53 protein-coding genes are annotated in these 54,594 nt (G+C 56.8%); 35 read left to right on the top strand and 18 right to left on the bottom strand.

The features are described 5' to 3' along the window. From ACR0DS_RS18755 to ACR0DS_RS18725, 7 genes are all read right to left on the bottom strand, one after another. The coding region (locus ACR0DS_RS18755; protein ID WP_480616887.1) for a recombinase family protein at nt 1-1,652 on the bottom strand (1,652 nt) is incomplete at its 3' end. After that, entirely contained in the window at nt 1,649-2,425 is a 777-nt protein-coding gene (locus tag ACR0DS_RS18750) for a tyrosine-type recombinase/integrase (RefSeq protein ID WP_480547425.1), read from the bottom strand. The genes ACR0DS_RS18750 and ACR0DS_RS18755, both read right to left, overlap by 4 nt. A gap of 111 nt (nt 2,426-2,536) precedes the next feature. Then, on the bottom strand, nt 2,537-2,692 hold the full coding sequence (locus ACR0DS_RS18745) for a hypothetical protein (RefSeq protein WP_480547423.1): 156 nt from the start codon (nt 2,690-2,692) through the stop codon (nt 2,537-2,539). Beyond that, nucleotides 2,692-4,389, bottom strand: coding sequence for a tyrosine-type recombinase/integrase (locus tag ACR0DS_RS18740; RefSeq protein ID WP_480560620.1), 1,698 nt, complete (start codon nt 4,387-4,389; stop codon nt 2,692-2,694). The genes ACR0DS_RS18745 and ACR0DS_RS18740 overlap by 1 nt, the downstream gene beginning before the upstream one ends. Nucleotides 4,390-4,554: 165 nt before the next feature. Beyond that, nucleotides 4,555-4,713 carry a helix-turn-helix domain-containing protein gene (locus ACR0DS_RS18735; RefSeq protein ID WP_480560618.1) on the bottom strand — a complete coding sequence of 53 codons (159 nt, stop codon included), beginning with the start codon at nt 4,711-4,713 and terminating at the stop codon, nt 4,555-4,557. A 228-nt stretch (nt 4,714-4,941) separates the two neighbouring features. Further along, on the bottom strand, nt 4,942-5,775 hold the full coding sequence (locus ACR0DS_RS18730) for a hypothetical protein (RefSeq protein ID WP_480560616.1): 834 nt from the start codon (nt 5,773-5,775) through the stop codon (nt 4,942-4,944). Between the two features lie 548 nt (nt 5,776-6,323). Beyond that, nucleotides 6,324-7,331 (bottom strand): helix-turn-helix transcriptional regulator, encoded by a 1,008-nt coding sequence (locus ACR0DS_RS18725; RefSeq protein WP_480488905.1) that lies wholly within the window; start codon nt 7,329-7,331, stop codon nt 6,324-6,326. A gap of 87 nt (nt 7,332-7,418) precedes the next feature. Here ACR0DS_RS18725 and ACR0DS_RS18720 point away from each other — a divergent pair, with 87 nt between their 5' ends. The 3 genes from ACR0DS_RS18720 to ACR0DS_RS18710 are packed head-to-tail and all read left to right on the top strand — an operon-like array spanning nt 7,419 to nt 11,277. Continuing rightward, nucleotides 7,419-8,486: a DUF1214 domain-containing protein gene (locus tag ACR0DS_RS18720; protein ID WP_480484744.1), complete on the top strand. Its 1,068-nt coding sequence runs from the start codon at nt 7,419-7,421 to the stop codon at nt 8,484-8,486. A gap of 15 nt (nt 8,487-8,501) precedes the next feature. After that, nucleotides 8,502-9,503: a DUF1214 domain-containing protein gene (locus ACR0DS_RS18715; RefSeq protein ID WP_480560614.1), complete on the top strand. Its 1,002-nt coding sequence runs from the start codon at nt 8,502-8,504 to the stop codon at nt 9,501-9,503. Nucleotides 9,504-9,558: 55 nt separating this feature from the next. Continuing rightward, on the top strand, nt 9,559-11,277 hold the full coding sequence (locus ACR0DS_RS18710) for an alkaline phosphatase family protein (RefSeq protein ID WP_480484742.1): 1,719 nt from the start codon (nt 9,559-9,561) through the stop codon (nt 11,275-11,277). 349 nt (nt 11,278-11,626) lie between these two features. Here ACR0DS_RS18710 and ACR0DS_RS18705 read toward each other — a convergent pair whose 3' ends face one another. Both ACR0DS_RS18705 and ACR0DS_RS18700 read right to left on the bottom strand, forming a co-directional pair. Then, complete coding sequence (locus tag ACR0DS_RS18705; RefSeq protein ID WP_480560612.1) at nt 11,627-11,872, bottom strand: hypothetical protein; 246 nt, start codon at nt 11,870-11,872, stop codon at nt 11,627-11,629. 381 nt (nt 11,873-12,253) lie between these two features. Next, the gene (locus tag ACR0DS_RS18700; RefSeq protein WP_480484740.1) at nt 12,254-12,712 is read right to left on the bottom strand and encodes a hypothetical protein; all 459 of its coding nucleotides are present in this window, start codon (nt 12,710-12,712) and stop codon (nt 12,254-12,256) included. A 980-nt stretch (nt 12,713-13,692) separates the two neighbouring features. Between ACR0DS_RS18700 and ACR0DS_RS18695 the strand changes: the two genes are divergently transcribed. From ACR0DS_RS18695 to ACR0DS_RS18685, 3 genes are all read left to right on the top strand, one after another. Further along, nucleotides 13,693-14,088 (top strand): GFA family protein, encoded by a 396-nt coding sequence (locus ACR0DS_RS18695; protein ID WP_480484739.1) that lies wholly within the window; start codon nt 13,693-13,695, stop codon nt 14,086-14,088. Between the two features lie 358 nt (nt 14,089-14,446). After that, nucleotides 14,447-14,650: a hypothetical protein gene (locus ACR0DS_RS18690; protein ID WP_480560610.1), complete on the top strand. Its 204-nt coding sequence runs from the start codon at nt 14,447-14,449 to the stop codon at nt 14,648-14,650. 32 nt (nt 14,651-14,682) lie between these two features. Beyond that, entirely contained in the window at nt 14,683-15,642 is a 960-nt protein-coding gene (locus tag ACR0DS_RS18685; RefSeq protein ID WP_480484737.1) for an IS5 family transposase, read from the top strand. A gap of 53 nt (nt 15,643-15,695) precedes the next feature. Here ACR0DS_RS18685 and ACR0DS_RS18680 read toward each other — a convergent pair whose 3' ends face one another. After that, entirely contained in the window at nt 15,696-16,682 is a 987-nt protein-coding gene (locus tag ACR0DS_RS18680) for a YeiH family protein (protein WP_480484736.1), read from the bottom strand. Between the two features lie 79 nt (nt 16,683-16,761). Then, nucleotides 16,762-17,778 carry a D-cysteate sulfo-lyase gene (gene cuyA, locus ACR0DS_RS18675; protein WP_480484735.1) on the bottom strand — a complete coding sequence of 339 codons (1,017 nt, stop codon included), beginning with the start codon at nt 17,776-17,778 and terminating at the stop codon, nt 16,762-16,764. 121 nt (nt 17,779-17,899) lie between these two features. On the opposite strand from cuyA (ACR0DS_RS18675), the gene ACR0DS_RS18670 reads away from it, so the two are divergent. After that, nucleotides 17,900-18,796: a LysR family transcriptional regulator gene (locus ACR0DS_RS18670; protein ID WP_480484734.1), complete on the top strand. Its 897-nt coding sequence runs from the start codon at nt 17,900-17,902 to the stop codon at nt 18,794-18,796. 231 nt (nt 18,797-19,027) lie between these two features. Here ACR0DS_RS18670 and ACR0DS_RS18665 read toward each other — a convergent pair whose 3' ends face one another. The 3 genes from ACR0DS_RS18665 to ACR0DS_RS18655 all read right to left on the bottom strand — a co-directional run bounded on the left by ACR0DS_RS18665 (nt 19,028) and on the right by ACR0DS_RS18655 (nt 23,308). Further along, nucleotides 19,028-20,278: a dicarboxylate/amino acid:cation symporter gene (locus ACR0DS_RS18665; protein WP_480529164.1), complete on the bottom strand. Its 1,251-nt coding sequence runs from the start codon at nt 20,276-20,278 to the stop codon at nt 19,028-19,030. Nucleotides 20,279-20,480: 202 nt separating this feature from the next. After that, nucleotides 20,481-21,914: a cysteate racemase gene (gene cuyB, locus ACR0DS_RS18660; protein ID WP_480560608.1), complete on the bottom strand. Its 1,434-nt coding sequence runs from the start codon at nt 21,912-21,914 to the stop codon at nt 20,481-20,483. Continuing rightward, nucleotides 21,911-23,308, bottom strand: a complete 1,398-nt coding sequence (locus tag ACR0DS_RS18655) for an aspartate ammonia-lyase (protein ID WP_480484731.1) — start codon at nt 23,306-23,308, stop codon at nt 21,911-21,913. Before ACR0DS_RS18655 ends, cuyB begins: the two co-directional genes overlap by 4 nt. 181 nt (nt 23,309-23,489) lie before the next feature. Here ACR0DS_RS18655 and ACR0DS_RS18650 point away from each other — a divergent pair, with 181 nt between their 5' ends. Next, entirely contained in the window at nt 23,490-24,383 is an 894-nt protein-coding gene (locus ACR0DS_RS18650; protein WP_480484730.1) for a LysR family transcriptional regulator, read from the top strand. A gap of 57 nt (nt 24,384-24,440) precedes the next feature. On the opposite strand, the gene ACR0DS_RS18645 is transcribed toward ACR0DS_RS18650, so the two are convergent. Then, nucleotides 24,441-25,328 (bottom strand): LysR family transcriptional regulator, encoded by an 888-nt coding sequence (locus tag ACR0DS_RS18645; RefSeq protein ID WP_480484729.1) that lies wholly within the window; start codon nt 25,326-25,328, stop codon nt 24,441-24,443. A 129-nt stretch (nt 25,329-25,457) separates the two neighbouring features. Between ACR0DS_RS18645 and cuyA (ACR0DS_RS18640) the strand changes: the two genes are divergently transcribed. The 7 genes from cuyA (ACR0DS_RS18640) to ACR0DS_RS18610 all read left to right on the top strand — a co-directional run bounded on the left by cuyA (ACR0DS_RS18640) (nt 25,458) and on the right by ACR0DS_RS18610 (nt 31,071). After that, nucleotides 25,458-26,504 carry a D-cysteate sulfo-lyase gene (cuyA, locus tag ACR0DS_RS18640; protein WP_480484749.1) on the top strand — a complete coding sequence of 349 codons (1,047 nt, stop codon included), beginning with the start codon at nt 25,458-25,460 and terminating at the stop codon, nt 26,502-26,504. Nucleotides 26,505-26,534: 30 nt separating this feature from the next. Then, nucleotides 26,535-27,398 (top strand): amino acid ABC transporter substrate-binding protein, encoded by an 864-nt coding sequence (locus tag ACR0DS_RS18635; protein ID WP_480484728.1) that lies wholly within the window; start codon nt 26,535-26,537, stop codon nt 27,396-27,398. Between the two features lie 76 nt (nt 27,399-27,474). Then, entirely contained in the window at nt 27,475-28,191 is a 717-nt protein-coding gene (locus ACR0DS_RS18630) for an amino acid ABC transporter permease (protein ID WP_480484727.1), read from the top strand. A 3-nt stretch (nt 28,192-28,194) separates the two neighbouring features. Beyond that, nucleotides 28,195-28,851 (top strand): amino acid ABC transporter permease, encoded by a 657-nt coding sequence (locus tag ACR0DS_RS18625; protein ID WP_480484726.1) that lies wholly within the window; start codon nt 28,195-28,197, stop codon nt 28,849-28,851. Further along, nucleotides 28,848-29,576 (top strand): amino acid ABC transporter ATP-binding protein, encoded by a 729-nt coding sequence (locus tag ACR0DS_RS18620; RefSeq protein ID WP_480484725.1) that lies wholly within the window; start codon nt 28,848-28,850, stop codon nt 29,574-29,576. Before ACR0DS_RS18625 ends, ACR0DS_RS18620 begins: the two co-directional genes overlap by 4 nt. A gap of 495 nt (nt 29,577-30,071) precedes the next feature. Then, complete coding sequence (locus ACR0DS_RS18615) at nt 30,072-30,755, top strand: IS6 family transposase (RefSeq protein ID WP_480560606.1); 684 nt, start codon at nt 30,072-30,074, stop codon at nt 30,753-30,755. Nucleotides 30,756-30,882: 127 nt separating this feature from the next. Next, a complete protein-coding gene (locus ACR0DS_RS18610) occupies nt 30,883-31,071 on the top strand; it encodes an integrase core domain-containing protein (protein WP_480484748.1) in 189 nt (62 codons plus the stop codon). Nucleotides 31,072-31,146: 75 nt separating this feature from the next. Here the strand turns inward: ACR0DS_RS18610 and ACR0DS_RS18605 are convergent, their stop codons facing one another. Further along, nucleotides 31,147-32,031, bottom strand: a complete 885-nt coding sequence (locus ACR0DS_RS18605; RefSeq protein ID WP_480560604.1) for an amidohydrolase family protein — start codon at nt 32,029-32,031, stop codon at nt 31,147-31,149. Then, entirely contained in the window at nt 32,028-33,029 is a 1,002-nt protein-coding gene (locus ACR0DS_RS18600) for a nuclear transport factor 2 family protein (protein WP_480484722.1), read from the bottom strand. The genes ACR0DS_RS18605 and ACR0DS_RS18600 overlap by 4 nt, the downstream gene beginning before the upstream one ends. Nucleotides 33,030-33,189: 160 nt before the next feature. Here ACR0DS_RS18600 and ACR0DS_RS18595 point away from each other — a divergent pair, with 160 nt between their 5' ends. The 15 genes from ACR0DS_RS18595 to ACR0DS_RS18525 all read left to right on the top strand — a co-directional run bounded on the left by ACR0DS_RS18595 (nt 33,190) and on the right by ACR0DS_RS18525 (nt 48,366). Next, on the top strand, nt 33,190-34,239 hold the full coding sequence (locus tag ACR0DS_RS18595) for an ABC transporter ATP-binding protein (protein WP_480484721.1): 1,050 nt from the start codon (nt 33,190-33,192) through the stop codon (nt 34,237-34,239). 83 nt (nt 34,240-34,322) lie between these two features. Continuing rightward, the gene (locus ACR0DS_RS18590) at nt 34,323-35,549 is read left to right on the top strand and encodes an ABC transporter substrate-binding protein (RefSeq protein ID WP_480560602.1); all 1,227 of its coding nucleotides are present in this window, start codon (nt 34,323-34,325) and stop codon (nt 35,547-35,549) included. A 65-nt stretch (nt 35,550-35,614) separates the two neighbouring features. Then, a complete protein-coding gene (locus ACR0DS_RS18585) occupies nt 35,615-36,643 on the top strand; it encodes a carbohydrate ABC transporter permease (RefSeq protein ID WP_209599328.1) in 1,029 nt (342 codons plus the stop codon). A gap of 1 nt (nt 36,644) precedes the next feature. After that, nucleotides 36,645-37,526, top strand: a complete 882-nt coding sequence (locus tag ACR0DS_RS18580) for a carbohydrate ABC transporter permease (RefSeq protein ID WP_209507350.1) — start codon at nt 36,645-36,647, stop codon at nt 37,524-37,526. Between the two features lie 179 nt (nt 37,527-37,705). Next, a complete protein-coding gene (locus ACR0DS_RS18575) occupies nt 37,706-38,731 on the top strand; it encodes an ester cyclase (protein WP_480560600.1) in 1,026 nt (341 codons plus the stop codon). Nucleotides 38,732-38,866: 135 nt separating this feature from the next. Next, a complete protein-coding gene (locus tag ACR0DS_RS18570) occupies nt 38,867-39,397 on the top strand; it encodes an ester cyclase (RefSeq protein ID WP_209507348.1) in 531 nt (176 codons plus the stop codon). An 11-nt stretch (nt 39,398-39,408) separates the two neighbouring features. Further along, on the top strand, nt 39,409-40,749 hold the full coding sequence (gene hisD, locus ACR0DS_RS18565; protein WP_480560598.1) for a histidinol dehydrogenase: 1,341 nt from the start codon (nt 39,409-39,411) through the stop codon (nt 40,747-40,749). Nucleotides 40,750-40,832: 83 nt separating this feature from the next. Beyond that, nucleotides 40,833-41,882, top strand: a complete 1,050-nt coding sequence (locus ACR0DS_RS18560) for an ester cyclase (protein WP_480560596.1) — start codon at nt 40,833-40,835, stop codon at nt 41,880-41,882. A gap of 1 nt (nt 41,883) precedes the next feature. Beyond that, entirely contained in the window at nt 41,884-42,651 is a 768-nt protein-coding gene (locus ACR0DS_RS18555; protein WP_480560594.1) for an SDR family NAD(P)-dependent oxidoreductase, read from the top strand. Further along, nucleotides 42,651-43,670: a LacI family DNA-binding transcriptional regulator gene (locus ACR0DS_RS18550; protein ID WP_209599322.1), complete on the top strand. Its 1,020-nt coding sequence runs from the start codon at nt 42,651-42,653 to the stop codon at nt 43,668-43,670. Before ACR0DS_RS18555 ends, ACR0DS_RS18550 begins: the two co-directional genes overlap by 1 nt. Then, nucleotides 43,667-44,641 (top strand): nuclear transport factor 2 family protein, encoded by a 975-nt coding sequence (locus tag ACR0DS_RS18545; RefSeq protein ID WP_480560592.1) that lies wholly within the window; start codon nt 43,667-43,669, stop codon nt 44,639-44,641. Before ACR0DS_RS18550 ends, ACR0DS_RS18545 begins: the two co-directional genes overlap by 4 nt. 151 nt (nt 44,642-44,792) lie before the next feature. Beyond that, on the top strand, nt 44,793-45,755 hold the full coding sequence (locus ACR0DS_RS18540) for a cupin domain-containing protein (RefSeq protein ID WP_480484714.1): 963 nt from the start codon (nt 44,793-44,795) through the stop codon (nt 45,753-45,755). A gap of 102 nt (nt 45,756-45,857) precedes the next feature. Further along, nucleotides 45,858-46,982, top strand: coding sequence for a cobalamin-independent methionine synthase II family protein (locus ACR0DS_RS18535; RefSeq protein WP_480560590.1), 1,125 nt, complete (start codon nt 45,858-45,860; stop codon nt 46,980-46,982). Then, nucleotides 46,979-47,674 carry an alpha/beta fold hydrolase gene (locus ACR0DS_RS18530; protein ID WP_480560588.1) on the top strand — a complete coding sequence of 232 codons (696 nt, stop codon included), beginning with the start codon at nt 46,979-46,981 and terminating at the stop codon, nt 47,672-47,674. The genes ACR0DS_RS18535 and ACR0DS_RS18530 overlap by 4 nt, the downstream gene beginning before the upstream one ends. Next, the gene (locus tag ACR0DS_RS18525) at nt 47,671-48,366 is read left to right on the top strand and encodes an RraA family protein (RefSeq protein WP_480484711.1); all 696 of its coding nucleotides are present in this window, start codon (nt 47,671-47,673) and stop codon (nt 48,364-48,366) included. The genes ACR0DS_RS18530 and ACR0DS_RS18525 overlap by 4 nt, the downstream gene beginning before the upstream one ends. A gap of 175 nt (nt 48,367-48,541) precedes the next feature. On the opposite strand, the gene ACR0DS_RS18520 is transcribed toward ACR0DS_RS18525, so the two are convergent. Beyond that, entirely contained in the window at nt 48,542-49,075 is a 534-nt protein-coding gene (locus ACR0DS_RS18520; protein WP_480560586.1) for a TetR/AcrR family transcriptional regulator, read from the bottom strand. 120 nt (nt 49,076-49,195) lie between these two features. Here ACR0DS_RS18520 and ACR0DS_RS18515 point away from each other — a divergent pair, with 120 nt between their 5' ends. Genes ACR0DS_RS18515 through ACR0DS_RS18495 form a run of 5 tightly spaced genes read left to right on the top strand, consistent with a single transcriptional unit; the run spans nt 49,196 to nt 53,392 of the window. Further along, on the top strand, nt 49,196-49,897 hold the full coding sequence (locus tag ACR0DS_RS18515) for a type 1 glutamine amidotransferase domain-containing protein (RefSeq protein WP_480488932.1): 702 nt from the start codon (nt 49,196-49,198) through the stop codon (nt 49,895-49,897). 57 nt (nt 49,898-49,954) lie between these two features. Then, nucleotides 49,955-50,935 (top strand): MBL fold metallo-hydrolase, encoded by a 981-nt coding sequence (locus ACR0DS_RS18510; protein WP_480474286.1) that lies wholly within the window; start codon nt 49,955-49,957, stop codon nt 50,933-50,935. Between the two features lie 15 nt (nt 50,936-50,950). Further along, on the top strand, nt 50,951-51,628 hold the full coding sequence (locus ACR0DS_RS18505) for a cupin domain-containing protein (protein WP_480484708.1): 678 nt from the start codon (nt 50,951-50,953) through the stop codon (nt 51,626-51,628). A 4-nt stretch (nt 51,629-51,632) separates the two neighbouring features. Further along, a complete protein-coding gene (locus ACR0DS_RS18500) occupies nt 51,633-52,307 on the top strand; it encodes an SDR family NAD(P)-dependent oxidoreductase (protein WP_480560584.1) in 675 nt (224 codons plus the stop codon). Beyond that, nucleotides 52,307-53,392, top strand: a complete 1,086-nt coding sequence (locus tag ACR0DS_RS18495; protein ID WP_480560582.1) for a flavin monoamine oxidase family protein — start codon at nt 52,307-52,309, stop codon at nt 53,390-53,392. Before ACR0DS_RS18500 ends, ACR0DS_RS18495 begins: the two co-directional genes overlap by 1 nt. Nucleotides 53,393-54,594: the final 1,202 nt, after the last annotated feature.

The following is a 54,594-nucleotide window of genomic DNA, read 5'->3' as shown; positions in this document are numbered from 1 at the left end:
TAACCTGAAGGTCGCAGGTTCAAATCCTGCTCCCGCAACCAATACTTCAAGTCAGATATCAAACACTTAGCGCCCCAAGGGGCGCTTTCTGCGTTCAGGGCCAACCCAATCATCGCTGCCAGGACACCCTCCAGTTCGATCTGGACGCCATCCCGTTCATGTTTGATCGTAACACGTTCAATCAGGCCCCGGATAATCTCCAAGGCCCCGGTGCGGATCGACGGATCCGATAGCGCCTGTGCCAGATCTGCGACCTTGGAGCGATAAAGTTCCGACAGATTTGGGTGCAGTCGCACCGGTGAAGGCTTTGGTCCGGAGAGCTTGGCATCCAGATTGGCGATCTGCGCTTCGAGTTCTTCGAGCCGCGTTTGAAGGCCGGGGGTACGAATGCCCTCCGCGATTGCATCATAGAACCCATTCAATTTGCGTACGGTTTTGTCCCGCTCGGATTGTAGACGGGTCCGGGCTTCCTCTACTGTGCCTGCTTCTGCGTTGGCGGCCTCGCTGAAGGATTTGATAAAAGCGGCAACTGCGTCGGGCTGCATCAGGCGACGACGAAGCAAATCCAGAACGGCGTCTTCCAGAACGTTGCGGCGAATGGATTGCTTATGGGAACAAGTACCGAGTTTGCGAGCGGCAGAGCAGGCGAGGTAGTCGCGCCCGACAGTGGCGAGTGGCCCTCCGCAGGTGCCGCAGAATGCAAGACCTGTCAGAAGGTGCTTCTTGCGACGCTTCTCCCAAAACTTGGTTTCCTTGATGGCTTTGACACGGGGATCAGCCTCGATCTCGCCTTGCCGCTGCTTGACCGCCTCCCAAAGTTCATCCCCGACGATCCGCAACTCAGGGACCTTCGCGATGATCCATTTGGACGGATCGTTGAGACGGGAAACACGTCTGCCGGTCTTTGGGTCCTTGATGTAGCGCAGCCGGTTCCAAACCAGGCGGCCGATATAAAGCTCATTGTTGAGAAGGCCCGTCCCACGCACTCGGTGCCCTCGAATGGCGGTGTCACGCCATAACTTGCCACGGGGACCGGGGACACCCTCGGCGTTCAGGCGGCGCGCAATGGCTTTTGGGGAGAGTCCTTCGGTGAAGTCATGTAATACCCGCCGGATAATCTCAGCTTCCGCCGCGTTGATCATTCGTTCTCCCGTGACGGGTTGGCCATCGGACCCAAGACGCCGGACGACGTCATAGCCGTAGCTGTTTCCGCCGCCGGAGCGCCCAAGCTCGACCCTTCCGCGCAGGCCACGCCGCGTTTTGTCGGCCAGGTCTTTTAGGAACAGTTGGTTCATGGTGCCCTTGAGACCTACGCGCAGTTCGCTGATCTCACCTTCGGCCAGTGTCACGATGCCAACACCTGCAAAGTTCAGACGTTTGAAATTCGCGGCGATGTCTGCCTGATCCCGGCTCAACCGGTCCAGCGCTTCCGCCAAAATCAGATCAACCCGTCCTTCCTGAGTGGCATGGAACAGCTCTTGTAGACCGGGGCGCAACATGGAGGCGCCGGAGACCGCACGATCAGAATAGGCGTCAACAACAGTCCAACCTTCCCGCTCAGCACGTTCCCGGCACAGTCGCATTTGGTCATCGATGGATGCGTCTCTCTGCATTTGGCTGGAGAAACGGGCATAGATTGCAACTCGGGTCATCGCCGGACCTTTCTCTTCTGGTTGATCAAAGCCGCGTAGTCGCGGCCCGCTTCAATTGTCTGGGCGTGGATGTAGTGGCGCTCAGCCGTTCGGAAGCTCGCATGAGCCAATATTGGTCGGATCAGCTTCGCGTGTTCCGGAGAGGAGCGCGCCAATGTCGTTGCGGCGGCATCCCGGAAGAAATGCGGTGGGATGCGGCGCCCCGTCAGCTTAAGCGTTTGATCAGCAATTCGGGGGCCTAGCGCGTCTTCCTTCAAAGGAGTGCCAGACCGGCCAACCCACAGGACATTGTGATGTTGTTGGCCACGCTCCATAAAAAAAGGACGGGCTTCGTTGACATAACGGCGTAAGAGCGGCTCAACGCTCTGGGAAACATCAGCTTCCCAGGGATGCCCTGACTTTGTGAGATCCCCGGGGAGCGCGACAGTCATAGTATCGGGCCTGATGTGCAGGGATACGCCGATCCGAAGGCCCGCGAAGGCGCGTCGCCGCATCGGCATCAGGGCCAACATCGCTATCATGGTACCATCCCGCAGGCACATCATACGGCGTAGCGGTGTTGGCGCCGCTTCTGCATGACCCGCCGCCAGAATCAGACCTGCACGGAATAGAACCTCGCTGGACAACACACGCCCAAGTTTGCGATCCCGATCACCTCGACCCGCGGCGCGCTTCAATCCCGCTTTCAACTTCCGCTGAGCGGACCAGTCCTGTGTCGGGTCAGCTGCAGAGAGGATACGCAACACGCCTTCAATGAACATCAACCGGGTCATCGGCCGGGTGTGTGACAGGTTCCGAAGCCAAGCGGAAAGGCGCGGCAGGGTCCCGCGTCGAGCCGGAGGCAGTGTGATCGCCTCCGCATCGCTGGTAATCAGCCATTGCAGCTATCGCGCATAGTGAAGTTCCAGCGTCTTCAACGAGGTCGCGCGCAGATGTGAGAGCGCGCCGCAATCGTCGAGTGGTCCACCTTCCGTCTGAAGGTTGAGCCACATATCCCGGTCTTGCACGGGCCAATCAGACAGAGGCAGAACAAGGCTCATCAGCGACGCCCTTTCTTAGCTTCTATCAGGTCAGCAAAGGCGCGTGTTGCCGAACGTGCCTCAAGACCGGAATACATGTTGATGGTGTGGCTGACCTCCGAATGTCCGAGCAACCGGCGCGCAACCTCGTAGCCGCCGGGATTGGCGTCGAGCCAGTTCATCACCGCGAAATGCCGAAACAGGTGGGCATTCATCTCCAACCCCGTTTCTTTCCGGATCCGTTTGGAGATGCGCGCAGACAGAACGCCGGGATCAACCGAATGCTGACCATCCCTCCGGGGAAACAGCCAAGGCGTTCCCGCAGGGCAGAGCTCCGGGCAGCGAAATTTGAGATGCACGTCGATCATGCGCAATACATCACGCGGAATCTCGAACTCGACAGGTCGCTCATTTTTGGTCTCGCCGTCTTCCAGAACCAGGTAGGCTCGGCCATCACCGGGACGGTGCAGGTGGCGTTCCAGGTGGATGCCAGCCAGGTTTTTCACGCGAACCGGGCAGACCAGCAAGATGGCGATGGCGAGCGCATCTTCGCGTGCCAGAGCCCAGCCATACGGCTTGGACGTGCCGCGTGGTCGCGCGAATATCCGTTCGGGCAGGAGCAGCAGACGCTGCTGATGCCGATCCTCCTGCAACACCCGCAGCCTGCTTCGGTTTTTGGGAGTCATGCCATTCTGAGGTTTGACGGCCAGGCGCGCGGCAAGCCCCGACAGCGCGTCCCGGGTGTCATCGGGTGCATTGAGTATCCGGGCCAAGTTGCGAAGCAGCGCGGCGATCTCGCTGATCATCTTTGTGGTCTGGTTGTTGGTGCGCGATAACATCTGGCGCAAACCCCGTTCAGCCATCACCGGGTTGATCAGGACGTCCAAACCACCAATGTGGCTAATTGGGAGGCCAGAATGAACCAGTTCGGAGGCAAACCGAACCAACTGTCTTTGGTATTGGGACAGGGTCGCGGGTCGGAGTGCCCTGTTCTGACCGTCATCTGCCAAGGGGTCTGGATTGCACAGACGATGTATCAGCTTTGCAAGAGCGGTTTGGAAGGGCGCTGGAAACGCGGTCACCGGAAAAGTGATGACCTTCCGGCGCGATTCCAGAGCCAAAGTGACGTTGGGCCATTGTGAAATACGTCGAACCGCCAGGTTCCAGCCGTTGACCGCAGCCCGATATGCGACATCCGGTGATTTGCTGATCTCGTTATGCGCAAGGGCTTCTCGATAGGCCGTGGCATGCTCTTTGCGCACAATGGCGGGTTTGACGCCCTGCCGGTTCAGAAAATGCACGAAGCGGCAGAGCGCGGGTTGTAATGTCTTGTCGCCGGACGCCAGTACATTCACCCAGAGCGCTTGCCAATCGGGAGACAGATCATCGATCCGGTTGAAGCGCCGTTCCACCAGCCCGAAATGCGCGAGGGCGGCACGCGTATCACTGACCGCGTTTTGCCAACTCTTCGGTGCAAGACCAAGCGCAGCCGGAGTGACTTTGGACAGACGGGGCTGCAACCAGCGGCTATCGCAGGGCACATCCTCTGGCGGCAGCCCAAGGGCTTTGGCCACGCGGCGCAGACCGGAGATCATGTCGCGGCAGCGTCCGTCCGACAGAGATCTCTCGGAGCGCAGTTGGTCGATGACTTCGGCAAACATCGGTGTGTCGGCTTTGACGAAGGCCAATGTCAATGGAACGGGGCTCTGGCTAGTCATCGGGATTGCGTTCCTTTGGACATGTCAGTCTCGGGTGGACGGGTGTGGACAGGGGGTCCGATTCGGGAAAAGCGTAGCACAGAAAGTCCGCAACTTACGGGCAGGCCCTCTTCCCGAAAACCACTTAAATCTTTGACGTAAACGGACATTATTGGTCGCGATTGCCTACCAGCACTGTGCCTGCCGGTAGGCGGCATGTGCTGCCGGATCAATGCGGATGAGGCGTCCGCCGGGGCCGACCCGAATAACCTCAAGCAGGCCTGCTGCAATCGCACGGCGCACTGTCTTCTCGGAGCAATTGTCCAGCTCAGCGACGTCTTTCACCGTCAGAAGCTTGCGGGGTCAGCTCTTCTTGGAAGTGATCTGTGGCATCCTGATGCGCCTCCTTTTGGTCAGAGGCGTTCCGACCCAGTTCCCGTACTGCCTGGGCAGCTAGCAATCGGACCAACTGGTCAATCGCTGTCTCAACCTGCTTGTGTGCGTGGTCGTCAGAAGGGGGAATGGCAGGAACGCGTGTCATGCCATGACCATGACAACGCAGGCGGGCTCCTTCTAAGTGTATTGATTGGCCAATTCCGGCGGGGCCCAACGCTCCTTGTCTTCGCGCTCAAGCCTGTCGCGAAAATCGTCAATATCCACGCGGATCGTCTCACCGCTCAGGATTCGCTCCGGTTCGGTTATGATCTTCACGGCAGCCTGGATAAAGTTTACGAGCGGGCCTTGCCGTTGTCCTCCGGGGCGACCGTCTGAATATGTCGTGTAGGTCAGGGGGCGACCGGCATCTTTCCAGAAATAGCAGCAACTCTCGACGATGTACTGACGGCGTTTGTCGCGCGAGAACCGCTTGTCTCGTGGCGACATCTCTGCAACCGCGCCGGGTGTCTCGATGATGCGTCGAATGTCATCCACCACGTCCTGAGAAAGCGTTTTTGCGGTCTCAAGCTTTTGGAGGAATTGCGGCAAAAGTTCTGCGTCTTCCGGGAGCGACGCGAAATAGGTCGAAAGCGTGCCCAATGCGTTCCGGAGTTCTTGGGGACCAATGGCGTCCCGCTTGGCTTCCCGCAATAGCTTTTTGAGGTATTTTTGACCTCGTTCAATCGCCTGTGAACGACTGACCTCGGTCAGATTGATCGCGATGTCGTCATCGTTGTTGAGGCAGTCACCGAGAATTACGGATAGGTCGCGCACGAGCGTTGTCGGGAGGTCAAACTGTTCGCTCAAGCTCTCGATCATGTCCTCGGAAAGCGCGCCGCGTTCCCCATAGCTTCCGAGTTTCCAGGACATCGAGCATTTGATTCCATCCATATGCGGAAAGACCGAATAGTCACCTTCAATATCTGCAACGTCTTGGTTGCCCTTCAGATCGCTGTCCGCGTTAGCGCTCATGTTGTTCTCCGTTTGCCACATTCTAGGGTCTGGCCGCAGGTCCAAAAGCTTACGTGCATCAAGGCAGTACCGATTGCTGAGGAAGCTTGCCGGTTGAAGCAAGTCGACCCCTCCAAAAGTTGCACATAAACAATAGAACAGGAAGGGAACAGCTTGTGCTCCAGCTAATGCTTGATCGTCCAAGGCGGTTTTAACGCTATTTCGGTAGCAGACTGCACACCGCACTGTAGTGGATACATGGCCTGCCGAGTGACCGGTCGCTTTGCAGTTAGAATGGTTCTCAGCCATCAGCGACGTTTCATTTTGCATTCGCCTCCCACGGTGGGAAATCCGGCCCTTTGCGGCCCTTCTCCCCGCTTGCAGTCTCCGCAGTGCGGCGTCGCCGGACCTGCCATTCGCTGCGGCCGCACATTCTCAAGAACGGCAAATGCCGGCAGAGCGGACGAAGCGCAGGTCTGGGAAATTCGAAATTTTTTGGCAGACTTCGGGACGCCTTGGGTTTCCAGAAAATCCATCGTGTATATGCGAATGTGATCAGCGGCAACGACTCAAGTGTTTGTGTTTCGGTTTCCCCGGAAGCTCTTTGGTGAAGAGCCGGTCCACTCCCTGAACGCACGGCGAAAGCTTCTCGGCTCTTTGTATCCCAGCATTTCGGCGATCCGTTCGACCGGAATGTCCGATTTCTGAAGCATTTCGCGCGCCTGCTCCTCGATGAGCATAGAGCGGATTGTCCTGTATGCCGTCCCTTCCGCCCTAAGGGCCCTCTGAAGTGACCTGGGGCCGATCGCAAGATGGGCCGCAACTTTGCTCTCGGAAAGCACACTTGTCGGAAGATGAGCGCGCATGATTTGCAAAACCGCGCCTTCAATGGACTGAACCGGCTCAACCCCCATGAGCGCACCCAGGTCCCCCAATGTAATAGTCTTCCGAGACTGCAAGGGGTGCGGGTTTCGCGTGTCAAGGTCGCAAAGCCGAAGCGCGACGGACGGTGACTGGGCTCCCGTCCTAACAGGTGCGCCGAACAGATCTGCAAGCTTTGACTTGTCGTCACCATTGCCATCGGGAAGTTCAAACCAATCGGGCTGCCAGTCCGTGCCGAGGAAATGCCTGGCCACCTTGGAAATAACGAACAGCGCCCCTTCGTCGAGGTGTCGGTGGCCGACGACCGAGAAGCCTTTCGAGTCTCGTCCGACGACAACGTGCGTGTCAGTCTGTCGGATCACGATTTCAGAGCCAGGATGCGTCAGCGACAGCGCGCGTCGCCCGCGGTCAAGCGCAGATCGCAGATCCGGTGCGCCCAGCACGTAGTTCGCATAAGCTCCGTAAGCCAAGTAGTCGAAGGCCCAGCCAACCCTGGCACCCAGATGGCGATCGCTTATCATGCGGGCGACGGACTCCAGAATGACGGCCTCAGCAGCGTAGGAAACAAACCCGGTTCCTTCTGACAGCATCTTACGGTCGAGACCAGCCGTTCGGAGCGCACTCTCGACGACGTGTTTCGGGACGAAGCTGTCAAGAATGTCCACGACGTGCGCCAGTTCGATGATGTTGACCAACTTCTGTCTCATAGCGTCTCTTTGTCACAAAATGACCGGTCGCACTATGATAAAACGCCAGGAAAACGAAGACTTGAGGGGCGACTCATGAAAGGTAAACAGTTGGCAAACCGCATATTTTTGTTTCTTGCATTCCTGGCCGCGATCGTCTCTGGTCCCGCTCATGCCCAAAACTTCGACACCACAGTGGACCAACTTGCCGACAGCAGGGAAATCCCAGTCACGGTAGACAACTTTATCCGTGCCGCGACAGATATCGAGTTCGGCAAATATGTTGCCCTCGCTGGAGGGGTAAACAAGTTCTACCACTTCCGCGAAATGATGCCCGTCCATGCTCAGACCACCATCAGCGCGAACCGGGACACTCTCTATAGCGCCGCGATCATCAATATCAGCAAGGGCGCGACGGTCACCCTTCCGGATGTCGGCGACCGCTACATGTCGGCGATGGTCATCAACCAGGACCACTACCTGAACAAGGTCTTGCACGGTGGCGGCGCCTATACACTCGATATGGACACGTTTGACACGCCATATGTCGCCGTCTATCTGCGCGTCCTGCTGGATGCGACCGATTCCGCGGACCTGGCCGCCGTGCACGCAATCCAGGACCAGATGTCGATCGACGCTGCCTCGTCCAAACCTTTCATCGTCCCGCCCTATGATGAAGAGGGCTATTTAGGGCTCGTAAGGGCCGCCGTCGGTGTCGGCGCCTACCTTCCGGACAGTTTCCACATGTTCGGCAAGAAGGAGGATGTCGATCCAGTGCGGCATTTCATTGGGACGGCCGGTGGCTGGGGTGGGTTGCCCGAGGATGAGGCACTTTATCTCGGAATCTCGCCGAACCTGCCGGTCGGGAAATACAAGATCGAAGTGCCGGCCGACGTGCCCGTCAAGGATTTCTGGTCGGTCAGCCTCTATGATGCAAACCGTTATTTCGCGCCGAACGCGATGGACGCCTATGTCATCAACTCCGTCAGCGGGACGTACAATGAGGACGGCTCGATGACCGTGCATCTGGGCGGCTGCGAGGACGGGCGCGTGAATTGCCTGCCGCTTGTCGAGGGGTGGCAATACACCGTGCGGCTCTATCGTGCAGCGCCGGAAGTGCTGGATGGAAGCTGGGTCTTCCCGGGTGTCGAGCCCGCGAACTGACAGAAAGGACAGAAAATGAAACACCTTCTCCTTGCCGCTGCCCTCTACGCACCCGCACCAGTTCTCGCCGAAGATATCACGATCCGGAACCTCATGCGCGCCGAGAGCGATACGATGTTCCGGCTCACTATGAAGAACAACGGAACAGGTGTCGGCGAGATCGCCCATGAGCGCGAGGTAACCTCCGCCGACAAGCCGCAGCCGGTCATCCGGCCCAACCAGGACACCTTGTATTCGTCCGCCCTCATCGATCTGTCCCAGCCGGTGACGGTGACGCTGCCGGAGGGCGACGGACGGTTCCAGTCGGTGCTGGTGATCAGCCAGGACCACTACAACTTTGCCTATGCCGAACCCGGTGCATACGAGCTGACCGAGGACGAGGTCGGGACCCGCTTCGCGATGCTCCTGTTCCGCACCTTCATCGACGCGGGCGATCCCGACGATACGGCGCGCGCCCATGCGGTGCAGGACGGAATTCGCCTCGAAGGCGGCGGAACCGGCCCCTTCGAGGCTCCGAACTGGGATCTTGACGCCCTTGCCGCTGCGCGGAAGGCGGTCAGTGACCTCGCCGCTGCCGTCGGCCTTGATGCCAGCATCGCCTTTGGCCGCCGCGACGAGGTGGACCCGCTGGGCCATCTGATCGGGATGGCGGGCTGGGCGGGGCAGCCGGCCACGACGGCCAGCGCCTTTGTCGACGCCGTCGATAGGAATGACGGCGCGACCCCCCATGCCGTGACGCTGCAAGACGTGCCGGTGGACGCGTTCTGGTCGATCACCGTCTACGACGCTGACGGCTTCCTCGCGCCCAACGATTTGGGGCGGAACAGCTATAACAACACCTCGGCCACCCCGAATGAGGATGGTTCCTTCACCATCCATTTCGGTGGCTGCGAGGATGACCGGATCAACTGCATCCCTCTTACGCCGGGCTGGAACTACACGGTCCGGCTCTACCAGCCACGCGCCGAAATCCTCGATGGCAGCTGGACCTTCCCGGATGTCCTGCCCCTAAACTGATGACGCGACGGCCCGCGCACCGCGTGGGCCGATCGACGAGAGGAAGGAGCCTTCGATGTTGAAAAAGCCACCTGTCCAAACGGCCAGTTGCGCCGTCTTCCTGGCGTTTTCCTTGGCGAACGGTGCATTAGCCGAGGATAAGCCGCGCCTCATCCTCCAGATCACTGTGGATCAGCTGCGGGGCGACCTGCCTTTCCGCCACTACGACCAATTTGGCTCGGGCGGATTCCGCTATCTGATGGATCAGGGCGTCTACTACGACAACGCCCACCACGCCCACGCCAATACCGAAACCGTCGTCGGCCATACCACGCTGGCCACCGGCGCGCATCCGTCGGCCCATGGCATGGTAGGCAACCTCTGGTACGACCGCGCCACGGGGCGCACTATCTACAATGTCGAGGACGCCGACTATCCACTCCTCACTCGGGGCGCGGACGTGAACCCCGACACCGAGGTCGACCCCACCCAGCTTGCCGCCAGTTCCGATGGCCGTTCGCCCCGCGCCATCCTGACCACCACCTTTTCCGACGAGCTGTCCATCGCCACCCAGGGCCGCGCCAAGGTCTTTGGCGTCTCGGTCAAGGATCGTGGTGCCGTCTCGATGGCGGGCCACACCGGCAAGGCGTTCTGGTTCTCCAAATCCGCCGGGGAATTCGTCACCTCCAGCTATTATTACGACAGCTACCCGGATTGGGTGACCGATTGGAACGCTAAGGATTTCCTGCAAAACTATCTCGGCACCTCGTGGCAGCTGACCCATCCCATCGATAGCTATCTTTTTGGCGATCGCGACGATCAGGATTGGGAAACTGATCTTGCCGGGTTCGGGCGCACCTTCCCGCACCCCTATTCGACCGTCGATCCGCTCTCGTGGAAGAACGATCCCTATTTCCCCACGCTGCTCACCTTCAGCCCTGCCGGGGACGAGATCACCGCCGATTTCGCCAAGACCCTGATCACAGCCGAGGGCCTGGGGCAGGATGATGTCACCGATTACCTCTCCGTCAGCTTCTCGGCGACCGATTACATTGGCCACGGCTTCGGCCCCTCCAGCCTCGAGGCCGAGGAAAACCTGCTCCGGCTCGACCGCACCCTGACCGATCTCTTCGCCTTTATCGACGCCGAGATCGGGCTCGAGAACACCCTGATCGCGCTGTCCGCCGATCACGGCACGCCCGAGGCGCCGGGATACCTGGCCGAGCTGGGAGAGATGGGCGGCTACGTCAACCCCGAGCACTGGGCGACCCAGCCCGCCGCCGATCGCATCCGCGCGCGCTTTGGCCTTAGCGATCCGCTGATAGCGGGCTATGACCACCCCTACCTCACCCTCTCGGAAGAGGTGCACAGTCGCGACGACATCGACCTTGTCGCGCTGGAAACCGCCATCGCCGAAGAACTGTCGACCTTCGAAGGTATCGCCTTCGCTGTGCCTTCGTCCCGCATTCGTACGGGCGCCCTGCCCGACAATGCGCTGATGCGCGCCGTGGCCAACAACTACAACCCCGACCGCTCGGGCGACATCTATCTGGTGGCCAGCCCCGGCTGGTTCATCAACGATTTCGACGGTCTCTCGGTCACAGTCACCCACGGCTCGCCCTGGCGTTATGACACCCACGTGCCCATAGCTTTTGCCGGTTTCAGCCTCGCGCCACAGCGGGTCTCGCGTCGAGTGCATACAGTCGATCTGGCGCTGACGCTTGCCGCGGTCGCAGATACGCGCCCACCCGACGGCGGCGCAGGAGAAGTGTTGGGGGAAGTCGTCGGGTACTAGGCGCCTCGCGGTAATGCAAAGCGGAGACAGTAACTGGGTCGGATTGAATGTCCGCTTCCAGCTTTTCGCGCTGACAGGTTCGCGGTAGCAGAGATGGACCGCTTTCCGGTTTTAAAGCGGGCAAAGGCGATGCTATGCTGTGTGAAGCAAGGCACTTGGGTTTGTCGGTGGTGTGGGGATGACCTGCCCGACTATCGCAGGACTGATGCGCGGTATTGCTCTGAGGGGTGTAGAAAACGGTCGGCGAGGGCGCGCAGGAAAGTCAGGAAAAGAACTCAGGAAGTGTAAAGATCCACTGGATATCTGGTTTGGTTTCGGCACTAGCCACACTAAGATTACCCTAAGGTTTCTACTCTTTCCCCATGAAGCCCAACGCGCCTTCGTTGTTCAAAACCTCAATTGCTGTATCAAGGGCCGCTTGGTCCGAATTGAACTTGTCGTCCCAGACATAACTGGCGTCTTCATGGTCCACCACTTCCAACGTCCATTTGTCCTGGTTGTCCAAGCGGTAGATTTCGATTTCAAACCGATACCCGTCTAAAAGCACAGCCTTGCACCTGTCTGACATCACCAGCTTCGGTTCATCTACATTCATGTCCGTGCCATCCTGACTATAAGCTCTGTGGTTTGGCGGACTTGCGACAGCCTGTGGGTTTCCGTCCGTTTCCAGAATATGCTGTAACACCGCATGCCCGACAATTCCAAGCGCACAGAGTTTCCTTGTCCTGCGCGGTTTCTCTCTTCCAGCGGCACGAGACTTTCTCTTTGTTTGCCCCGAATACGCGGAGCATCAATCGCAAGGTCAAATACAGTAGGATGACGCCCAGAAGTATTCCGGCGATGAGCCAAAAATCCGGGCCGCTACTCTGCACTGAAATAGATTTCAAACCGCCTCCAATAGGACCCTAACAACCAGCCAGATTTTCCCATGACTTGGCCGGTATCGATAATGCGTCACCCCCAAACTCGTACCCCTTTAGTGAATGGAAACAACCTTACATTTACTCAGTCCGAAGCGGCGTGTGAGCTTCGCTGCCTTCAGCGCTTTTACCAAGCGGGCGCTAAAAAACAGGCTCCAGTACAAGCGCGGATCAACCCACAAATCGGGTCCCTCCAAGGCTATACCTGAAACAACAATGTCGAAGTCTTTGGGTTTCATGCCCCGCTTCATCCAAGTATCTGGTTTATTCCCCATAGGTTTGACCATATTCGACCGATCCGGAACAAACGCCGTTTTTTGTTCACCAAGGGCGAGTGTAAAATACTCGCCTTCAACTGGTGTCACACGGTCGTGTTGGCAAACGTTCAAAGGATAGATTTTCGTTTTTCCCAGTTCTGCTTCGCGAAGTACATTCGCTACCGCGCGAGATACGACTGGACCATATGGCCCATTGAAAATTTCGGGCAGCGCCTGAAGCTTTTTGTTCGGATACATTCCAAAAACTAATTTAGGAAAGGCTTCACGGGATTGAACGATCCAGCCCTGTTTTTGTTGTCTACTGCACCAGCAGTCGGCAAGTTGCTTAAAGCCTGCTCGGAGGTAATGGGCTTCATCAACGTTGTGTCATACATGACCTAGCTAAACCAGACGCCTTCATTCTCTTCCACTAATCACCCATTCACAAAAATCGCAAACCGGATCAAAAGATAGTATTTAAACAAATCAAAGGACAACGAGTATGTCCGGCGGTGGTGGTACGACGCGCCGAACTCGTACCCCCTCATTGAAATCATAATCCCCATCAAGACGCGCCGCTCCGCACTGATATTTGCGGAGAGTGTTCAAATTGCGTTCATGAGATGAAAAGTGCGTTGGCGCTCCGGCACTCGGAAAGTGCAGTTCAATACTCTGGCGGTTCGATGAAGTACTCGTGGGGCGGCGCGCCGAACTCAACAACCCCCCCAAATCCAGATGGAAAAACTGGAACGCTCTAAAATCAACACGCGCCATCCACGGATAGAGGATCGCATTGTGGCGAAATTGTGTCCACATCTCGTTTTGAAACTCACTGTTCGCCTTTAGGAAACAAACTTTTTCGGTGAAGTTTGCAATGTTACGGGAATCCCCCAATTTCGGGCTTTGCTTGAGTTGGATAGATTGGGATCAGAATAACCACTTACCCCCTCGTGACGAAGATAGGGGCTGGCCTCGACCCCCTCAGCCAGCCCTTATTCCTTTTCTGGCCACCCCGGCAGATTTTTTGGAGCAGGAACGTCATTCCGAACCAGCCAGTCACGCATCTCCGCCCAGTGGTCCTGTGACCCAGCTGTGTATCGCCGTGAATGTAAATCGGCTAACTGCTGTTCAAGGGAAGGCCACAAGTGCAGCTTGACCCAAGCGGCGATCCGCGCCTGGGCCAAAGCACTTGAGTCGGTCGTCATGATGCCGTCAGTGCCGAGAGCGGAGATTGATACATGCTGAAAGGAACTTGCCACTGCGGCGAAGTTGGCTGGACTCTCGATGCTGTGCCAAAGTCGGTCACGGCCTGCAATTGCACAATCTGTCGGCGTTACGGTGCCCTTTGGGCCTACGGGCACATTGGCTATGACATTCAAACTACCGGGAAAACAAGTACATATCTGCGTCGCGATAGCGGGGATATCCATTTCCACTTCTGCGCCAATTGCGGGTGTGTGACGCACTACGTTGCGTATTTCTCGGACGAAAACGGCCGCAAACTGTCCGCGGTTAATGTTCGAATGTCTGATCCTTCACCAATCAGTGAGATTCCAATCCGTCACTTCGAGGGGCACGACAGCTTTCGAGAACTTCCTCGTGACAGCCGAACTGTAAAGGACATGTGGTTTTGACGTGCTTCCAGGCAGCGGACTTTGGAGCGACTGCTGCGAAGGCCCTTTTCGTCGTCGTCCCGCAGGGCGGATGATATGCAAATCGTTCGCCGCGGCGAGAGTGAGAAGTCAGTTCCGTTGACCTGAATGCTCCACCCTTTGGGCTTTTCATTCATCCGTGCCGACATCAGAGGCAACGCAGTATTAGCTGTCGCACGGCGAGATGATACATCGGGGACGACCCATTGCTGACCTTCACCATTCCTAACAGATGCTGCAGTGCGCCCACCAAAGCGGATGAGGTGGGTGGCTCCTGCTCCACCGGCATCGAATGTGCCAAAGTGCAGTTATCAACGACTGCTAGGAAAGGAGCCACCCAATGACAGTAAAGACCGTCGGCCTCGATTTGGCCAAGGACGTTTTTCAAGTGCACGGCATTTCTGAGAGCAGCCGGGTTATTTTCAACAAGCCGATCAAGCGCGCGAAGCTACTGGCCTTTTTTGAGACGCTTCCGCCCTGCGTCGTAGGCATGGATGCCTGCGGTTCATCCGACCGTGTTGCACGGATCGTTTCATCGGCGTAGCCAGTTGCTTGATTTGATGACGGGATGGCGGGATGCCTTTCAAGCACAACGCGACGCGGCGGGACAAGTTTGAGAAGGCCAAGTACCGGGTCACGAACTGGCCTGAGTACAACGAGGCGCTTCGCCAGCGTGGTGATGTTACGGTCTGGTTCAGCGAGGATGCGGTATCCGGGTGGTGCGCCCCAAGGTCGGGGAAACGTGGTGGTCAGCGGCAGTATTCTGACCTGGCGATTGAGACCTGCCTGACCCTGCGCGCCGTCTTCGGCCTGCCGCTTCGGCAAACGCAAGGGTTTGTACGAAGCCTACTACGGCTCATGCAGATCGACGTTCCCGTTTCGGATTTTTCCACGCTCTGCCGGCGCGCACAATTGCTTCGGATCACACCGAACACCCGGCCCACGAACGGCCCAGTGACGCTGATCGTAGACAGCACAGGGCTTCGCGTTCACAGCGGTCGAGACTGGATGCAGAAGAAACACGGGTTACCGAAGGCCCGTAAAACATGGTGCAAACTGCACATCGGCTTCGTTCCCGAGAGCGCGGAGCTTTTGGCCTCCTGCCTGACAACCGAGCACATCGGAGACGCCGGCGCACTGCCCGAATTGCTGGCTGATGTGGCAGGTCCTGTTCATCGTATCATCGGCGACGGCGCCTATGATGGTGCGCCGACCACAGCGACGATCCGGCAGGCGTTGGGATCGGATGTCGAACTGATCGTACCGCCGCCGAAGAATGCCGTCCCAGGTGATTGCAAAACACGCAACGCCCATATCGACATGATCGCCAAGGGAGGTCGTATGGCCTGGAAGAAGGCCACTGGCTATGGCCAAAGATCACGCGGCGAGGCCCAGATCGGGCGCTACAAACAGGTCATCGGACCGGAGCTGCGCAGTCGCAAAATGGAGAGTCAGACAACCGAAACCAAGATCGCTGTCAAAGCTCTCAACCGCATGACCCATCTCGGTCGTGCGACCTATGAACGTGTCGCATAACGAACCGGGGAAAGGGGCAAATGCGGCCCAGCCGCTATTCGTGCAACACAGTCTTAAAAGCCAAAGCCCATGACAAATGCCACGGCAATCGCAAGAAGGAAGAGGGTTTCGACGACAAGAATAAGGCCATAGCTGGGCTTGACGCGCAGAATGGTGGCAAGGCTGGTTTTCACCCCAAGGGCAGAAATCGCGATGACCAGACACCAGCCGGACAGGGTGGCGATTGCATCGGTGATCACCTGCGGCACCAGCCCGGTATTTGTCAAAATCGCCAGCGCGACAAACATGACAAGGAACCACGGCAGGATGATCTTCTGGGATTGTGCGCCGCGAAAGCTCGCCATGACCACAATCATCACCACCGGCAACAAGGCCACGCGCACCATCTTGACGAAGGTCGCAATCACCCCCGCCTCGTCACTGATCGAATATCCGGCACCAACAACCTGGGCCACATCGTGAATGGTCGCCCCGATCAGAAATCCGCTTTCCAGATCGCTCATCCCCAGGGCCGCAAACAAGACCGGATAGGCAATCATTGCGATGGTCGACAGGGCGGTGACGCCGATCACAACAAACAGCGTATCCTGTTCGCGGTCATCTTTCGCGGGCAGAACCGAGGTGATGGCAAGGGCGGCCGAGGCCCCGCAGATCGCCACAGACCCGCCCGCCAACAGGCCAAAGGCCAGTTTGCGACCGAAGAGAAAGGACAGGATTGCCCCGCAGGCCAGTGTTGCCATGACAAAGCCGACAACCGCGCCCACCGCGCCCAGCCCGACACTTTCCACATCCCCAATGCTTAGATGCAGGCCCAACAGGCCGACCCCGAATCGCAACAGCGTTTTGGCGGAAAACTCCAGCCCCGGGGTGAATTTCTGATCGTCATAAAGAAAGTGGAACGCCATGCCGATCAGCAGTGCAAACAGCATCGCAGGCGCGCCGTAATGTTCGGACAGAAAGGTCGCGGCGGCGGCAATCACGCACACCAGAAGAATGCCACCAAAGTGGGTGTCCCAGCGGGACCTGATCAGCGACACCATGGTTCGCTCCTGACTGCGGGAATGTGAAATTGGCGCGCGCAGCCTGTGTCAGGCCGCACACACCTGGTACTGTCTGGCGTCAGCCGACCCAGCGATTGCTGTGATCAAAGGCCGCGTCGTAACCAAAGAGCGCGACCGACCCGCCAGTGTGCAGGAAGACGACACGTTCGCCTTTCTTGAAGTGACCTTTGCGGATCAGATCAATGAAACCCGCGGCCCCCTTGGCGGAATAGACCGGGTCGAGAAGGATCGATTCCAGCTCGGCAAACATCTGGATCGCCTCGATGCCGCTGTCGGTCGGGATGCCATAACCTTCGCCGACGTAATCGGTGTTGGCGACCACATCTTCGCGCTGCACGACACCGGCACAGCCCAGCTTTTCGGCGGTGGCACAGGCGAGGTTATAGACGTTTTCTTCCTGTTTCGGTTTGGGCGCACGTACGCCGATGCCCAGAAGAGGAATCTGTGCGTTCATTGCTTTCAAACCCACAATCAGACCGGCCTGCGTGCCTGCGCTGCCGGTGGCGTGAACGATGTGGTCGAGCTTCAACCCGCGATCATTGGCTTGCGCCAGCATCTCAAACGCGCAGTTCACATAGCCCAGCGCACCGGTCGGGTTCGACCCGCCCCCGGGGATGGTGTACACTTTTTTGCCATCTGCGCGCAGCTTGTCGGCAGCCGCTTCCATCTCGGCATTCATGTCCAGACCACCGGGGCGCTTTTCGGTGGTGGCGCCATGCAGATGGTCCAGCAGAACATTGCCGTTGTAATTGTAGTTGTGGTTGGTGGAGCCGGTGCGATCCTCCAAAAGGATGTGGCACTCCATGCCCAGTTTCGCCGCAAAAGCAGCCGTTTGGCGCGCGTGGTTTGATTGGGTTGCCCCCTGGGTCATCACCATCTCTGCGCCCTGCAACTCGGCCTCGGCCATCAGGAATTCCAGCTTGCGGGTCTTGTTGCCGCCGGTGGACAGGCCGGTGCAATCGTCACGTTTGATCCAGATTTCCGGGCCGCCGAGCTCTGCGGTCAGACGGTCCAGGCGCTCAAGCGGGGTGGGCAGGTGGGCGATGAAGCGGCGGGGGTAACGGGAGAGATGCATCGGAAAACTCCTAAATTGGTTTTCTCGCATTTTATGGAGGTCATTCCCACTATTCTAATTCGAAATATGCGCTATAAAATGCACATCTTGCATAATATCAGTGTGCCGCTATGGTGACATCATGCAGTTGGATTGGATTGATGACATCCTGGCGGTGATCGACACGGGGTCCCTGACACGGGCGGCAGAGCGGCGGTTTCTGACCCAATCGGCGTTCACGCGGCGCGTGCGATTGATCGAAGAGCGCATCGGTGCACCCCTGTTTGACCGGTCCTGCAAGCCGGTCACCATCCTGCCCGGCGTGCAGGCGACGGAACCAGAACTGCGAGAGCTTGGCGCGCGGCTGCGTCGCCTGCAACACGACTTGAAAGCGGCCGCAGAGGGCGCAAAGCGGGATGTGACTTTTGTGTGCCAGCACGCCATCACCACCACAATCTCGCCGTGGGTGGTGCGGCAACTGACCCAATCGCAGGACATTTCCGTGCGGGTGCGATCCGGAAATCGGGACAATTGCCTGATGCTGCTTTTGTCCGGCGAGGCCGATTTCGCAATGACATATGAACGCCCGGAGGCCCCCGGCCCTGCGGTGCCACAGGCGTTTGAAATGCGGCGGCTGGGCGGCGATACATTGGTGCCGGTGGCGTCACCCGATCTTGCGCTCCACGTTGATGACCCCGAGATCCCGTTCATCTCATATCCCCCAGATGTTTTCCTGGGGCGCCTGTTCAGCCAAAGCATTCTGCCCCTGTTGCCCGAAGGCGTGATGCTGTCCCCAAAGGCGGAAACTGCACTGACGCTTGCCGCCTGTGAATACGCGCTGGATGGCATTGGGGTGGCGTGGTTGCCGCTGACCCTGGTCAAGCGGCATTTAACCGAAGGGCGGCTGCGGCGGTTACATGACCTGCCGCATCAGGATCTGGGCATCATGCTGATCCGCCTCTCTGATCAACAGGGCGAGGGGACCGCGCAAATCTGGTCTGATCTGACAAATATTCCCGAACCGTCCGTGGGACTATAGCGCGTTCCAGACCTGCTCGCCGGTTTTGTCCAGACGCTCAAGCGAGCAGAACAAGGACAGGGTCAGCGTGGCCGGCCAATTTTCCCCGCCAACCTGTGTCATTACCGGGGATCAACTTAATTGAATTTACGCGTTGGGATAAGGGCGGAGGGTGACGGCATTAACCAGGCGACGTCCTGAGCAGAAAACGACCGCCCTTTTCGGGGCGGCCGCAGTGATGTGCTTTGTCACTTACGCCCGCGAAACGTCGGGTGATTTTAGCACATGGGGCGTATCGTAGGCATCCAGATCCAGTTGATCTTCGGATTTCGCAATAATGACGGTGCAGGCAGCGTCGCCGGTAACGTTGAGCGATGTACGTGCCATGTCGAGAATGCGGTCGATGCCTGCGATGATGGCTACACCTTCCAAAGGCAGGCCGACCGAGCTCAGAACAAGCGACAGCATCACCAGCCCGGCACCCGGCACACCAGCGGTGCCGATGGAGGCAAGTGTCGACGTCAGAATAATTGTGACATATTCCGACATGCCCAGCTCTATCCCAAAGGCCTGTGCCACGAAAAGAGCCGCAACGCCTTGGTACATGGCGGTTCCGTCCATGTTGATTGTCGCGCCAAGCGGCAGCGTAAAGCTTGCAACCGACCGGTTCACGCCAAGGTTCTGCTGAACCGCCGTCATCGTGACCGGCAGTGTCCCCGAAGAGGACGTGCTGGTGAAGGCCACGATCTGCGGCTCGATGATGCCTTGGAAGAAGCGGATTGGGTTCAAGCGCGCAAAGATCGAAACAAGCCCGCCATAAACAATGACGGCATGCAGAACGCAACCAATATAGAGCGCAGCAATCACGGTTCCCAAAGGCAACAGTAGATCCAAACCATAGGTTCCGGCGACCCAGGCCATTAGTGCAAACACACCATATGGTGCAAAACTGATCACAATCTCAGTCAGCTTCAAGATGACGGAATTTAGGGCTTCAAAGAAATCCCTGACCGGCTTTCCAGCGTCACCCACCAGGTTGATGGCCAGACCGAACATAATCGCAAAGAAAATGATCTGAAGCACGTTGCCATCCGCGGCAGCGGCGATTGGGTTCTTGGGAACGATCCCGATAAGTTGCTGGATGAAAGGCGGAGACGCTTTGGGTTCCATTGCGGCTGCGGTGCTCAGATCAATTCCTGCGCCGGGTTGCAACAGCAGGCCCAAAGCGAGTCCAATCGTGATCGCGAATGCAGTTGTGCCCAGATAGAATACAATCGACTTCAGGCCAATTCGCCCCATGCGGGCCATGTCGCTGACCGATGTCATACCGCAAACGAGCGATACGAAGATCAACGGGACAATCAGCATTTTGATAAGCGACAGGAACAGGGTTCCAATGTTCTTGATCATGCCCGCAATTGCTGCGTTTCCGGTTGCGTTCAGCAACACGCCCGTAACCACCCCAAGAACAAGCGCGATCACGATTTGCTTCCAAAGAAGCATATTCCTCCAAGGTGCCATAAACCCTGTTTTGCGACTGGTATTCATCAATAGGTTCTCCCTTTCCATGGCAGTCAACTGGAATGAGCTGCCTGCAGTCGCCGCAAGGTAACACCGTCGTGCCGGTCATGGTCGCGCAAATAGAGAAACGGCATTGCAATATTTGCAATACCGTTTCTTCTGTCGGATAAAGTTTCGGTGGCGCCTAGAATCTTGCGAGCTGTACACATTTTCGGGCGAGCACATCGGTCGGGTCGACAGGAAGCGCCCCCAATGCGTCTGCGCTTTCGGTCACGATGAGCGGCAATTCCGTACAGCCGAGAATGATTGCCTCGGCTCCGCGCGCAACCAGATGGGAAAAGGCCCGGCTAATCTGTTCTTTGCAGAGGCCGTCGGTACATCCAGCTTTGACGCCAAACGGGCCATAAATTGAATCCATGACCAGGTTTTGATGATCGCCATCGGGAATGATGTGGGCAAGGCCTGCCTCATCAAGTGCTGTCTGATACAAGCCACTTTGTATTGTTCCATCCGTGCCGAGAATCCCGACCACACGCGTCTCTGGGGTGGTTTCTTTAATGTGTTCAGTGGTCGCGGCAAGGATACTGATGATCGGAATATCAAGGTGGCGCTGAATCCGATCGACATACGCGTGGGCGGTGTTGCAAGGGATGACCAGCATGTCAGCACCACCGCGTTCCAGTTTTTTGCAGGTAGAATAGAGGGCGACAGTTGGATCGGTGCCTGCGCGGACCAGATTTTCGGTGCGGTCAGGAATTTGCGGGTTCTGTTCAACCAAGACTTTTATGTGATCCTGATCGCGGGTCGCCTCGGTCCCTTTGACCAGTTTGGCAAGGAAATCTACGGTTGCGGCAGGTCCGACACCGCCGACCACTCCAACTTTGAACCGGTGACGGCGGTCTGACTGGGTCTCTTGCAGGGCGTAATCCGCGTAAACCGCCGCCGTGTTTATGGCCGTCATGTTGTCTGGCAGGTCAAGCTGGTTGAGCAACAAGGGCAGTTCAGAAAGACCGGGCACAAACACGGTCGCGCCTTGTTCGAATAGGTTGATCAGGGCGGCATTTATGGGTCTCAGAACGTCTTCATTGCAGTGTCCCGCTTTGAACCCGATGCGTCCATATACGGCCTCCATGACGGCACTTTCCAGATCTTCCCGGGGATGGAGGATCTGTATTTCCCTGCCAAACAGGTTCTCGAACAAACCAGTTTTTCTGACAAAAGGCGTCGTGATGACACCAATCTTTGTCGGCTCGGGACGCAGTCTGTTAACGGCGGCGGCGATCGCCTCTGTCATGCTGATCAGCTTCAGTTCAAGCTCGTCCTGCAGTTCATGCAGAAAGCTATGGGTGACAAAACATGGAAGCAGCGCCACGTCACATCCATCCCGTTCCATGCGGGACAGTGTGTCAAAAACATAGAGTTTTCGGTGTGTTGGGCTGTAGCTCAGCTCTTTGGGGGAGGCTGGTTCGCGCAGCGGTTTCTGGTGAAATATCAATTCCCTGTGGTCTTCTTCCGACCTGACCGGTGTCCTTTGAACAATTCTGTTCAGCAGGTCGGCTCCGGCAAGGGCGCCCAGGCCGCCAACGATTCCTATGCGTAAAGATTGGTTTTTGTTCATTGGGCAATCTCCGGAGCCCTGCCGTGCATGTGCTGCAATGCAGTCTCGGCAAGTTCTCCTGGCAAAGCGGGTTTTGCGGCCTCTTGCAGGTTCAAGCCATGCGCCTGTGCATATTTTGCAAGTTTGGTGGCAGCCTCATATCCGATCACCGGGGCCAGTGCGGTGACATGTACAAGGCTGTTGCTCAGCAACATCTCGCATCTTTTCTCATCCGCAACGATACCGTCCACGCAGCGGGTGCGCAGCACATTCATTGCATTGGTCAGAGACCCCATGGTTTCCAACACTTTATGGATGATGACCGGCTCCATCGCGTTGAGCTGGAACTGGCCGGCCTCGGCGGCCATTGTGACGGTTAGGTCATTTCCGATTGCCTGATAGCAAACCTGATTTACAACTTCGGGAATAACCGGGTTTATCTTGCCGGGCATAATGGACGATCCTGCCTGAACCGCGGGCAGAATGATTTCTCCAAGCCCAGCCCGCGGCCCAGAGGACATTAGGCGTAAATCATTACAGATCTTAGACAGTTTGATGCCAACCCGCTTGAGCGTGCTTGAGAACATCACAAAGGCACCCAGATCAGATGAAGCCTCAATCAGGTCCGGGGCCAGTTTAAGTGGCTCGCCGGTAATGTCGCGCAAATGCGCCAAAGCGACTTCGCCAAACCTTTCGGGGGCATTGATGCCGGTGCCAATGGCCGTGCCTCCAAGGTTCACTTCTGTCAGAAGGCGCGACAGGTCCCTCAACCGGTCGGCATCCTCGTTGATTGTTGTGGCAAACCCCCGGAACTCCGCACCAAGTGGCATGGGTACAGCGTCCTGAAGTTGGGTACGCCCGACCTTCATAATATGCTGAAACTCACATGCCTTTTGGTCGAAGGATTTGGTTAGAAGATGCATTGCTTCAATCATAGGCGCGATCCTGGACAGAACAGCCAGACGGATTGCTGTGGGGTAAACGTCATTTGTGGATTGTGACCGGTTCACATCATCATTCGGATGAAGCTGGCTGTAATCGCCATGATCTGCCCCAAGCTTTTCCAGCCCAAGATTTGCAATGACTTCATTGGCATTCATGTTGGTCGATGTGCCAGCACCACCCTGCATGACATCAACAACAAACTGATCGTGATGGCCCCCGGCAATGATCTTGTCACAGACATCCGTAATGGCCGACGCTTTCCGGTGGGGCAGGACGCCCAGGTCCTTGTTGGCCATAGCACAGGCCTTTTTGACCGACGCCAGTCCGACAATCAATTCCGGATAGTGGCTGATCGCCACCCCCGTAATCGGGAAATTTTCCAGTGCCCGCTGGGTCTGGCTGCCCCAGGTCGCTGCCAGCGGGATCTTTACCGGGCCAAGGCTGTCGGATTCTGTTCTGTGTTGTTTCATGATCTGAGACCTTTTTGTGGTCTTGCGGCCTGCATCAAATGCGAGGGGCCGAGACTCTGTGAGTGTGTTGGTCTGACCGTACCGCCATCAAGTCCGTCCACCCATGACAACTTTCGCAAAGGTGTTGCGAATTTTGCAACATGCTTCTACCGTGTGAAGTTTCTGCAATTGGAGAATTTTGATGGAGATCGATTGGCTGGAAGACTTCTTGGCACTTTCAACTGCTGGGGTATTTGCCCGCGCGGCGGATGCGCGAAACATAAGCCAGTCGGCTTTCACGCGGCGGATCAAAAACTTGGAAAACTGGACCGGTACCCCATTGTTTGACAGGAGCGTACACCCGGTTGAGCTTACGTCAGCAGGTCATGCATTCAAGCAAACCGCAATCGACACGGTTGCCGCATTAAAACAATCCAAAAGCGATATCCGTGGCTTATCTCGCCAGGAAGCATCGGTGCTTGATTTCGTCGCGCTTCATTCTTTGGCAATTTCCTTCTTCCCGAACTGGCTGACACGAATGTCCAGCCATCTTGGTCCCACCAAAACCAGGCTGGTCGCGGAAAACTTCTCCGGCTGCGCCGAGGCAATTTTATCCGGAAGCGCAGACTTTATGTTGTGCTATTCCCATCCGACAGTGCCCACTATTTCAGATGAAAACCGATACCCGTCTTCGACCATTGCAAAAGACCGGATCATAGCCGTCAGCGTTGTCAATGCTGATGGGCGTGCCAAATACAGCCTCGAAGGGAAAAACCCGGTTCCGTTCCTGTCATACACTCCTGACAGTTTTCTGGGCCGCGTGTCCCAGGTTTGTCTGGATCGCGGAGGTCTGAGTCACATTGTGAGCCCCATCTATGAAAACTCCGTTGCCGAGGCGCTTAAGTCCGCTTGTCTTGCGGGAATTGGCGTTGCATTCCTTCCCGAAAGCGCGGCTGATCGAGAGTTGAAAGACGGGAGTTTGCAGAAGATCAGCCAACCAGAATTCGAGCTTTCAATCGACATCAAACTCTACCGTTCGATCGAGAGGTCCCGAGCAGAGTTGGAACGCTTTTGGATGATGGCTCAAAACCTGTAAGGCACATCGCAAGTCTGTAATGGAGAAGGGTGATGCTTACGGCGGGTTTCCTGGCCCTTACTCTGTTTCGGCGACCATCTTTCTGAAGTTCGTACCGCGCGGGTTGGAAACGTGGGTGTATAGAACAATATCCAGCGGCAGGCGGCCGTATTCCGGAGAGAGGATGACAGCATCGCCAGTAATTATGTGATTCTGGATGAGCGAGTGAGGAACCCAGGCAGCGCCGCTTCCTTCCAAAACCATCTGGGAGATCCCCACCGAAAACGCGCTTTCCACAGCCGATCTTCCCGTCCAGGCACGGTCCGCTTTAGCTTGATGCAGTAACACAATCTGCCCAAAAAAGCTGTCTGCGGGGAAATCAATGCAGGGGGCTTCCGGTGGTAGGATCTGACCTTCCAGCAGCTCATATTTTAATGCGCCTCCGACGACCGGAAGCAAAGTGTCCCGCCGCCAAATGTAACGATCAACGGTGTCATCGAAAGGCACCTGGGGCAGCTCACGGAATTCATAGCTCACCAGAATGTCGCATTCATGGCGCAGGAATGTGGACATTGCTGTCACCTGGTTCTGCGTGCGCAATCGGATTTGCGGCAATCCGCTGCGTGCGCGGAGTTTGCGAAGAATCTCTGGAACGACGGACACCGAAAGCGAGTGCTGCGTCGCCATCACCAGCGGTTCTCCGATGCCTTCCGGGTTATTAAGATGCCCATGCAATTGCCGCAAATGCGCGAGCAGCGACCGGATTTGAGGTTCGCTTTGTAGTAGCGTCGGAGACAGCTCTACCCGGTTGGCCTCACGGACCAGCAAGCTTTTTCCGATCCAATGTTCCAGTGATCTAATGCGCCGTGAAAAGGCGGGTTGTGTTACATTCCTACGCGCGGCAGCGGCGGTCAAGCTGCGCTCTTCCAACAGGATCAGAGCGTCTTCTAGAAGGCGTGTATCCATGCTTACCCATACCTTATGTACGGGTACACTGCAATATTGGCATTATCCAACACGATTTTTTGCGTTTAGCCTTACTTAGAATACGTAAAGGGAATGTACACAATGCAAACCGCAGCGGCAGAAAGTGCTATGGCAGTGGGCGGCAACCTCGCGCTTGTAAGGCGCGCGCTTGAGAACTTTCCACGTGTGCGTTTTGGTCATTTTCCGACCCCGTTGGAGCCGCTGGAAAGGTTGAGTGACGAGCTGGGCGGGCCGCGCATCTGGGTCAAGCGCGATGACTGCACGGGCCTTTCGTCGGGCGGCAACAAGACTCGCAAACTGGAATTTCTGATGGCCGACGCCATGAAGCTGGGTGCTGACACAGTGATCACGCAAGGCGCCACCCAGTCCAATCATGCACGACAGACAGCAGCCGCAGCAGCCCGGTTGGGGCTGAACTGCCATATCCTGCTTGAGGATCGCACCGGGTCGAATGACGAGACTTATAACTTCAACGGTAATGTTCTGCTGGATCAGCTACATGGCGCAACCGTTTCCAAACGAGCAGGTGGTGCCGACATGAACGCTGAAATGGAAGCCTTGGCCAGCACGCTGCAAGATCAGGGCCGCAAGATCTACATCATCCCGGGCGGCGGCTCCAATCGCGTTGGGGCGTTGGGTTATGTGAATTGTGCCGCCGAGTTGGAAGAGCAAGCCGGAAACATCGGTCTCAAGATTGACGCCCTGGTCCATGCCACCGGCAGTGCGGGAACCCAAGCAGGGCTGGTGGCGGGACTTGCTGCCCTTGGCAGCAACATTCACTTGCTTGGGATCGGTGTTCGGGCACCTCAGGGGAAACAGGAAGGCATGGTCTATGACCTGGCCTGCAAGACCATGGATTACCTTGGAATGGGGGCCGTGATTGAACGTACCTCGGTGCGCGCGAACTGTGATTATGTTGGCCCAGGCTACGGCCTGCCGACCGACGGCATGCGTGCGGCGCTTCTGAAACTGGCTCAACTCGAAGGGCTTTTGTTTGACCCGGTCTATTCGGGCAAAGGGCTCGATGGCCTGATTGATCAAGTTCGCAAAGGCTACTTCGAAGGAATGGATAATGTTGTGTTTCTGCACACCGGTGGAAGTGCAGCGTTATTTGGATATTCCGGCATTTTCGATCTGCCGGGCTATCAGGACTAACAAAAGCAACAGAAACTAAGGGAGAAAACCATGAAATATATGAAACCAGCGGCCGTATTGGCTTTTGCCTTGGCCTTTTCTGCTCCAGCTGTGGCTGAGGATCGCACGGGAACTTTGGCCAAGATTGACGCCTCGGGCGAAATTGTCATTGGACACCGGGAAAGCTCTGTTCCGTTTGCCTATCTGGACGAGAACCAAAATCCGGTTGGGTATTCGATCGACCTTTGCATGAAGGTGGTCGAAGCGGTTTCCGCCGAGCTGGGTAAGGAACTGACGATCAAATATGTGCCGGTGAACCCCAAGACCCGGATTGCACTGATGGCCAATGGCACGATTGACCTTGAATGCGGCTCGACCACGAACAACCTGACCCGTCAGGAGCAGGTCGAATATCTGCCCACGACCTTCATCACCGGTACCAAACTGATGGTCCGTAAAGACTCCGGCATCAATTCGGTTGCAGATCTGGGCGGCAAGGCCGTTGCGTTGGCGCAGGGCACCACCAACGAGCGTGCCGTCAAGGCGGCAATTGAAGAGCTGGGGCTGGACGTGAAGGTTCTTCCGGTGCGGGATCATGCCGAGGGCATGTTGTCTTTGGAAACTGATCGTGTGGATGTCTATGCCACGGATCACATCCTTCTGTTCGGGCTCATTGCAAAATCCAAGACCCCCGAAGATTTCGCGGTGGTCGGTGATTTCCTGTCTTTCGATCCCTATGCGTTGATGGTGCGCCGCGACGACAGCGCCTTTGAACTGATCGGCAAGAAGGCTATGGCAGATGTGTTCCGCTCGGGTGAGATCAACGACATCTATGCCAAGTGGTTCGATCCGCTGGGTGTCGGTCAGACAGACCTGCTGAAGGCTGCGTTCCAGCTTAATGCGCTGCCGGAATAACCTCCTCCTGTAGCAACACTGTCGGGCCTGCACCGTGCGCGGGAGGCCCGGCACCATTCTTATCAGGGTAGAAAGCATGAACTACAACTGGAACTGGGGTGTCCTCTTTGAAGAGGAATACCTTGGCTGGCTGATATCGGGGCTGGGGTGGACCTTTGCGGTCGCGCTTGTGGCCTGGGTTCTTGCGCTGGCCGTCGGTGTTCTAATTGGCGTCGGGCGCACACTGCCATCGCGGCCTGTTGCCTTACTTTGCACCACCTACGTTGAACTTTTTCGTAATGTGCCGCTTCTTGTACAACTGTTCCTGTGGTACTTCGTCATGCCTGAGATCGTTCCGGACGATCTGGGTCGTTGGATGAAGCGGGACATGCCAAATCCCGAGTATGTTACGGCTGTTATCGGTCTAGGACTTTACACCGCAAGCCGCGTTGCCGAACAGGTTCGTGCCGGGATCAATGCCGTCGGTCACGGGTTGACCAGCGCAGCCTATGCCAATGGCTTCTCGACTGCGCAGACATATCGCTACGTGTTGTTGCCGATTTCCTTCCGGTTGATCGTGCCGCCGATGACCTCTGAATTCCTGACTATCTTCAAGAATTCCTCACTGGCGCTGACCATCGGCCTTCTTGAATTGACGGCGCAAAGCCAGCAGATCGCGGAATACACTTTTCAGGGATTTGAGGCCTTTACCGCAGCGACGGTCATCTACGTCGTCATCGCTCTTGGTGCGACAGTCATCGCGCAGACTCTTGAAAAATACACCCGCATCCCGGGTTTTGTCGGAAAAGGCTGAATTATGGGTGATTTTGATCTTTCCGTCATCTGGAACAATCTTCCATTTCTGTGGCAGGGCTTGCAGCTCTCGCTATGGCTTACCTTTCTTGCTGTGATCGGCGGTATCATTTTGGGGACCGGCCTTGCCTTGATGCGGCTATCTGGTATCGCGCCATTGGCTCTCCTCGCCGCAGGTTATGTGAACCTGATCCGCTCGGTGCCGCTGATCTTGGTGATCTTCTGGTTCTACTTCCTGGTGCCTCTTGCTTTGGGTCGGCCGATTGGCGGCTTCTATTCGGCGCTGATCGCCTTTGTCATGTTCGAGGCGGCCTACTATTCAGAAATTATCCGGGCAGGCATTCAGTCAGTCCGCAAAGGACAGGTGCATGCCGGACAGGCCACTGGCCTCAGCTACTGGCAGATCCAGCGCTATGTGGTCCTGCCACAGGCGTTCCGGAACATGATCCCGATCCTTGTGACGCAGGGCATCATTCTGTTCCAGGATACCAGCCTTGTCTTTGTTGTCAGCTTGCGCGACTTCATGACCGCCTCATCTATTGTCGCCCGAACCGAGGGCCGGCTTGCTGAGATGTATATCTTCGCCGCCCTTGTCTACTTCAGCATTTGCTTCGCCGGTTCACTTGTTGTCCGGCACCTTCAGAAGGCCAAAACAGCATGATCAGCATTGAAAACATCTCTAAATGGTACGGCAACTTTCAGGTGCTGACCGATTGCACCACCAACGTCAAAAAAGGCGAGGTTGTAGTGGTCTGCGGTCCGTCCGGATCAGGAAAGTCCACCCTTATCAAATGCGTTAACGGGTTGGAGCCGGTGCAGCAGGGCCGCATTCAGGTTGAAGACGTGGATGTCACCGCAAAAGGCACCAATCTTACCAAGCTGCGCTCGCGCATTGGTATGGTGTTCCAGCACTTTGAGCTTTACCCACATATGAGCGTGCGCGAGAACCTTTGTCTGGGTCAGCAGAAAGTCCTGGGCCGGTCACGTGACGAGGCCAACGCCAAAGCTGAAGCTCTGATCAATCGGGTTGGGCTCCTGCCACATATCGAAAAATTTCCCGGGCAGCTTTCAGGTGGACAGCAGCAGAGGGTCGCCATCAGCCGGGCGCTGGCTATGGACCCGATTGCGATGCTGTTTGATGAACCGACTTCGGCCCTTGATCCGGAAATGATCAATGAGGTTCTGGATGTGATGGTCGAACTGGCAAAGGACGGTATGACAATGATGGTTGTCACGCACGAGATGGGCTTTGCACGCAAGGTGGCGGATCGGGTGGTGTTCATGGATGCCGGTCTGGTAATTGAAGACCGTCCCACCGAGCAGTTTTTTGGCAACCCGGAAAGTGATCGAGCGCAGGATTTTCTGAGCAAGATTCTGAACCACTAGGCCTGCGATGCCGGGCAAGCGTTTGAAACTGGTTTCAGATTATAGGAGACACACAGCGTGTTGATGAGTAAACTTTTCCCCTGCTCTCGCTGGAAAAGAGGTTGAAAATGACAAGGGGTACGGCCAGCCAATCAGATATGCGGGACGCGCTGGCAGCACGACTAAACCACCTCGCCAAACAGGTTGGGTCAGTGAAATTCTTGACTGATGTTGCAGGTGTGAACCGTACGCAAATGAGCCGATACTTGGCCGGAACTTCGGTGCCCAGGGCCGAGCTTTTAGCTCATGTTTGGAAAGCGCCTAGCAATCCCCTTGGATTGGTTTTTTGAAACTGGAGAGCCGGGTAGAGACCTTGCAGAGCTCAAATTTGGGATGTCTTTCCGGAACGCAGTTGTCGATAGGAAATTTGGTTGTGTCGCGAATTTTGACCGAGGTTGACGAAATCGCGTGCCCTGGTGCTTGTTGCTTTCAAATCAATCGCGAGCAGGTTTCAGAATGGTTTCTTTGAAAGGCTGCCACTTCCCGAAGGATGTGGTTTTGTACGCTGTGTTTTTCTATTTGCGCCACACTGTTTCCTATCGCGACCTTGAAGAAATTATGGCTGAACGGGGCGTTTCCGTCGATCACGCCACGTTGAATAGATGGGTTGTAAAATATTTGCCGATGATCGCTGCGCGGGCGCAATCGAAAAAGCGTCCAACACAGAAATCTTGGAGAATGGACGAAACCTACCTCCGTGTGCGCGGTAAGTGGGTGTATCTCTATCGGGCCGTCGACAAAGCAGGGAACACCCTTGATTTTATGCTGTCTGAGCGAAGAAACGGTCCCGCAGCAACCAGGTTCTTTACCGAAGCGCTGTCATCAAACGGAATCCCAGACAAAGTCGTCATCGATAAGAGCGGAGCCAACGCAGCCGGCATTCGAGAAGTGAACAGGATTCTGAAGCGGTTTGGTTGCCAAGCCAAGGTGCAGACAATCAGGTCCAAATTTTTGAACAATATGATCGAGCAGGATCATCGGTTCATAAAACGGCGTGTTCGACATATGTGTGGGTTCAAATCATTCGCATCCGCGTCCGCTACGTTGGATGGCATCAAAGTCGTCAACATGATCCGGAAACAGCAATTCTTCAGCGCAGCCACCTCTGGCTTTCGGGTGTTTGCTGAGATCGTAGGATAAGTGTGCCTGGTAAGACGCTTACTTTGATCGTTCCAAAAATTTGCAACACAACCGTTCCAGGTTCTGTCGCAAACTTCGCCCCTACCTGTCAGTTCGAGCGCATTTCTGCTAGCGCTCAAACGAACATATCTTCGGCAACCTGGCTGAAGCCCGAAAGATCATCAAAAACTGGAGGATTGACTACGATACACAGCGACCGCACATTTCTCTCGGCGGACTGGCACCAGCCGTTTACGCTAATCTTAACCGTACCGCCCGGCCTGCTTCGCTTGAGCTGCGCAATGGTTCCGCTCAGCAGGCCTTGACCGCAACCTAATCACGAGAAAGAAACGGGAACGGATTCTACATCCGATCGGCCCGGATCAAGGGGCCGAGTCATTGAATATCACTCTCAGGGCACCTCGAGATCATAGAAGTGTGCGGCGGTTTCTCTGAACACAGCCGATTGGGCCTCAGCCGGAACCAGATCACGGTAAGCCTGTACCAGCGATGTGTAATTGCCATAGAGTTTGTCGACCGGGAAATTCGAGCCAAACATGACCCTCTTTGGTCCGAATTGTTCAAGGCAAATCTCCACGATCGGGCGAATACTCTCAGGCGCCCAGTTGTGATCGAACATGCCCAGACCTGAGAGCTTGCATGAGACGTGCGGCAGATCGGACAGAGCGCGCAATCTTTGAGCCCAGCTTTTCAGGCCCGCCGGAGTGCGGTCATATGGTGATCCGGCATGGCATAGAGCGACTCGTGTATTCGAGGCTTGCGCGAGAACTCGGGTGGTTTTTCCGATCAAATCAGGAATGAGCTGCAGATCAAAGCTGAGGTCACGCCGTCCAGCCTCATTCAGTCCGTCCAGAAACCGCGGATCGTCCAACAGGAAATTGGTTCCCGTCTGCGCGTCCTCTCCGGGTGCGCGCCCGACGATCTGGCGCACACCGCGTACAGTTGGAAGGGCCTGAAACGTATCAAGCTGGGCGTGTAGGTCAGCCGAGGTCAGGTCACAGAACACAACCTGCGCCATTGGCCAGTCTGGATTGGTTTCGGCGACAGCTTGAACCCACCGGGCTTCGTCCAGACCGTTTTTGGCTCCCACCTGGATATGGATCGAGGCACCGACTCCGCAGGGCGCGGCTTCGGACCGGAACTCGCGCAGCAGATAATCCCGTTGAATCGGCGTCGGGTCGCCAAAGAACCTTTCCACCCCGCGCGCCATCAGCCAGGGGTAGTTTACAGCTTCAAGGTCCCAAAGGTGGTGATGGGCATCGATCCAGCCGGTCATGTTCGCGGTACTTTCGACATGCGCCCCAAAATATCGACACCCTGTTGTTTCCAGAAGTGCAGCAGGTCAATGAAAACCCAGTTCTCGGCCAGCTTGTCACCCGCGCGACGATAGATGTCGATCACACGGAATTCACCGGCCTTGTCTGTGGCGGGCATACCCATGAACCCGCCGGTGGGCCGCGCCGTGAAATTCGGCCAGCCGAAAAAGCCGCCATAGTGACCCTCAGCCAAGCGGCAAATGTGCTTGGTCTTCGAGCGGTCCGTTAAGGATGCGCGGAACGGGCCTGAGTGCTGCTTTGCATAACGCTCAATCGTATAGGTCGCACCGATCCCGGCGGGCCCCCACCAAATCATGTCTTCGCTCCATGTCTGGCGCAATTCTTCCTCAAGGCTCAGGCCGCTGTTCCATTGGCCGAGATCGGAAATCATGGCATTGATCGTGTCGAGAGTTTTCTCGCCTTCTTCGGCAGGCTGCGGGCTGAACATCAACCCGTCATGCGTCATCGGTCCGGGTTGAACCAGATGGGCTGCAGTTTGAGGCGGGAAGGGCTGCAACCCGACCTGCATCATGAAATGCGGGATGTCGAAATACATCGCCGTTTCGGCGATCTTGCCATTCTCGATCTTGTTGAACTCACAATAGCGCAAAAACGCCATCTTGCCCGTGGGGGCGATGCCCAGCCACGCATTGTCGAACAGGCCCATCAGATGCCCCATTGAAACAACCCAGACCGAGGTGAATCCGTCCATCTCGTTTTTTCCGGCCATGAACACGTCCATCCGGCGCTGCATTTTCCTTAGACTTTGCTTCAGGGGACGCCAGAATGCCTGTGCTACGTCATGGGTGCCCCGAAGCTCATCAAACGGGTGGAAACCGCGCCACAGGTAGTCTTCTGTGCAGAACTCAGACAACGTGTTGGCGATATCCGATTCTTTTACGCTGCTGAGCGCCGTGTAGTAATCCAAGATGATCGATTTTTGGATTTCATAGGACATTATTATTTTCTTTCAGTTCTTTAGTCGCTGCCAAGGGGCGAATTGCGAGGAAGATGAAGTCGGCTTTTGCACACGCATGCAAAAAAAGCTTGCCAGATGTTTCTTTTGTTGTCTATGGTTTTGCAAGCGTATGCACGATGCGTGCAGCAGGGAGGACAGAATGGCCGAAATTCAACTTCGCAATGTTGGAAAGCGTTGGGGATCGTTTGTCGGAGTTGACAATTTTGACCTGACAATAGCCGACAAGGAATTTCTGGTACTTCTTGGGCCGTCAGGTTGCGGAAAGACCACGACAATGCGCATGATTGCTGGCCTCGAGGACGCATCTGAGGGTGACATCCTGATAGACGGCGCCCGAGTAAATGACATGGAGCCCAAAGACCGCGATGTCGCGATGGTGTTCCAGTCATACGCGCTCTATCCGAATATGAATGTATATGAGAACATTCGCTTCCCGCTGAAAGTTCGCGGTATTGACCCTGCTACCCATGACGAAAAAGTGCGGCGCGCTTCGGCGATGGTCGAGCTGGATGACTTCCTGCACCGCAAACCGGCGGAACTGTCTGGCGGTCAGCGTCAGAGGGTTGCCCTGGCTCGTGCCATTGTGCGCGAGCCGAACGTGTTTCTGATGGACGAGCCACTATCCAACCTTGACGCAAAACTGCGCGTTTCCACCCGCGCACAGATCAAGAACCTCAGCCACGAATTGGCGGTCACCACGATCTATGTCACCCACGACCAGATCGAGGCTATGACACTGGCTGATCGGGTGGTGATCATGAAACAGGGTGTCGTGCAACAGGTCGGTACTCCGGTCGATATATATGACACCCCCGCCAACACCTTTGTCGCCAGCTTTATCGGCAACCCGGCAATGAACCTTGTCGATGGCGAGGTTCAGGGTGGCGTGTTTCGCGCCAAAAGCACTGAGGTACACGGGTTGAACGCGCCAGACGGTCCTATCACGCTGGGGTTTCGCGCCGAGGACGCCAATGTTGTGGAAAGCGGCGGCGAGATCAATGCACCGATCTATACACAAGAGCTGTTGGGCGACAGCACCATGGTCTCGGTTCGGATCGGTGGTGCGCTGGTCTCGGTCAAGGCCGACAAAACCTATCGGGCCGAAATCGACGATCAGGTCTCGATTCATATCCATACCGACCACTGCCATCTGTTTGATGCGCAAACTGGGGCTCGCCTGGAAGGCTGAGAACCGCAAACGACACCCGTTGGGACGGGGTAACCAGGGTGCAGACTTCGAAGATGCACCCATCCATCTAGGGAGGAATATTGATGTTTCTGAAGAATATTGCATTGGCCGGCTCGGTAGCCGCCTTTGCCGCAAGCGCAGGATATGCCTGCGAAATCGGCGCACGTGTCAACATAGTCGGTAATGAATTTGCGGCCATCCAGGCCGTCGCAGCCGGAGCAAAGGAATGCACCGGAGCGCCGGTAGAATCCAACCTGACATCCGAGCACCAGACCATCAACGTGGCTGGCCTGTCAGGCAATCCGTCGGAATACACAACCGCAATCATCGCCAATAGTTCGGTTGTGGCACTGATGAACGAAGACGTTATTCGTCCGCTCAATGATCTGGTGGAAAAATATGGCCAGGACCTGCAGCCTGGGCAGCTGATCAAGATTGGCGACAACATCATGGCCGTCGCCTTTATGGCGAACGCGCAGCATCTGATGTATCGCAAGGATGTTCTGGAACAGGCTGGCGTCGAAGTGCCGACCACCTATGAGGAAATGCTCGAGGTGGCCGAGGCCATTCGTGCGCAGGGTATTATGCAAAACCCGGTTGGTGGAGCCTATGCATCGGGTTGGAACCTGGCGCAGGAATTCAACAATATGTTCCTTGGTTATGGCGGCAGCCATTTTAAACCCGGTACGGCCGAACCCAACGTGAATTCTGAGGCCGGTGTCAACGCCCTGAATATGATGAAGGCTTTGTCGGAATACATGAACCCCGACTTCCTGACTCATGACTCCAACGCCACCAATGCCGAATACCGTGCTGGCAACGTTGCAATCATGAATATGTGGGGTTCGCGCGCATCGCAGCAAACCACCACCGAAGGTGTGTTGCAGGAGGTAATCGACGGCCATGCGATTGGCGCGCCGCTGACAGTTGGTGGCGGAGATATCCCTGCAACGACCCTGTGGTGGGACGGTTGGACTGTCGGAAAGAACATCTCAGATGAAGAGGCCGAGGCCACATTCATTGCAATGAAACATGGCATCCGTCCTGACATGCTGAACGATGAAACCACGCCGTTGGCGGTCTGGCTGATTGAAGGCTACCAGCCGGGAAAAGATGCCGAGGGCGTGTTTGCTGCGGCCAAAATGGGCACGCCACCGTATCCGATGTTGCCGTACATGGGGCTCATGCACAGCGCACTTGGCAACGAACTTGCTGATTTCATGCAGGGCAAGGAAAGTGCGGAACAAGCGTTGGCTGATGTAGAAGCCGCCTATCGGGCCGCCGCCATCGAGCAAGGCTATCTGCAATAAGAAGCCTATTGCGCGGGTGCCTTTGATAACAGCCCGCGCAATCCCACTGACACGAGGATTGCAACATGCGCCATAAGACATTCCTTTGGTTCTTCCTGCCCACAGGACTCGCGATGTTGCTGTTCATTGCAATGCCAATTGTCTCGGTGGTGACTCAATCGATCTTCGCGCCCCACCCGGCCGTTCTGTTAGAGGTCGAAAACTGTACCCCGCTTATCGGATGCACAACTGAGACCACTGTTGATCAAGAGGCCACCGCGGCGCTTCGCGCCGAGAAACCTCTGGGCCGGTTTGTGGGACTGGACATTTACTTTAACCGAGGCCATCTGGCGATACAGGAAATTGGTCAAATCTGGGCCGCGAATGAAACATGGGGCGGCTTCTTCACCGAGCTTGGTAATCTGCCCTTCTACCGGGCGATGGCATTCACGCTGACCTTCGTTGCTGTCGTGACACCGCTCACAATTATTTTGGGGCTGGTGATTGCGCTGGCAGTAAACTCCCTGCACAGGCAACTCAAAGGTCTGATGATCTTTTTCTCTCTTCTGCCCATGATCGTGACCCCGCTGATCGGCTCGCTCATCCTGTTTTGGATGATTGACAGTCGCGGGGTGATCGGCAACGCCCTCGTATATCTTGCTGGAGATCCGGATTTCAGCCTGAAAGCATCAACAGGGCTGATGTGGGTAGCGCTGATGGTCTATGGTGTTTGGCACGCTGCGCCTTTTGCCTTTGTCGTGTTCTATGCTGGCCTGCAAACCTTGCCCCAAGACCAGATTGAGGCCGCACAGATAGACGGGGCGACGCGCTGGCAGCAGGTCAAATTCGTGGTTGTTCCCCATCTCATGCCCCTGGTCACATTTGTTGCGCTGATCCAGTTGATGGACAATTTCAAGGTGTTCGAACCTATCATCGGCTTCAGTGCACAAGCGCATGCGCAATCACTCAGCACCTTCATCTTCTACGATCTCGGTGGCGAGACTCGGCAACTGTCTTCCGCTGCTGCTACCTCTGTGATGACGATTTTCGGGGTCGCCATTCTTCTGTCGCCCGTGCTTGTCCGCACCTGGCGCGATTTCAAAGGAGCAAGATAATATGGCCAGCCGCGCGCAAAGAATGCCTACAAGCCTTCGGATCGCCTCATCCCTGTTTGTGCTCCTATGGTTTATCCTGGCCGCCTTTCCGTTCCTCTGGACGGTTTGGGGGTCGTTCAAGGTCGAGCTGGATTTCTTCTCGATCGCTGACTGGACCAACGCCCTGACCGGTGCCCGAACCGAAGCGGTTTATGGCTCGCCGTTCACCACCACCGGATATGAGGGTGCTTGGATTCAGGAAGAGTTCTGGCGCAATGTTCTGAACACCGGGATCGTCTGTTTCTTTGTTGTTACCATCTCACTGACTATCGGGACTTTAGGGGGCTATGCCCTTTCGCGGTCTACTTACAACTACACATTCTGGCTTTTGATCACGGCGTTGATTTTCCGTGCAATGCCGCCAATCACTCTGGTCTCAGGATATCTTCTGCCCTTCTTTGAATGGAATGTTTGGGGGATTCTTCCGACCACCATTATCGTGCTGGTGGCAATCAACCAGCCGTTCACTCTTTGGATGTTGCATTCCTTCTTCAAGAACATCCCGAGCGAGTTGGATGAAAGCGCCAAGGTCGACGGGTGCAACCAATTCCAGGCATTTCGTCGCGTGATTATTCCGGTGATGTGGCCAGGCGTCATCACGACCGGGCTGTTCTCCTTCCTTCTGGCCTATAACGACTTTGCCGTGGGGGCGATGCTGCTCTCTGAAAGCAACCGTACTATGGTGCCTGCCATTGCCGCGTTTCTCGGTACAACGCAAACCGAGGGCAACGTGATGTTCGCTGTTGCAGCCGTGGTTTCGGCCACTGTTCCACTGTTCATCCTGGTGATGTTCTTCCAGCGCCAGATCGTTGGCGGCCTGACTGCAGGGGCGGTGAAAGGCTGACACGAATGGGCTCCACGCATCCTCAGTCCGTATCTGCCCATGCGCACGCAGCCAGCCTAAATCTGGCTGCGCGCCGGGCGCGGCGGCCAGGGCGAATTCCCTTTGCCTTGATGCGCGCGGGGCCTCGTGCCCGCACAGCATCAACGCAAATTGGAATCCGTTTGAAAAAGGACAGCGGCATGAACGCACGCTCAAACCGCCCCGCCATGGGCATCGCTACCGAAACCACGTTTGAGAACAAACAGCTTTATCGTCAGTTTCTCGAAAGCTTTGACAAGGGTCTCGGCGAGACCATGGAGACGGCCGCCAGCGAGATCTTCGCCGCAACGGCCACTACCGAAGCGAGCCATCCGATCAATGCAGCCCCTGATGGCAACGGCTACATCAGCTCTGTCATCTTACCGATTTCAGAGGCATTCGAGGGGCTCACCCGTCAGAACTATGTGGTCACAGGTGGCGAATACCTGGGAAGCGAGTGGGTCACCTCGACCGGGTATTTCCACGGTCATTTCAAGCGACCGCTTTGTGGTATTCCACCCAGCGGCAAACTGGCATTTCTGCGATTTGGTGAATTCCACCGAATGGAAGATGGCAAGATCGTCGAATCCTATGTCTTCCTCGGCTTTGCCGAGTTGATCATCGCGCTTGGCCTCTGGCCGCTGGAACTGCAGGGCTATGAAGGTGTCGTGCCAGGTCCGGCAACGCATGACGGCATCGTCATTGGGCCTTCAGACCCAGCGCAGTCACGCGCCACAGCAGATCTGGTCGAGGACATGCTAAAACAGCTAACGACCGAGGACCAAAGCTGGCGGCCTTATTGGGATGACCGAATGGTGTGGTACGGTCCCGGCGGGCTGGGATCCTATGCCACGGTCGATGCCTTCGCCGAATTCCAATCCCCCTTCGAGGACACGTTCGAAGGCTGGGGCGACGGCAAGGACGCAGGCGTCACCGGCGTCGGTTCGAATTGCAAAGCCGGGGATGGCGACTATGCATTCCTGTGCGGCTGGCCGCAGATCACCGGCGTCCACGTCAAATCCTTCCTGGGCCTGGAGCCAACGGGAAAGCGCGTTTTTATGCGTGACTGCGACTGGTGGCGCTGCGCAGAAGGCAAGATCATCGAGAACTGGTGCATGCTCGATATTCCTCATCTGCTGGTGCAACTGGGTTTCGACCTTTTTGCCGAAATTTCTGAACAGACCTAATGAGCTGTTCCGCCAGACATAACGCCATTGCGCGCCACCCGGCGCTCAACCGGATGCCAAGGGATTTTCTGACGGCCGACCAACCCTCCCCGTCCAGACAGAAAACCCCTTGGTAACCATAAAAGGAAAAGACACATGAAGGGCTCCCGCCCCGAACAGGCCGTGCTGACACGTGACACGGACATGAGAAAAACCGACGAGACCCGCGCCGTGATCGAGGGGATGGTCGATGGTTTGAACGATCACCGAATCGACGATATTGGCGAATTCTTCGCAGAAGGGTTCCGCTGGATCGGCAACCGGGGCTGCGGCACCAAAACTGGGCTCAAGGAGTTTCAGGAAAACTGGCAACGCCCGTTTCAGGCGGCGTTCTCGGACAAGACCTGCATTGATGAGGCCCGGCTTTATATGGGCGAATGGGCTGCGGCCTTTGGCCGTCAGGAGGCAACCCACTCGGGCGAGTTTCTGGGCATCGCGCCCACCGGCAAGCGGGTCGAGATCCGATATATGGATTTCTGGAAGGTCGTCGACGGCAAGATCGTTGACAACTGGGTGAACGTCGATTTCGCCCATGTCGCCGCGCAGCTTGGCGTTGATCTGTTCAACGGCGAAGGCTGGGAAGCATTTGACCGGGGAGAAAAAACTCCACCCCGGCCCGAAAACTGAGGATAGAGACAATGGCTATTGAATACCTGAAACGCGGCAAACCTGAAGCTGATCGGGCGGAAGACGATGCCAAAACCCGAGCTGTTGTCGAAGCAACGCTGGCGGATATCGAAACCCGCGGCGATACCGCTGTGCGCGAATTGTCAGAGAAGTTCGACAATTACTCGCCGGAAAGCTTCCGCCTGAGCCAGGCTCAGATCGACGAGTTGATCAATTCGCTGACTGAACGCGAACTGGCCGATATCAAATTCGCGCAGAAGCAGGTGACGAACTTTGCGCAGGCACAACGCGACTCGATGCTGGATATCGAGGTTGAAACTCTGCCAGGAGTGATCCTTGGTCACAAGAACATCCCTGTTCAGTCAGTGGGATGCTATGTCCCCGGTGGCAAATTCCCGATGGTGGCTTCGGCGCATATGTCAGTGGCAACTGCCAAGGTCGCCGGTGTTCCGCGCATCATAGCTTGTACCCCGCCCTTCCAGGGCAAACCCAATGCGGCCGTGATCGCAGCGATGCATCTAGGCGGCGCGCATGAGATCTATGTCATGGGCGGGATCCAGGCCATCGGTGCCATGGCGATAGGGACTGAGACCATTGATCCGGTTCACATGCTGGTTGGCCCCGGCAACGCCTTTGTGGCCGAAGCCAAGCGCCAGCTGTTTGGCCGGGTGGGCATCGACCTGTTCGCCGGGCCGACCGAAACCATGGTCATCGCCGACGAAACCGCAGCGGATGCGGAGCTCTGTGCGACCGATTTGCTGGGACAGGCCGAGCATGGCTATAACAGCCCCTGCGTTCTGGTCACCAACTCGCGCAAACTGGCCGAAGAGACACTGAGCGAGATCGACCGAATCCTTGGGATCCTACCCACCGCCGGCACAGCCAAGGTCAGTTGGGAGGAATACGGCGAGGTCATCGTCTGCGACACCTATGACGAGATGCTTCAAGTGGCCGATGACATCGCGTCCGAGCACGTTCAGGTCATGACAGATCGCGACGACTGGTTCCTGGAGCACATGACTTGTTACGGTGCGCTGTTCCTTGGTCCACGCACCAACGTGGCCAACGGCGACAAGGTGATCGGAACCAATCATACACTGCCGACCAAAAAGGCCGGGCGCTATACCGGCGGGCTCTGGGTCGGCAAATTCATGAAAACCCATAGCTATCAGAAAGTCGTCACTGATGAGGCAGCGGCGATGATCGGCGAATACGGCTCACGTCTGTGTATGCTGGAAGGCTTTGTCGGCCATGCCGAACAATGCAACATCCGTGTCCGGCGTTACGGGGGCATCAACGTGCCCTATGGTGAAGGCGCACCATATCGCGAGACGGCCGATGCGACTTCGTAAGCGTGACGAATCTTGCGCAGGGATTCGACCGGGGCCCTACAGAATTTTTTGGATAAGAAGTTAAAATAATGCGAGATTTCGCAATGGATACTCACTCTACCCACAAGGCCCTGATCGCGCCCCTGCGCGAGGCCATGTATAAATTCGACGAAGCTGAGGTACGAGTGGCGCTGGAGGCGGTGATCGCGCCCGATGCAGCCCTCCACATGTTGTATCCATTCGGAGATCTGACCGGCCCGCAGGAACTCAATGACACCTGTTACGCGCCACTTCTGAAATCCATGCCCGATCTTGAGCGTCGCGACTGGATCGTTATGGGTGGTCGGACAGAACAGGGCAACGATTGGGTTGGCTGCGGCGGCCACTACTTCGGCACCTTCGTCGCCCCCTGGTTGGACATCCCGCCGACCGGGCATCTGACCCACATGCGGTTCCACGAATTCTACCGCTTCGAAAATGGCAAGGTTGTCGAGATCCAGACACTCTGGGACGTTCCCGAAGTCATGATGCAGGCGAATGCCTGGCCAATGGCCCCGTCTTTGGGGCTGGAGTTCTGCATTCCCGGCCCGGCGACGCTGGATGGCGTTGTGTCCGGGCCGTGGGATGAGGTGAAATCTCTGGCCTCGTGCAATCATATCGTCGACATGCTGAAACATCTTGAGAAACACCCCAGCCAGGGTGGGCCCGAAGTGATGGAGATGGAGCGGTTCTGGCATCCGCGCATGAACTGGTACGGTCCCGCAGGGATCGGGACAGCGCGCGGTATCGCGGGATTCCGCAACTGGCACCAGACTCCCTTCCTCAACGGAATGCCCGATCGTGGTCAGTATGCCGACGAGATCACCTTTCACTTTTTTGGTGATGGCGACTACGCCGCTGTGACCGGCTGGCCGAACATGATCCAGACCGTCACCCATGACGGCTGGATGGGGATTGCGCCTTCGGACAAAAGGATCACTTTGAAGTCACTTGATTTCTGGCGTCTGGAAGGTGGGCTGATCCGCGAGAATTGGGTGTTGGTCGATTTGCTGGATGTGTATCGGCAATTGGGCGTAGATGTTTTTGCCCGACTGCGTGAGTTCAATAAGGCACGTGTACCGGGCGCCATCCCATTCCCGGTCGGCGAGGTCTGATATGCCGCATTTTCCCAGCACCCCCAGTTTCGACCTGAGCGGCAAGCGAGCTTTGGTCGCCGGAGCCTCGTCGGGCATAGGCATGGCCTGCGCTGTGGCGCTGGCGGAACATGGTGCTGAGGTCACTTTGGCGGCGCGCCGTGCTGGTGCGCTTCAGGATATTGCAAAAGATATGTCGGCGCAGGGATGGTCTGCCAGAGTTCTGGAACTGGATGTTTCGGACGTGGCGGCAACCGCTGAAGCCGTGGCGCAAAATGGGCCGTTCGATATTCTGCTGAACTCAGCCGGGCTTGCCCGACACAGCAAGGCCGTGGAAACACAGCCGGAAGATTTCGATGCGGTGATAGGCGTCAATGTCAAAGGTGCTTATTTCCTGACCCAGGCTGTTGCCAAAGGCCTGCTCGACGCTGGCCGCCCCGGTTCGCTGATCAATATCTCTAGCCAGATGGGCCATGTTGGTGGTCGCGAACGCGCGGTTTATTGTGCGTCGAAATTCGCGGTCGAAGGCTTCACCAAGGCGATGGCGCTTGAGTTCGGACCGGCAAAGATCCGGGTTAACACGATTTGCCCCACCTTCATTCTGACGGATCTGACAAAATCGACTTTCGACGACCCGGACAAGCGGGCCTGGATTCTGGACAAGATTAAACTGGGTCGCCCCGGAGAGATTGAGGACATAATGGGGGCGGTAGTTTATCTGGCATCGGATGCGTCGGCGCTGGTGACGGGCACGGCATTGATGGTTGACGGAGGTTGGACGGCAGACTGATGGCGACACAAAAAGTTACATCACTGGAAGTTGCCCGTCTCGCCGGGGTCAGCCAATCTGCGGTCAGCCGTGTGTTCACCCCCGGCGCGTCTGCGTCGAAAAAAACCGTTGAAAAGGTGCGCAAGGCGGCCAAGGAACTGGGCTATCGCCCGAACGTTCTGGCCCGCGCTGTAGTGTCCGGGAAAAGCCGGATCATCGGGCTTGTCGTGGCCTATCTGAACAACCAGTTCTATCCCGAGGCGCTGGAGAAGCTGACAAACACGTTACAGGAACGTGGATACCACGTGCTGATATTCATGGCCTCGCATGAATCTGGAAACATCGACAATGTGGTCGAGGAAATACTCGACTTTCAGGTCGAAGGGATTATCGCCGCTTCGGTGGCTTTGTCCTCGGATTTGTCAGACCGCTGCCGAACGGCCGGTATACCGATGGTGTTGTTCAATCGGGCACAAGACGACACGGCGATGTCGTCAGTTACATCTGACAACGTTGCCGGTGGTCGAAAGGCTGCCGAGTTCTTGTTGGCAGCTGGGCACCAAAAGATCGGATATATCGCCGGGTGGGAAGGAGCTTCGACCCAGCGTGACCGCGAAACAGGGTTTGTTGCGACCTTGCAGAAAGCCGGGGTTACGCTGCACGCCCGCGAAGTAGGAAACTTTTCGACGGAAGAAGCCCGGCAAGCCACGCTGCGGATGTTCGAAGCCGATCCGCCTGATGCGGTGTTTGTCGCCAACGATCACATGGCCGTTTCCGTGATGGACACGCTGCGGTTCGAATTGGGGCTGAATGTTCCAGGCGACGTTTCGGTCATCGGGTATGACGATGTCACTGTCGCCTCATGGCCAGCATACAACCTGACCACCATTCGACAGCCCGCCAATCGCATGGTCACCGAAACTGTCGATATTCTGCTCGGCAAGATCGAGGACCCCGATGCCGGTCCTCGTCGGGTCGAGATTGACGGACCGCTAATTGTGCGCGGCTCCGCCCGCATACCTGAAGGATGGAAGACATGAAGGGATTTGATCCCAAGTTCAAAGATTTCCCCGACTACATAATCGGGATTACCAAGGAAATCTGGGAAGATCGTGGCATTGCCACACTGCACGACTATTACGCCCTGGACATCGTCGTGCGGTCACCTGGGTCGGTGGTTGTCGGAAACCAGAATGTCATTGCTGCCACTATGGCAACTCTGGCAGAATTCCCTGATCGAACGCTGTTGGGTGAGGATGTGATCTGGTCGGGAACGCCGGAAGAGGGCATGCTGTCGTCGCATCGCCTTTTGTCCACAGCGACCCATCTGGGTGACGGTGTGTATGGCAAGGCGACCGGCAAGAAACTGGTCTACCGCATTTTAGCCGACTGCCACGCCATCAACAACCAGATCAACGATGAGTGGCTCATCCGCGACCAGAGCGCGATCGTGCAGCAGATGGGTTGGGACCCCAAGGAATATGCCCGCGATCTGATCGCGCGCGAAGGTGGGGCTGACGCCTGCGTGCAACCTTTCACACCGGCGAACGATCAGCCCGGCCCCTATAAAGGCCGTGGCAATGACAATGAATGGGGCCAGAAATACGCGGATATCCTGACCCGGATCATGAATGCCGATATGAGGGTGATCGAGGCTGAATACGACCGCGCTGTTCTGTCAGAATATCCCGGGGGCAAGACCGGCCACAGTTGGGGGCCGGTTGATCGGTTCTGGATGGGCCTGCGCGCGGCGTTCCCACGTGCCGAATTCAAGATCCACCACCAGATCGGCCGTGATGACCCGATGATGCCGCCGCGCGCCGCGATCCGCTGGTCTTTGCATGGCACACATGACGGCTGGGGCGTGTTCGGTGTGCCCACAGGGGCCGAGGTCTTTGTGCTGGGCATCAGCCAGGCCGAGTTCGGTCCATGGGGTCTGCGCAAGGAATACACCTTGTTTGACGAAACCTCGATCTGGAAACAGATTCTGCTGAAAACCGGCGATCTCTAGAATGTCGCACCGTATCTCAAATCTGGATGCCGGGCAGGCGTTGCGGCGGTACCACGCCCATCGCGCCAGCCTGCGTGCCCGGCGACTGAACAATCGTCCGCCGGGTGGTTTGGTTTGATCCGATCAAACCCAAATCAAAAGGAGAAAAGATATGAGTACCATCGAAAGCCGCATCGTCCGTTATGGCGAACTGAAGCCATGTAAAACCGCGTTCATCGACGCGCACACGCCGGGCTCGGACCAGAAGGAGAACTTTACAATCATTGGCGGTGGGGTCAGCGAAAGCCCGGATCAACACGTCCACATCACCGACAAGATCGGGTTCAACATCGGCGCAGCGGGGCAACCGCCGAAATGCCGCAACTCGCTGCACAGCCACACCACCGCCGAGGTGTTCTTTGTTGCTAAAGGTCGATGGCGGTTCTTCTGGGGTCGTTATGGCACGGCAGGTGAGTTCATCGCTGAAGAAGGCGACATCTTCAACATCCCGACCGGGATCTTCCGCGGCTTCGAGAATGTCGGCCAGGACTATGGCATGATCATGTCGATGCTGGGTGGCGACGATGCCGGTGGCGGCGTGACCTGGGCTCCGCAAGTCATTCAGGATGCGCAGGCCCATGGCCTGATGTTGGGCAATAACGGCGTCTTGTACGATAGCAAAAAGGGCGAGGAACTGCCACACAATGTGCAGCCGATGCCGCTACTGACCGAGGAAGAACTGAAAGCCTACCCTGAGGTTCCCGTTGATGCGGTGATCGGCAAATACGTCGCTCGCTACTGGGACCTGATGGCGCTGGCAGCGGACAAACCTGCGGTTGTGATCGGTGAAAATGGCCTGATCAAAGACAAGCCCGGTTTCGAGGTTGATTTTTTGACGCGCGGTTCGGCTGTGGCTGAACTGGTCAAGGCGGACAAACCCGTGGTTCTGATGCCGGCGAGTGGCCATTGGCACATCAAGATCAATGAGGTCGAGGTTACCCTGTCCAACGGTGATACCGCTCTGGTTCTGCCCGGTGAAAGCTACAGCGCTGAACCGTCTATGACCGGGCAAGCGGGTCTGTACCGGATCACCGCAACCGACGACCCTGCTGGGGCGACCTGGACAGGAGAATAACGCCGAAATTACACGTCCCGGTTTCAATCGGGGCGCGCGCAGCACATCCATCGCCGGCTTTCCGGCCCGGCGATGGACCTAGATTTGAATGGAGATCCTAACATGACCCGCGTTTCAACCACCCATGTGGGAAGTCTGCCACGAAATCAGGAGGTCGTTGACTTCATCTTTGCACGCGAGCGAGAGGAACCGTTCGATCAGGCTGCATTTGACGCCTGCATGACAGCGGCCGTGTCCGAGACCGTGCGGAAACAAGTCAAGGCTGGCGTTGATATCGTCTCGGACGGTGAGACCTCAAAGATCTCTTACGCCACTTACGTCAAGGACCGCTATACCGGCTTTGCAGGTGACAGCGCGCGCAATGCGCCGGCTGACCTCAAGATGTTTCCGGGCTTTCTGCAACGATTGGCCGATGACGGTGGAACGCCCCAGTATGCTCGACCCATGTGTGTGGGCGAGGTGCGCTCAAAAGGGCAGGGTGAGCTGCAGAAGGACATCGACAATCTCAAAGCCGCGATGGCCGAGCACGGGGTCGAGCGCGGTTTTATGAACGCCGCCAGCCCCGGAGTTATTTCCCTGTTTCTGCAAAATGATTTCTATCCGACGCGCGAGGCCTATCTGGCCGCGCTGGCCGATGCGATGAAGGAAGAATATGAGACCATCGTTGGTGCGGGTCTGGATCTGCAATTGGACTGCCCCGATCTGGCCCTGTCGCGCCATATGCTGTTCACGGACCTTTCCGACGACGAGTTTGTGAAAATTGCAGACATGCACGTTGAGGCGTTGAACCACGCGCTGCAAAACGTCCCAGCTGACAGAGTGCGTGTCCATATTTGCTGGGGTAATTACGAGGGGCCGCATTGCTGCGACATCGGCATGGACAAGGTGTTTTCGACGCTGATGTCGACCAAATCGCGCTATGTGCTGTTCGAAACCTCTAACCCGCGACACGCGCATGAATGGACAGTGTTCCGTGACCGCAAGGATGAGATTCCGGATGACAAGGTTCTTGTGCCCGGTGTGGTGGACACCACGACGAATTTTGTCGAACACCCCGAACTGATTGCTCAGCGTACCGAGCGGTTTACGAACATCGTTGGAAATGAGCGTGTAATCGCCGGATCAGATTGCGGCTTTGGCACCTTTGCCGGCTTTGGTGCGGTTGATCCGGATATCGCCTATGCCAAGTTGGGCGCGCTTTCCGAAGGGGCTGCCCTGGTCAAATGACGCCGCTTATCCTCCTGCCCGGCATGATGTGCGATGCGCGGTTGTTCACCCCGCAGATCGACGCTTTGTCAGGCAAGTACCCGATCCTGTGCGCACCAATCGGCGGACAGGACACAATGCAGGCGCTGGCCGCCGATGTGTTAGCCTATGCGCCCGAACGCTTTGCTCTGGCGGGACTCTCGATGGGTGGCATTGTGGGGATGGAAATCCTGCGTCAGGCCCCTGACCGTGTGGCTGGTTTGGCGTTGATGGACACGAACCCGCTTGCTGAATTGGACGAGGTCAAAGCCAGGCGCGGCCCTCAGATCGATGCGGTCGGACGTGGCAACCTACGCAAGGTCATGGCCGAAGAGATGAAACCGAACTACCTAACGGACGGTCCGCGCCGCGCCGCCATTCTGGACCTGTGCATGGATATGGCCATGGATCTTGGCCCGGACGTTTTTGTCAATCAATCTAAAGCTCTGCGTGATCGCCCTGACCAGAGCAACACTCTGCGCAACTTCACCGACGCAGCACTCATTCTCTGCGGGCGCGACGATGCCCTGTGCCCTGTTTCAAGGCATGAATTGATGCACGATCTGATGCCACAGAGCCGGTTGGAAATCATAGAAAACGCCGGCCACCTGCCGACACTGGAACAACCGCGACAAACAACGGCGGCTTTGATCCGCTGGCTGGAGTTGATATGAACCAATCCTTGCTGGACCTGCTGAAAAAGATCGACACGCCGACTGTTTGTAACGCAATCGAAGTGGCGCAGGGCAAGCGCGGATTCAGTGAATTCACCCGGGGCACGATGTTATGTTCTGATCCCGATGCGGGCGCGATGGTTGGATATGCCCGTACCGCGAAGATTGCCGCCGTGAACCCGCCGTCAGAACCGCCTGAGGAGATCCGCCAACGTCGGATGGATTATTACAGGCATATGGCAACTGGGAGCGGCCCGGCTGTCACCGTGGTTGAGGATTTGGATTATCCAGATTGCATCGGCGCCTTTTGGGGTGAGATCAATACGACGATCCACAAGGGCTTCGGCATCAGTGGTGCGCTGACCAACGGGGTAATGCGCGACCTGGGCGATCTACCCGGTAACTTCCCGGTTGTTGCCGGGTCAATCGGGCCCAGTCACGGGTTCGTACATGTGCGCAAAATCGGCACCTCGGTTTCTATCTTTGGTCTGAAGATCCAGAACGGCGATCTTGTGCACGCGGACCGTCATGGTGCGCTGGTTATCCCGCCCGAAGTCGTGGGCAAGCTTGAACGGGCGATCATCAAATTGCTTGAAACCGAAAAACTGATTCTGGATCCCGCCCGCGCAACCGGGTTCGATTTCGATGCCTTCGAAAAAGCATGGGCGGCGTTTGAAGCCTCTCGGACTTAAACTTGCGATCTGTATTCCCCGGTTCTGAAGGTTTAGACCCCGCTGGGATCTGTTGCAAATTTTCGACTTCAATATTCCGATATCCATTCACTCGAAGCACTTATGAGCGTCAACAGTCAAAGGTTTGCAACAGATCCCCGCCCCTGCGCATGGGACGCACTGCTAGCTTCTGTTCCTAAATCGTACCAACGCCGCGAATTGCAGCTTTGGCAACCTGTTCAAACATCGATCGATCGTTTGACGCTGATGCGACGATCATGCCCCCTTCAAGGGCGGCGACGATGAGGTTTGCCTTGTCAGCGGCATCCTTGACCCCATGCTTGACGAGCAGATTTTGGAGCCATGCCTTGTTCATCTCGAAGAAGGCTTTTGTGCGTTGGTTGATGTTTTCCGGCAGTCCAATGGCCTCGGCGCCCATGACGGCGCAAAGGCATATCGATTCGTTCAGCACAAGCGCTTTGGAGTAGAGCGAAACGAAGCAGTCCAGAGCGGTTTGCAGATCGTTCAGGTCAATCTTGTCCAGTTCTGCCTTGAATTGCTCGGCGTAGCGGGTGACGAGAGCCTCCCCGAGATCCGGTTTGGTGGGGAAATGGTAGTGTACGCTGGCACTTTTGATTCCCACATCGTTCGCCAGGTCACGGAAACTCATCTCCGAAAAGCCCGCGCTGCGCACGCGTTTCTCGGCGGCGATAAGAATTTTTTCTTTCATTGTCAGTGGCATGACTACCTACAATCTACCGATTGATAGATAAACGTTGACAGCCCAGGAATCAACTTCTAACTGTTATCTACCTAGTGATAGATAGATATTGATGAAAGGATCACGCTGATGGCTACTGGAAACAAACAAAAACGCGTCTTGCTGGTCATGTCGTCCGTTGACGAAATGGGCATCTCGGGCAAGCAAACCGGCACCTGGTTCGAAGAGGTCGCAACCCCGTATTACGTCCTGACGGAAGCGGGCTATGAGGTTGTCTTTGCCTCGCCCAAAGGCGGCAACGCGCCGATTGACCTGCTGTCGATGAAGGCTCCGTTCACTACCGAAAACACTGACCGCTTCTTCAACGATCCGGTGGCCATGTTCGCGGTACAGAATACCCGCAAACTGCGCGAGATCGACTATTCGACCTTCGATGCGCTTTTCGTACCCGGCGGTTATGGATTGATCTGGGATCTGGCGTCGGACAGCCATGCTATCAAGATGATCCGGGAGTTCTACGAATCCGAACGGCCTGTCGCGATGGTCTGCCACGCGCCGGCCATACTGCGGGATATCAAGAAGTCAGACGGCAGCTACCTGGTTGAGGGCCTCAGCCTGACCGGTTTCAAGAACGACGAAGACAGTGAGATCGAGCTTCTGCATCACCTTCTGTTCTCTCTCGAAGATGAACTGAAACGCCGTGGCGCCACCTACGTCAGCAAGGCCAACTGGGAGGCCAACGTGGTCGAAGATGGCGCCCTGATGACCGGCCAAAGCCCGGCGTCGGCACCACCACTCGCGGAAGCGCTCAAGCTGCGCCTGGCTGCCTGACGCCTTACGTCGGGGCGGGCACCTGTCCGCCCCGGCAATTCGAAATGGAGAAGTCCCATGTCCGCCGATCTGCAACCCATCGACAGTGTCGAGATTCTCGTTCTCATCGACAACCGGACGGACAGCCTGTCCAGCGTGCCCGAGGGGTTCACCCATGAGTGGATCAACCTCCACAACGTCGGGATGAAGCAAATCTCGGGCGCCGGTCAGTGTTGTGCCAATCACGGCTTGGCGTTGATCATCACAGCCCGGCGCGGTGTGACGGAACATACATTGCTCTTTGACGCCGGGCCGGTGGATTTTGCCGTCGAGTTCAACGCATCACGCCTTGGCAAATCCTTTGCAGCCATCGAGGCGATCGCCCTGTCGCATGGGCATTGGGACCATGCAGGCGGCATTCCAGCGGCAATCGACCTGATCCGCAAGGATGGCCAGACCGGCGAGTTACCGGTTTATCTGCATCCCGGGATGTTCCGCAAACGCGCCTTTCCGCTTTCATCGGGGGAACTGATCGAAATTCGCGAAATCGCCACGCCCGAAGCCCTGGCTGCGCAGGGGGCTACACCCGTTGTTACGGATCAACCGGTCAGCGTGCTGGACGATATGTTCTATATTTCGGGCGAAATTCCCCGTGTCACGGATTACGAGGTCGGATTTCCGGGTCATGTCCGCCGCACCGAAGACGGCGCGGGTTGGGAAGACGACCCGTTGCTCATGGACGAACGCTATGTGGCGGTGAACATCGCGGGCAAAGGGCTGGTGGTGTTTTCGGCCTGTAGCCATGCGGGTATCGTCAATGTCCTTCATGCCGCTCAAAGGGATATCCCCGGAGTGCCGATCCATGGCCTAACCGGCGGCTTTCACCTTGCCGGTGGCAACGAAAAGATCATCGACCGGACCGTCGCCGACTTTGCGCAGTTCGACATCGACCTGATCATGCCCGGCCACTGCACAGGTTGGCGTGCGACAAACGCGCTGGAACGCCAATACGGCGAACGGGTTGTGCCGATTGCCGTCGGCATGAAGATCAACCTTTGAGAAAGGGAATGAGCCATGGAAATCAATGCAAACTTTGATGAACGCGCTGTCGTCCACTCGGAGAACGAGCCCTGGGTCCCCTCGCCAATGAAGGGTGTCGACCGTCGCATGCTCGACCGGATCGGCGACGAGGTTGCACGGGCAACAACGATTGTCCGCTATGCACCAGGCAGCGCCTTTTCGGCCCATACCCATACCGGTGGCGAAGAGTTTCTGGTGCTTGACGGCGTCTTTCAGGACGAGCACGGGGATTTTCCCGTCGGCACCTATGTGCGCAACCCGCCGACCACGTCGCATACGCCAAGCGCGGCGGACGGGGCAACGATCCTGGTCAAGCTTTGGCAGTTCGACCCGGAGGACCGCACACAGCTGACAATCGACACAAACGCGCAGGACCCGCGCCCGGTTGCAGATGGCATATCCGAAATCCCGCTTTTCGAGGATTCCCGTGAACGGGTCCGGATCGAGCTTTGGGATGCATCGGCCAATGTGACCGTGACCGACCACAAGGGGTTCGAGGCACTGGTGATCGAAGGCAGCTTCTCTGAGCACGGAGAGATCTTCGAGAAGAATTCATGGCTGCGTCTGCCGCCGGGTATGGCGCTCGATGCCACGGCCGGGCCCAAAGGCGCGCGCCTGTGGGTCAAAACCGACCACCTGGCAGAACCGCCGGTCATCCCGGGCAAAGGATAGGATCATGGGCAAACCCCTTGCAATTGTCGCTGGTGCTGGTCCGGGGCTTGGGCAGACGCTGGTTTCGGCATTTGGTCAGAATGGCTATACGGCATTTGGTCTCAACCGGACGATCCCGTCGGGTGCCGACCAAATTCTGCAAGTCGACCTGGCGAATCCGAAACACACAAAGGCCAAGCTGCGCAACATCATCTGCACCCATGGCGCGCCGAAGCTTGTTGTTCAGAACACCGCGAAACTCGTGATCGCGCCGTTCGAGGAAACAAGCATCGAGGATTTCGAAGCGACCTGGCGGGCCATGGTCCTGTCAACGGTCAACCTGGCACACCGAATTTTGCCCGCAATGGTTGATACCGGGGGCGGCACCTTTATCGTCTCTGGTGCCACAGCCAGCCTGCGCGGTGGCAGGAACTTTGCAGCCTTCGCTTCGGCCAAGGCGGGTCTGCGGGCATTGACCCAATCCCTGGCCCGCGAATACGGGCCGCAAGGCGTGCATGTGGTGCATGTGATTCTGGACGGGATCGTCGACACCAGGGCCAGCCGGGATCTGCACAAGATGGATCCGGCGCGGATGATGAAACCTGTGGACATCGCTCAGACCTATCTGGCGCTGGCCAACCAACCGCAATCCACCTGGACCCACGAATTGGATCTCAGACCCAAAGGGGAGGCATTCTGATGCAAACCGATACTCTGATTGTTGGCGGAGGTCTCTCCGGCCTTGCCCTTGCCGATCAGCTGACACGAAACGGCACGGATTTCCTTCTGATCGAAGCGCAGGACCGCCTGGGCGGGCGCATCCTGACCAAAGACCTGTCGGGCGGAAAGTTCGACCTTGGCCCGGCCTGGTTCTGGCCCGGCCAGCCGCGAATGGCCGCCTTGGCCCGGCGTTTCCGAATCCCGGTGTTCGAACAGTTTGCCACCGGCGATCAGATGTATCAGGACCAGTCCGGCGCCGTCCAACGTGCCCGCGGCTATGCCTCGATGCAGGGCTCCTACCGGCTTGCCGGGGGCATGGGCGCCATGATCGACGCGCTTGCCGGATCTCTGGATGCCGGTCACGTCTTGACACAGGTGAGCCTCAAATCGGTCAATCATTCTCCGGGCATGATCACTGCATCTCTCGACCATGACGGCACGGCCCTTTCCGTTGAAGCCCGGCAAATCATGCTGGCGATCCCGCCGCGGGTGATTGCGGAAACCGTCAAATTCGAGCCGGCGCTGGATGCAGCACAGATCCAGGCCTTGAAAAACGTCCCGACCTGGATGGCGGGGCAGGCCAAGATCCTCGCGGTTTACGATGAGCCCCACTGGCGCAATGCCGGGCTTTCGGGTGACGCCATGAGCCATCGCGGCCCTATGGTCGAAATCCACGACGCCTCTCCCATGAAGGGCGGTCCCTACGCGCTGTTCGGTTTCGTCGGCTATCCCGCCGACACGCGCGAGGCACACAAGGACGCCATGATGGACGATGCCCTGGCGCAACTTACGGCGATGTTTGGCCCCAAGATGGCGCAGCCCCTCGATCTGGAACTGCAGGACTGGGCCACAATCCCGGAAATCTCCCGCACGCAGGATCGCGTTCCGGTGCGCTTCCACCCAAGCTACGGCTTGCCTTCAATCCTCGGCAGCTTGGCGGAACGGGGTGTGCATTTCTGCTCGACCGAAACCGCACGCGGGTTTGGCGGATTTCTTGAAGGCGCGCTGGAGGCTGCTGAGAGAGTTGCAGCATTCGCAGATGAAACCATCATAGCTGAGGCCTGACCGAGCTTTCACTGTCGCCCTTTGTCTTGAATGATCGCTCACGTATGGAAGATGGTTCGATGGCGGGATATCACGGCGCTGCTACAAAGACCGCTCACAACCGCAGTTGGAGGTGGTTAAACATCAGATCGAATGCCTACTATATTTCGGCCCTCGTGGACGGCCCAATCCTGCCGTTCGACCTTAGTCCTGAATTCTGCGGTTGCAGCCCGCTTTCCGGACATTCGCCGCAAGCGCGAACTCCGGGCCTCGTCGAACTCACAGATTGCGGACAAAACCGCCGTTTGGATCGCCGATATGCAAGTCAGCTTCACCGCAGTTTGCAGGCTTTCGAGGCGAATTGCTCGCAAGGTGCACGTTGGGAATGCTCAACTTATTGATAATGTTGACAGATTGATCCACTCCTCCACGGCGTAGGCTTAAAGTTTCTCGGGCTTCCAATCTCTGAAGCGGGCGCGACCGAGATCGGACGTCCACCACGGCCAAAAAAAACTGACGGAAGAGCCAACTGGGGACAGCAAGTTGCCGTTGAACTCATACGCTTCAGCGGCTGATTAGAGACTTTACTTGGCGCCGCTGTCTCAGGGTTCGCTGCCAACATCCAAGCCCATCATATTAATCAGCTTAGTGCCGATGTCGCTGGCAATGGCACTGGGCCGCTCAATCAGGCCCACTATCGTGGGCGTTTGCGGTAAACACGAACTCAAAAGGACTCATTGAAGGGGACATGAATAGCATGTCGCCACGGTGAGGGGGCGAGAATAAAACTCCCTCAAGATGGTTAAGCGCCATTTCGCGGATTTGCGAACCCGAAACCAAAGCCACGCGAAGAACCGGGCAAGCGCCTCTTGCTGTCAGCGCAAACAAACTGTTCTTGGTCCAGCCAAAGCTGTCCGCATAAGGTCGAATCCACCCTTTACGCGCGATCTTTAGCCGTCGGCTCAGCGGATACGGTTAAACCGCCGATGCGAATGGCTACCTCGGTCCTCTCAATCCGGCTCTGCCCAATCGCAAACTGTCCGCCATTAGCACCCATGGAACAGACTAGGTTGATTGCGTAGCGGAGGATTTCAGGCTCATCGTAACCATCAGAGAGTGAAGATGAGAATGAAATCCGGGAAACAGAAAGCGTCAGCAGAGAGAGTTGTCAAAGACATCCGCAGGAAGACACGGCGCCAGCATTCGGCAGAGGAGAAGATCCG

The organism is Ruegeria sp. AF5 (genome assembly GCF_056541905.1).
The sequence above is the reverse complement of the archived record's forward strand: the minus strand, read 5'-3'. Positions and strand labels throughout refer to the sequence as shown.

Excerpts from the sequence above, each read along its gene's own strand:
- ACR0DS_RS18750 (WP_480547425.1), bottom strand. The coding sequence starts at position 2,425 with ATGACCCGGTTGATGTTCATTGAAGGCGTGTTGCGTATCCTCTCTGCA.
- ACR0DS_RS18745 (WP_480547423.1), bottom strand. The coding sequence starts at position 2,692 with ATGAGCCTTGTTCTGCCTCTGTCTGATTGGCCCGTGCAAGACCGGGAT.
- ACR0DS_RS18740 (WP_480560620.1), bottom strand. The coding sequence starts at position 4,389 with ATGACTAGCCAGAGCCCCGTTCCATTGACATTGGCCTTCGTCAAAGCC.
- ACR0DS_RS18730 (WP_480560616.1), bottom strand. The coding sequence starts at position 5,775 with ATGAGCGCTAACGCGGACAGCGATCTGAAGGGCAACCAAGACGTTGCA.
- ACR0DS_RS18720 (WP_480484744.1), top strand. The coding sequence starts at position 7,419 with ATGAAAGGTAAACAGTTGGCAAACCGCATATTTTTGTTTCTTGCATTC.
- ACR0DS_RS18715 (WP_480560614.1), top strand. The coding sequence starts at position 8,502 with ATGAAACACCTTCTCCTTGCCGCTGCCCTCTACGCACCCGCACCAGTT.
- ACR0DS_RS18710 (WP_480484742.1), top strand. The coding sequence starts at position 9,559 with ATGTTGAAAAAGCCACCTGTCCAAACGGCCAGTTGCGCCGTCTTCCTG.
- ACR0DS_RS18705 (WP_480560612.1), bottom strand. The coding sequence starts at position 11,872 with ATGAATGTAGATGAACCGAAGCTGGTGATGTCAGACAGGTGCAAGGCT.
- ACR0DS_RS18700 (WP_480484740.1), bottom strand. The coding sequence starts at position 12,712 with ATGTATCCGAACAAAAAGCTTCAGGCGCTGCCCGAAATTTTCAATGGG.
- ACR0DS_RS18695 (WP_480484739.1), top strand. The coding sequence starts at position 13,693 with ATGCTGAAAGGAACTTGCCACTGCGGCGAAGTTGGCTGGACTCTCGAT.
- ACR0DS_RS18690 (WP_480560610.1), top strand. The coding sequence starts at position 14,447 with ATGACAGTAAAGACCGTCGGCCTCGATTTGGCCAAGGACGTTTTTCAA.
- ACR0DS_RS18685 (WP_480484737.1), top strand. The coding sequence starts at position 14,683 with ATGCCTTTCAAGCACAACGCGACGCGGCGGGACAAGTTTGAGAAGGCC.
- ACR0DS_RS18680 (WP_480484736.1), bottom strand. The coding sequence starts at position 16,682 with ATGGTGTCGCTGATCAGGTCCCGCTGGGACACCCACTTTGGTGGCATT.
- cuyA (WP_480484735.1), bottom strand. The coding sequence starts at position 17,778 with ATGCATCTCTCCCGTTACCCCCGCCGCTTCATCGCCCACCTGCCCACC.
- ACR0DS_RS18670 (WP_480484734.1), top strand. The coding sequence starts at position 17,900 with ATGCAGTTGGATTGGATTGATGACATCCTGGCGGTGATCGACACGGGG.
- ACR0DS_RS18665 (WP_480529164.1), bottom strand. The coding sequence starts at position 20,278 with ATGCTTCTTTGGAAGCAAATCGTGATCGCGCTTGTTCTTGGGGTGGTT.
- cuyB (WP_480560608.1), bottom strand. The coding sequence starts at position 21,914 with ATGAACAAAAACCAATCTTTACGCATAGGAATCGTTGGCGGCCTGGGC.
- ACR0DS_RS18655 (WP_480484731.1), bottom strand. The coding sequence starts at position 23,308 with ATGAAACAACACAGAACAGAATCCGACAGCCTTGGCCCGGTAAAGATC.
- ACR0DS_RS18650 (WP_480484730.1), top strand. The coding sequence starts at position 23,490 with ATGGAGATCGATTGGCTGGAAGACTTCTTGGCACTTTCAACTGCTGGG.
- ACR0DS_RS18645 (WP_480484729.1), bottom strand. The coding sequence starts at position 25,328 with ATGGATACACGCCTTCTAGAAGACGCTCTGATCCTGTTGGAAGAGCGC.
- cuyA (WP_480484749.1), top strand. The coding sequence starts at position 25,458 with ATGGCAGTGGGCGGCAACCTCGCGCTTGTAAGGCGCGCGCTTGAGAAC.
- ACR0DS_RS18635 (WP_480484728.1), top strand. The coding sequence starts at position 26,535 with ATGAAATATATGAAACCAGCGGCCGTATTGGCTTTTGCCTTGGCCTTT.
- ACR0DS_RS18630 (WP_480484727.1), top strand. The coding sequence starts at position 27,475 with ATGAACTACAACTGGAACTGGGGTGTCCTCTTTGAAGAGGAATACCTT.
- ACR0DS_RS18625 (WP_480484726.1), top strand. The coding sequence starts at position 28,195 with ATGGGTGATTTTGATCTTTCCGTCATCTGGAACAATCTTCCATTTCTG.
- ACR0DS_RS18620 (WP_480484725.1), top strand. The coding sequence starts at position 28,848 with ATGATCAGCATTGAAAACATCTCTAAATGGTACGGCAACTTTCAGGTG.
- ACR0DS_RS18615 (WP_480560606.1), top strand. The coding sequence starts at position 30,072 with ATGGTTTCTTTGAAAGGCTGCCACTTCCCGAAGGATGTGGTTTTGTAC.
- ACR0DS_RS18605 (WP_480560604.1), bottom strand. The coding sequence starts at position 32,031 with ATGACCGGCTGGATCGATGCCCATCACCACCTTTGGGACCTTGAAGCT.
- ACR0DS_RS18600 (WP_480484722.1), bottom strand. The coding sequence starts at position 33,029 with ATGTCCTATGAAATCCAAAAATCGATCATCTTGGATTACTACACGGCG.
- ACR0DS_RS18595 (WP_480484721.1), top strand. The coding sequence starts at position 33,190 with ATGGCCGAAATTCAACTTCGCAATGTTGGAAAGCGTTGGGGATCGTTT.
- ACR0DS_RS18590 (WP_480560602.1), top strand. The coding sequence starts at position 34,323 with ATGTTTCTGAAGAATATTGCATTGGCCGGCTCGGTAGCCGCCTTTGCC.
- ACR0DS_RS18585 (WP_209599328.1), top strand. The coding sequence starts at position 35,615 with ATGCGCCATAAGACATTCCTTTGGTTCTTCCTGCCCACAGGACTCGCG.
- ACR0DS_RS18580 (WP_209507350.1), top strand. The coding sequence starts at position 36,645 with ATGGCCAGCCGCGCGCAAAGAATGCCTACAAGCCTTCGGATCGCCTCA.
- ACR0DS_RS18575 (WP_480560600.1), top strand. The coding sequence starts at position 37,706 with ATGAACGCACGCTCAAACCGCCCCGCCATGGGCATCGCTACCGAAACC.
- ACR0DS_RS18570 (WP_209507348.1), top strand. The coding sequence starts at position 38,867 with ATGAAGGGCTCCCGCCCCGAACAGGCCGTGCTGACACGTGACACGGAC.
- hisD (WP_480560598.1), top strand. The coding sequence starts at position 39,409 with ATGGCTATTGAATACCTGAAACGCGGCAAACCTGAAGCTGATCGGGCG.
- ACR0DS_RS18560 (WP_480560596.1), top strand. The coding sequence starts at position 40,833 with ATGGATACTCACTCTACCCACAAGGCCCTGATCGCGCCCCTGCGCGAG.
- ACR0DS_RS18555 (WP_480560594.1), top strand. The coding sequence starts at position 41,884 with ATGCCGCATTTTCCCAGCACCCCCAGTTTCGACCTGAGCGGCAAGCGA.
- ACR0DS_RS18550 (WP_209599322.1), top strand. The coding sequence starts at position 42,651 with ATGGCGACACAAAAAGTTACATCACTGGAAGTTGCCCGTCTCGCCGGG.
- ACR0DS_RS18545 (WP_480560592.1), top strand. The coding sequence starts at position 43,667 with ATGAAGGGATTTGATCCCAAGTTCAAAGATTTCCCCGACTACATAATC.
- ACR0DS_RS18540 (WP_480484714.1), top strand. The coding sequence starts at position 44,793 with ATGAGTACCATCGAAAGCCGCATCGTCCGTTATGGCGAACTGAAGCCA.
- ACR0DS_RS18535 (WP_480560590.1), top strand. The coding sequence starts at position 45,858 with ATGACCCGCGTTTCAACCACCCATGTGGGAAGTCTGCCACGAAATCAG.
- ACR0DS_RS18530 (WP_480560588.1), top strand. The coding sequence starts at position 46,979 with ATGACGCCGCTTATCCTCCTGCCCGGCATGATGTGCGATGCGCGGTTG.
- ACR0DS_RS18525 (WP_480484711.1), top strand. The coding sequence starts at position 47,671 with ATGAACCAATCCTTGCTGGACCTGCTGAAAAAGATCGACACGCCGACT.
- ACR0DS_RS18520 (WP_480560586.1), bottom strand. The coding sequence starts at position 49,075 with ATGAAAGAAAAAATTCTTATCGCCGCCGAGAAACGCGTGCGCAGCGCG.
- ACR0DS_RS18515 (WP_480488932.1), top strand. The coding sequence starts at position 49,196 with ATGGCTACTGGAAACAAACAAAAACGCGTCTTGCTGGTCATGTCGTCC.
- ACR0DS_RS18510 (WP_480474286.1), top strand. The coding sequence starts at position 49,955 with ATGTCCGCCGATCTGCAACCCATCGACAGTGTCGAGATTCTCGTTCTC.
- ACR0DS_RS18505 (WP_480484708.1), top strand. The coding sequence starts at position 50,951 with ATGGAAATCAATGCAAACTTTGATGAACGCGCTGTCGTCCACTCGGAG.
- ACR0DS_RS18500 (WP_480560584.1), top strand. The coding sequence starts at position 51,633 with ATGGGCAAACCCCTTGCAATTGTCGCTGGTGCTGGTCCGGGGCTTGGG.
- ACR0DS_RS18495 (WP_480560582.1), top strand. The coding sequence starts at position 52,307 with ATGCAAACCGATACTCTGATTGTTGGCGGAGGTCTCTCCGGCCTTGCC.